This is a genomic window from Micropruina sp. (assembly GCF_047606665.1).
In the GTDB taxonomy this organism is placed as follows: domain Bacteria; phylum Actinomycetota; class Actinomycetes; order Propionibacteriales; family Propionibacteriaceae; genus Micropruina.
The window spans coordinates 1-56928 of the sequence record NZ_JASGEF010000029.1 but is presented as its reverse complement, the minus strand read 5'-3'; the positions used below and the strand labels follow the sequence as shown (position 1 = coordinate 56928).

Annotated in this window: 35 protein-coding genes and 1 pseudogene; 15 read left to right on the top strand and 21 right to left on the bottom strand. The window is 65.5% G+C overall.

Going from position 1 to position 56928, the window contains the following annotated elements:
- The 5 genes from QM619_RS06540 to QM619_RS06520 all read right to left on the bottom strand — a co-directional run.
- The coding region (locus QM619_RS06540) for a sulfate adenylyltransferase subunit 1 (protein ID WP_415105679.1) at window positions 1-694 on the bottom strand (694 nt) is incomplete at its 3' end.
- A complete protein-coding gene (cysD, locus tag QM619_RS06535) occupies window positions 694-1596 on the bottom strand; it encodes a sulfate adenylyltransferase subunit CysD (protein ID WP_415105676.1) in 903 nt (300 codons plus the stop codon). The genes cysD and QM619_RS06540, both read right to left, overlap by 1 nt.
- On the bottom strand, window positions 1593-2357 hold the full coding sequence (locus tag QM619_RS06530; protein WP_415105673.1) for a 3'(2'),5'-bisphosphate nucleotidase CysQ: 765 nt from the start codon (window positions 2355-2357) through the stop codon (window positions 1593-1595). Before QM619_RS06530 ends, cysD begins: the two co-directional genes overlap by 4 nt.
- Entirely contained in the window at window positions 2347-3570 is a 1224-nt protein-coding gene (cysC, locus tag QM619_RS06525) for an adenylyl-sulfate kinase (protein ID WP_415105670.1), read from the bottom strand. Before cysC ends, QM619_RS06530 begins: the two co-directional genes overlap by 11 nt.
- The gene (locus QM619_RS06520; protein ID WP_415105668.1) at window positions 3567-4514 is read right to left on the bottom strand and encodes a sulfite exporter TauE/SafE family protein; all 948 of its coding nucleotides are present in this window, start codon (window positions 4512-4514) and stop codon (window positions 3567-3569) included. The genes cysC and QM619_RS06520 overlap by 4 nt, the downstream gene beginning before the upstream one ends.
- Window positions 4515-4985: 471 nt before the next feature.
- Between QM619_RS06520 and QM619_RS06515 the strand changes: the two genes are divergently transcribed.
- From QM619_RS06515 to QM619_RS06500, 4 genes are all read left to right on the top strand, one after another.
- Window positions 4986-5846, top strand: a complete 861-nt coding sequence (locus tag QM619_RS06515; RefSeq protein WP_415105665.1) for a DUF4352 domain-containing protein — start codon at window positions 4986-4988, stop codon at window positions 5844-5846.
- Window positions 5843-7111, top strand: coding sequence for a hypothetical protein (locus tag QM619_RS06510; RefSeq protein ID WP_415105662.1), 1269 nt, complete (start codon window positions 5843-5845; stop codon window positions 7109-7111). Before QM619_RS06515 ends, QM619_RS06510 begins: the two co-directional genes overlap by 4 nt.
- Window positions 7104-12056 (top strand): PKD domain-containing protein, encoded by a 4953-nt coding sequence (locus tag QM619_RS06505; RefSeq protein ID WP_415105659.1) that lies wholly within the window; start codon window positions 7104-7106, stop codon window positions 12054-12056. The genes QM619_RS06510 and QM619_RS06505 overlap by 8 nt, the downstream gene beginning before the upstream one ends.
- Before the next feature lie 278 nt (window positions 12057-12334).
- The gene (locus QM619_RS06500; RefSeq protein ID WP_415105656.1) at window positions 12335-16780 is read left to right on the top strand and encodes a PKD domain-containing protein; all 4446 of its coding nucleotides are present in this window, start codon (window positions 12335-12337) and stop codon (window positions 16778-16780) included.
- Between the two features lie 95 nt (window positions 16781-16875).
- Here QM619_RS06500 and QM619_RS06495 read toward each other — a convergent pair.
- From QM619_RS06495 to rfbB, 12 genes and pseudogenes are all read right to left on the bottom strand, one after another.
- Window positions 16876-17134, bottom strand: a pseudogene (locus QM619_RS06495) (transposase); the annotation flags it as partial.
- 762 nt (window positions 17135-17896) lie between these two features.
- Window positions 17897-20188: a right-handed parallel beta-helix repeat-containing protein gene (locus QM619_RS06490; RefSeq protein ID WP_415105653.1), complete on the bottom strand. Its 2292-nt coding sequence runs from the start codon at window positions 20186-20188 to the stop codon at window positions 17897-17899.
- A gap of 170 nt (window positions 20189-20358) precedes the next feature.
- The gene (locus QM619_RS06485; protein ID WP_415105650.1) at window positions 20359-21846 is read right to left on the bottom strand and encodes a glycerophosphodiester phosphodiesterase; all 1488 of its coding nucleotides are present in this window, start codon (window positions 21844-21846) and stop codon (window positions 20359-20361) included.
- Between the two features lie 94 nt (window positions 21847-21940).
- Window positions 21941-22939 carry an SGNH hydrolase domain-containing protein gene (locus tag QM619_RS06480; protein ID WP_415105647.1) on the bottom strand — a complete coding sequence of 333 codons (999 nt, stop codon included), beginning with the start codon at window positions 22937-22939 and terminating at the stop codon, window positions 21941-21943.
- Window positions 22940-23012: 73 nt separating this feature from the next.
- Complete coding sequence (locus QM619_RS06475; protein WP_415105645.1) at window positions 23013-24938, bottom strand: O-antigen ligase family protein; 1926 nt, start codon at window positions 24936-24938, stop codon at window positions 23013-23015.
- Between the two features lie 59 nt (window positions 24939-24997).
- Window positions 24998-25795: a YveK family protein gene (locus QM619_RS06470; protein WP_415105642.1), complete on the bottom strand. Its 798-nt coding sequence runs from the start codon at window positions 25793-25795 to the stop codon at window positions 24998-25000.
- Between the two features lie 181 nt (window positions 25796-25976).
- Window positions 25977-27455, bottom strand: a complete 1479-nt coding sequence (locus QM619_RS06465) for a metallophosphoesterase (protein ID WP_415105639.1) — start codon at window positions 27453-27455, stop codon at window positions 25977-25979.
- Between the two features lie 426 nt (window positions 27456-27881).
- Complete coding sequence (locus QM619_RS06460) at window positions 27882-28424, bottom strand: hypothetical protein (protein ID WP_415105636.1); 543 nt, start codon at window positions 28422-28424, stop codon at window positions 27882-27884.
- A gap of 300 nt (window positions 28425-28724) precedes the next feature.
- The gene (locus tag QM619_RS06455) at window positions 28725-31592 is read right to left on the bottom strand and encodes a PKD domain-containing protein (protein ID WP_415105634.1); all 2868 of its coding nucleotides are present in this window, start codon (window positions 31590-31592) and stop codon (window positions 28725-28727) included.
- Window positions 31593-31724: 132 nt separating this feature from the next.
- A complete protein-coding gene (locus QM619_RS06450) occupies window positions 31725-33032 on the bottom strand; it encodes a DUF1015 domain-containing protein (RefSeq protein WP_415105632.1) in 1308 nt (435 codons plus the stop codon).
- 42 nt (window positions 33033-33074) lie between these two features.
- The gene (locus tag QM619_RS06445; RefSeq protein ID WP_415105629.1) at window positions 33075-34460 is read right to left on the bottom strand and encodes a sugar nucleotide-binding protein; all 1386 of its coding nucleotides are present in this window, start codon (window positions 34458-34460) and stop codon (window positions 33075-33077) included.
- Window positions 34460-35458 carry a dTDP-glucose 4,6-dehydratase gene (rfbB, locus tag QM619_RS06440; protein WP_415105626.1) on the bottom strand — a complete coding sequence of 333 codons (999 nt, stop codon included), beginning with the start codon at window positions 35456-35458 and terminating at the stop codon, window positions 34460-34462. Before rfbB ends, QM619_RS06445 begins: the two co-directional genes overlap by 1 nt.
- Before the next feature lie 68 nt (window positions 35459-35526).
- Between rfbB and rfbA the strand changes: the two genes are divergently transcribed.
- Window positions 35527-36390: a glucose-1-phosphate thymidylyltransferase RfbA gene (gene rfbA / locus QM619_RS06435; RefSeq protein ID WP_415105623.1), complete on the top strand. Its 864-nt coding sequence runs from the start codon at window positions 35527-35529 to the stop codon at window positions 36388-36390.
- Here the strand turns inward: rfbA and QM619_RS06430 are convergent.
- Window positions 36363-37769, bottom strand: coding sequence for a glycoside-pentoside-hexuronide (GPH):cation symporter (locus tag QM619_RS06430; RefSeq protein ID WP_415105620.1), 1407 nt, complete (start codon window positions 37767-37769; stop codon window positions 36363-36365). The two genes, rfbA and QM619_RS06430, sit on opposite strands and share 28 nt — an antisense overlap.
- A gap of 393 nt (window positions 37770-38162) precedes the next feature.
- Between QM619_RS06430 and QM619_RS06425 the strand changes: the two genes are divergently transcribed.
- Window positions 38163-39797, top strand: coding sequence for a hypothetical protein (locus QM619_RS06425; RefSeq protein ID WP_415105617.1), 1635 nt, complete (start codon window positions 38163-38165; stop codon window positions 39795-39797).
- Window positions 39798-39816: 19 nt separating this feature from the next.
- On the opposite strand, the gene QM619_RS06420 is transcribed toward QM619_RS06425, so the two are convergent.
- The 3 genes from QM619_RS06420 to QM619_RS06410 all read right to left on the bottom strand — a co-directional run bounded on the left by QM619_RS06420 (window position 39817) and on the right by QM619_RS06410 (window position 43972).
- Window positions 39817-41103, bottom strand: coding sequence for a glycoside hydrolase family 1 protein (locus QM619_RS06420; RefSeq protein WP_415105614.1), 1287 nt, complete (start codon window positions 41101-41103; stop codon window positions 39817-39819).
- 66 nt (window positions 41104-41169) lie between these two features.
- Complete coding sequence (locus tag QM619_RS06415) at window positions 41170-42804, bottom strand: metallophosphoesterase (RefSeq protein ID WP_415105611.1); 1635 nt, start codon at window positions 42802-42804, stop codon at window positions 41170-41172.
- A 118-nt stretch (window positions 42805-42922) separates the two neighbouring features.
- Window positions 42923-43972 (bottom strand): class I SAM-dependent methyltransferase, encoded by a 1050-nt coding sequence (locus tag QM619_RS06410; RefSeq protein ID WP_415105608.1) that lies wholly within the window; start codon window positions 43970-43972, stop codon window positions 42923-42925.
- 281 nt (window positions 43973-44253) lie between these two features.
- On the opposite strand from QM619_RS06410, the gene ppdK reads away from it, so the two are divergent.
- The 9 genes from ppdK (at window position 44254) to QM619_RS06365 (ending at window position 56537) form a co-directional block, all read left to right on the top strand.
- Window positions 44254-46872, top strand: a complete 2619-nt coding sequence (gene ppdK / locus QM619_RS06405; RefSeq protein WP_415105605.1) for a pyruvate, phosphate dikinase — start codon at window positions 44254-44256, stop codon at window positions 46870-46872.
- A 303-nt stretch (window positions 46873-47175) separates the two neighbouring features.
- The gene (locus tag QM619_RS06400; RefSeq protein ID WP_415105602.1) at window positions 47176-48681 is read left to right on the top strand and encodes a sugar transferase; all 1506 of its coding nucleotides are present in this window, start codon (window positions 47176-47178) and stop codon (window positions 48679-48681) included.
- A gap of 106 nt (window positions 48682-48787) precedes the next feature.
- Complete coding sequence (locus tag QM619_RS06395) at window positions 48788-49942, top strand: glycosyltransferase (RefSeq protein ID WP_415105599.1); 1155 nt, start codon at window positions 48788-48790, stop codon at window positions 49940-49942.
- A 338-nt stretch (window positions 49943-50280) separates the two neighbouring features.
- On the top strand, window positions 50281-50916 hold the full coding sequence (locus QM619_RS06390; protein WP_415105596.1) for a glycosyltransferase: 636 nt from the start codon (window positions 50281-50283) through the stop codon (window positions 50914-50916).
- A 1-nt stretch (window position 50917) separates the two neighbouring features.
- Window positions 50918-51784, top strand: a complete 867-nt coding sequence (locus QM619_RS06385; RefSeq protein WP_415105594.1) for a glycosyltransferase family 2 protein — start codon at window positions 50918-50920, stop codon at window positions 51782-51784.
- A gap of 61 nt (window positions 51785-51845) precedes the next feature.
- The gene (locus QM619_RS06380; protein ID WP_415105591.1) at window positions 51846-53153 is read left to right on the top strand and encodes an O-antigen ligase family protein; all 1308 of its coding nucleotides are present in this window, start codon (window positions 51846-51848) and stop codon (window positions 53151-53153) included.
- Window positions 53150-54367, top strand: coding sequence for a CDP-glycerol glycerophosphotransferase family protein (locus tag QM619_RS06375; RefSeq protein ID WP_415105589.1), 1218 nt, complete (start codon window positions 53150-53152; stop codon window positions 54365-54367). The genes QM619_RS06380 and QM619_RS06375 overlap by 4 nt, the downstream gene beginning before the upstream one ends.
- The gene (locus tag QM619_RS06370) at window positions 54367-55248 is read left to right on the top strand and encodes a capsular polysaccharide synthesis protein (protein WP_415105586.1); all 882 of its coding nucleotides are present in this window, start codon (window positions 54367-54369) and stop codon (window positions 55246-55248) included. The genes QM619_RS06375 and QM619_RS06370 overlap by 1 nt, the downstream gene beginning before the upstream one ends.
- Window positions 55249-55271: 23 nt before the next feature.
- Window positions 55272-56537 carry a polysaccharide biosynthesis C-terminal domain-containing protein gene (locus tag QM619_RS06365; protein WP_415105583.1) on the top strand — a complete coding sequence of 422 codons (1266 nt, stop codon included), beginning with the start codon at window positions 55272-55274 and terminating at the stop codon, window positions 56535-56537.
- Window positions 56538-56928: the final 391 nt, after the last annotated feature.

Here is a 56928-nt window from a genome sequence, read left to right as displayed (position 1 = left end):
GTGGTCGGATCACGTACTGCACCGGGAACCGGACGTCGGTGAGGTTGCGGTCCGAGGCCACGTGCAGGTGTTCCAGGTGGTAGAGCAGGGAGGGCCCGTCATACCACGGCGTCCGCTCGCTGCGGGTGACCACGTTGTCGCCGGCTAGCGCCGAGATGGGGATGAAGGCTAGGTCGTGCACGTTCAGCCGAGTGGCGAAGGCGCTGAACTCCTCCATGATCGCGTCGAACGATTCCTGCGCGTAGTCGACCAGGTCCATCTTGTTGACGCAGACGATCAGGTGCCGGACCCCGAGCAGGGTGGTCAGGAAGCTATGCCGGCGGCTCTGTTCCGTCATTCCCTTGCGGGCGTCCACCAGGATCAGTGCCGCATCGGCGGTGGAGGCGCCGGTCACCATGTTGCGGGTGTACTGCGGATGCCCCGGTGTGTCGGCGATGATGAACTTGCGGTTCGGCGTGGTGAAGTAGCGGTAGGCCACGTCGATCGTGATGCCCTGCTCCCGCTCGGCGCGCAGCCCGTCGGTGAGCAGCGCCAGGTCGACGTAGTCGTCGCCGCGCTGGTTGCTGACCCGCTCGACCGCTTCGTACTGGTCGATGAAGATGCCCTTTGAGTCGTACAGCAGCCGGCCGATCAGGGTGCTCTTGCCGTCGTCCACGCTTCCGGCGGTGGCGAACCGCAACAAGTCTCCCGACATCAGAAGTACCCTTCCTTCTTCCGGTCTTCCATCGCAGCTTCGCTGACCTGGTCGTCGGCGCGGGTCGCGCCCCGCTCGGTGTAGCGGGTGGCGGCGATCTCGGCGACGATCTTCTCGTTGGTGTCGGCGTCCGATTCGACAGCCGCGGTCAGGTTGGCGTCGCCCATCGTCCGGTAGCGCACCGAACGGGTGAACACCTCTTCGCCGTCGCGCGGACGGATGAACTCGTTGACCGCGTACAACATGGCCTGCCGCCGGACGACCTCGCGCTCCTTGGCGTAATACAGGTTCGGCAGCGGCAACCGCTCCTCGGCGATGTAGGCCCAGGTGTCCAACTCGGTCCAGTTCGACAACGGGAAGACCCGGATGCTCTCGCCGACGTTCACCCGGCCGTTGTACAGGTTCCACAGCTCGGGACGCTGATTCTTCGGATCCCACTGCCCGAACTCGTCGCGGAACGAGAACACCCGCTCCTTGGCACGGGCTTTCTCCTCGTCGCGGCGGGCGCCACCGAACAGAGCATCGAAGCGATGCTCCTCGGCGGCTCGCAACAGTACCGGGGTCTGGATCCGGTTGCGTGAGCCGTTGGACTCCTCACGGACGAAGCCCTGCTCGATCGCCTCCGGCACCGACGCCACCAGCAGCTGCACCTCGAGCTGCTCGGCCCACCAGTCGCGGAACGAGATCACCTCGGCGAAGTTCAGCCCGGTGTCCACATGCATGAACGGGAACGGGATTCGCGAGGGCGCGAAGGCCTTGCGGGCCAGCGCGCTCATCACCACCGAGTCCTTGCCGCCCGAGAACAGCAGGCACGGACGCTGCATCTCGGCCGCCACCTCGCGGATGATGTGGATGCTCTCGGCCTCCAGCGCCCGGAGATGGCTCAGTACATACGTGCTCATTGATTTCCTTCGATCTGCGCCAACAGTGCCACCAGTTCGGCCACCTTGTCCGGGTGGCACACCAGCAGGTCCGGCAGCCACGGGTTCTCGCGGTTGTAGACCAAGGGTGACCCATCCAGCCGGCTGGCATGCAGGCCCGTCCCCAGGGCGACGGCCACGGGTGCGGCCGAATCCCATTCATACTGGCCCCCGCCGTGGATGTAGGCGTCCGTCTCGCCGGTCACCACCGACATCACCTTGACGCCCGCCGATCCCATCCCGACCAGCTCGACGTCGAGGTGCTTGCCCAGCTCGGTGACCAACATCGGCGGGCGGGTGCGGCTCACCGCCACCCGTAGCGGGCGTCCGGCGGCGTCGGGGAGGGTGACTGGCCCGGCGTCCGAGCGGTGCACCTGGTTCCGCGCGGGCAGACCGACCACGCCCGCGGTCAGCCCCGCGGCACGCGTCCACAGTGCGATGTGGACGGCGAAGTCGGTGCGCCAGGAGCCGTCCGGCTGCCGCTCGGTGAACTCGCGGGTGCCGTCCAGCGGGTCGATGATCCAGACCCGCTCGGCGTCCAGCCGGCGGGGGTCGTCCGCGGCCTCCTCCGACAGCACCGCGTCGTCGGGCCGATGGGTGGCCAGTTCGCGCAGCAGGTAGGCGTTCGACTCGGCGTCGCCGGTGGCGCCGTCGATGTCGTCGCCGAGCTGCTCGCGCAACCGGAGCAGGATCTCCCCGGCGCCACGAGCGAGATCGACGGCGAGATTCAGATCAGATGTCATAGCTGGGTCCCTGGTAGAGGTGGCCGCCGGCCGTCCTGGTCAGCGCGTCGGTGCCCCGGCGGACGGCACGGGCCTCGAGTTCGGCGAATACCAGGTCGACGGCGTCGGTCATCGAGATGGTGGAGGTATCGATCACCAGATCGGCATGAGTGGGTGCCTGGTAGGGAGAGTCGATACCAGTGAAGTTGGGGATCTGGCCGGCCCGAGCCAGGGCGTAGAGGCCCTTGCGGTCGCGGCGCTCGCATTCCTCGATCGGGGTGGAGACCCAGACCTCGAGGAAGTCGGCGTTCAGGTCGGTGGCCATCTTCCGGGCCTCGGCGCGGACATCGGCGAACGGTGCGATCAGGGCCGTGATGGCGATGCCGCCATTGCCGGCCAGCAACGCCGCGACCCAGCTGACCCGGCGGACGTTCGCGGCGCGTCCGGCCTCGTCGAAACCGAGCCCGGCCGAGAGCATGCGACGGACATCGTCGCCGTCGAGCAGGCTGACCGGACGGTCGCTGCGCGCCTCGACCGCGTCGCGGAGCGCCTTGGCCAGCGTCGACTTTCCCGACCCGGACAGGCCGGTGAAGAACACCACGGTTCCGCCGCGGTCCTGCACCGACGGGCCGCCGCCGTCGCCGTCGCCGACCGTGACGTGGTGCAGGGCGCCGAACGCCTGGGCGACCGCCGCCGGCTCTGGGAGCAAACCGCGGCGCAGGAACTTGCCGTCGGCCTCACCCGGCCACGGCACCCGGGTCACGGTGTGCTCGGCCTTCGGCTGGGCGCCCGCCACGGCCTGGATCTGGGCCACCAGGTCCCGGCCCGCGCGGGTACGGCCGGCCAGCACCAGCCAGCTCACCCGCATGTCGCTGTGCATCAGTACCTCGATGCGGGCCAAGTCGGCGTGGGACGGGATGCCCTTGACCACCACGGCGAGGTCGGCGGGTTCGCCGGCGTCGCGCGCCGGCTCGACCACCCGGAGTGTCCGGGTGGACACCATCGCGCCCTCCATGCGGCCCAGCAGCAAGGGGGTCGCCTCGACGTCCCGGACGACGAAGGCGGGCTTCCCGCCAAGCTGGGCCAGGCCGTTCTCGGTGAGCTGGAGTCGCGGCCCAGTCAGCCCGCGCTGGCGGAGGTCGACGAGATCCAGATCGACCCCTTCCACCACTATCGACGGCAGTTCCGAGATCTTTTCCCAGCCCGCATCGTCGTATTGTGCGTCGTTCGTCACTGCGACTTGTCACCACCTGATTCGAGTGTTTGCCCGGCCGGCTGCTGGGCGCGGACTCCGCGATATCGCCGGCGCAGCACCGCCCAGATCGCCGGACCCAGCACGATGGCGGCGCCGGAACTGATCAGCACCCATTCGGTCGAGGCTCCGACCAGCTTCAGCCCGGACGCCATCAACAAGATGGCCAGCGCCCTTCTGATCAATCCGCCCGGCGCACGCGACGACACCTGAGCGCCGATGAAGGCACCCGGAATCGCACCGATCAGTAGGGCGGCGGTCAGCCCGAAGGAGACTTCGCCGAACAGCAGGTGGCCCAGCGACGCCGACGCAACCAGCGGAATCGCCTGGACCAGGTCGGTGCCGACCAGTTGGGACGGCCTCAGCGTCGGGTAGAGGAACAGCAGCAGGGTGATGATGAGCGAACCCGCGCCCACCGACGTAAGGCCGACCAGCAGTCCGCCCAGCGCGCCGAGGAGCACGGTGAGCAGCCGCTTCACCTGAACCTCTGGCCGCTCGGGTTCGGCAGGACCCTCGCCTGCGGCGCTGTTGTAGCGCAGCATCATCGACCAGGCGCGCATGATCAGCCCGGCGGCCGTGATGAGCAGGGCGACGCCGAGAATGGTCAGCAGAATCTGTTCGAAGCCATCGTGGATGCGCAACTGGTCGACGAAGACGGCGCCGAGGAATGCGGCCGGAACCGAACCGACGCAGAGCCAGAAGACCAAAGGCAGGTGCGCCGTCTTCCGCATGATGTGGACAATGGCGCCGGCCGGCTTCATGAACAGGCTGGTGACCACGTCGGACGAGATCGCAGTCAACGGATTCACGCTGAAAAAGAAGACCAAGGCCGGCGTCATGAGTGCGCCGCCGCCCATGCCGGTCAATCCGACCACGAATCCGACGGCGAGCCCGGCCAGGACAAAGGCCGGGCTGATGTCGGGCATCGGGCTTCCCTTCGGCGTGAGCTATGAACGAGCCGCATCCTACCGATACGCCACGCTGCGGCGGTGTCAAGGCGGGTGCTGTGGTCGCCGGCCTCGATGAGGGTTGGGTAAGCGTGTGTCTTGATCGGGAACAGGACGGCGTCGGGGCGTGAGTTGGGCCAAGTTGTGCGACCGGGCCCAAGTCAGGTCTTGACGCGGTTCACCGGAGACTTTACCCGACCCGGTCTGCCGACGCATGTCGTCAGCGTGAGTCGATCTAAGCCCTATTCCGAATTGAGCTAAATTATAAGTAGCATTAAGAAATTTGTGCTGCTTTCGTGCATGCGATGCTGGGTGTCGCTCCTGGGGGCTCCAGACGGCGTCATTCGGATCGGCCGCACGTGCTGCACCCCCGCATAGGGGCTGGCTGCTGGGGCCGCGAGCGCGCTTCAGTTCGGGCTCAGCGTGCCCACGGGAGGCGGGAGCGCCCGGTTGGCGGGCGCCACCCACGGGTCCTGCCCGGCGACGTCAGCGGGTGACGTCGGAACCGATCTCCTCGAAGAGGTGACAATCTGTCGCACGGCCGCTACCATCGCCGTAGGGGGGAACTCGCGACTGGGTTCGCGTGGTGATGCATCGGGGGATGCGCATCACATCAAACAATCGTCGTTTTCTCCTGACTTGTCCGTAAGCGTCTCGGGGGGAAACGCTGTGGGGGATTTTCGTACCGTTATATCTGCGGCCGTGCTGGCCGGGATACTGCTGAGTGGCTGCACGTCGACGCCACCGGCCACTACACCATCACCGTCGGCTCCCGTCGGCGCGTCTCCGGCAGATTCGCCGGTGTCGTCCGCCAGCCCGGAGCCGACGTCTGAGTCGACCAGCACCGCAACCACGAAGAACCAGCCGGTTCCGAAGGTGCAGCGCAGTGGCGCGGCGTCGCCGACGATCGTCGCCAAGCCGGCCGGAACTGGCGGCAAAGTGAGCTATTCCGACGGTGTCGCGCTGCGGATCCGCAACGTGACCTTCGGCAAGGAAACCAGGGAAGGCCCGGGCCAGTTCCCCGGCCGCGCCTACGCCGTGCTCGAGCTGGAGATCAGGAACGGCAGCAAGCAGGCGTTGTCCCTCGACACCGTGGTGGTCACCGTGCTGAACAAGGCCGGAAATCAGGTGAACCCGGTCTACACGGACGAGGCCAAGGTTGCCGATTTCTCCGGTGAACTCAAAGCCGGTGCGACGGCCAAGGCGGCGTATGCGTTCGCCGTGCCGAAGTCGTCGCGCAACAAGGTCACCGTGGTCGTCGACTTCGACGGGGTGCACACCTCGGCCGTTTTCCGTGGAGGGCTGACGTGACCACCAAGAAGATCGTGTCGCTGGTGCGCTCGCGTGCGGCCGGGGCCGTGGTTGCGCAGATCTGGCAGGCGTTCGGCAGCTTCGGGTTGCAGATCGTTGCCGCCTGGACGCTGGGCGCCGAGGGCCTGGGGTTGATCAGCCTGTCGCTCGGTGTGATCGTGTTGACCACCGCACTGGCCAGCGGCATGGTGGGCGACTCGCTGGTCATCCTGGACCGGGCCCGAAGCCCGGTTCGAGGCGCGCTGCAGACCTGGGCACTTCTGCTCGGTGGCGTGACCGCGCTGGTCACAGGTCTGGCGATGGGTCTGACCGCGCTCACGCCTCTGCAAGCTGTCCTGTTCGCCGGCGCACTGGTCGCATTCCAGTTCGAGGAACTGATCCGGCGGGTCTTCATGGGCGTCATGCAATTCTGGCGCCTGGTGGCTATCGACAGCGTCGCCGTGATCACAGCGTTGGCGATCATCGGGGTCACCGCAGCCACGCACGCCGTCAGCGTCGAGGCATTCTTCGGCGCTCTGCTGGCCGGGCAGACTCTGGGCATCGTGGTCGGGGTCCTGCTGCTGCCAGCGTCCGAACGGGTGTGGGCGAAGATGCGTGGATCCGATATCCGCCAGGTGGCTATGTTCGGAGCCTGGCGCGGAGCCCAGGTCGCCGTTCCGCAGCTGATGCTCACCGTCGCACGGGTCCTGGTCACCGCCTTCGCCGGCGGCGCCGCACTCGGCCTGGTCGAGGGCGCTCGCATCTTCGTCGCGCCCGTCCTGCTCACCGTCCAGGGCTTGGGTTCCTACCTGTTGTCCGGCTACGTCCGCGATTCCCGGCTCGGAGTCGTCCGGCTTCGTCGCCGAGCCTGGCGGGCATCGCTCTCCATGATGTCCGGGGCATTGCTGCTCGGCATCGCGATCGTTCTGGTCGCCCCGTACCTGAGCCACCTTGTCAGTGGGTCGACCTTCGATATCGAACGACTCACCGTCGCCGGCTGGGTGGTCTACGTGATGGCCTCAGCCTCATTCCAGCCGTTCGCCAGCCTGGCCGCCGTCATGGGCCGCCAGCGCCGGGTGTTCGTCTGCCGCATCATCGACGCCGGCTTCGCCGTCGTCCTTCTCACGTCGCTCCTGGCCCTGGGCGGTAGCCCGGCCTGGACACCTCTCGTCCTTGCCGCCGGACTCTTCGTCGGCGGCCTGCTGGTGCGCCAGGTCGTTCTGGCACCGCTGTCCGGGACTACCACTCATGCTTCTGCGAACGAACTCAGGATGAGCAATGTCTAATTCAATCTTGTCGCGCCTGCGGGCGCGTCTCAGCGGCCTGGTCGCAGGCACGCTGATCGTCACCGCCGGGCTTGCCGGCGTGGTGCCTGTTCAGCAGGCCGAAGCGGCCGTGCTGTCGACCGATCCCGCCACCGTCACCGCCGAGGCGTTGCCCACCTGGCAGCTCAACGGCGTGGTGTGGAGCACCGTCGTGGTGGGCAACACCGCCTACGTCACCGGTGAGTTCACCCAGGCCAGGCCGCCGGCAACTGCGGTCACGAGCTCGCTGGCTGTTGATGCCAAGAACATCTTCGCGTTCGATGTCACCACCGGGAATCCGGTCACGTTCAGCCACTCGCTGAACGCCCAGGGCCTGGTCATCCGCGCCAACGACAGTGGCACCCGGCTCTACGTCGGCGGCGACTTCACCGAGGTGGACGGCGTGGCCCGCAGCCATATCGCCGCCTTCGACCTGACCAGCACCGGCGCCCCGCTGACCACCTTCAATGCCCGGACCGACGGCCAGGTGCGTGGCCTGGTGCCGATCGGCGACACGGTCTACGCCGGAGGCAACTTCCGGGCCGCCAACAGCCAGGCCCGCGCGCTGTTCGCCGCCTTTGACGCCGGAACTGGGAACCTGACCGCATGGGCTCCGGCGGGCGACACCTCCGGCTACGTCTTCACCATGGTTGCGGCGCCGGACAAGTCGCGGATCATCGCCGGCGGCTCGTTCACCACGATCAACGGAGTGGACGCCTACGGGATGGGCTCCATCGACGCGGTCACCGGGGCCACGCTGCCGTGGGCCGCAAACACGAAGTTGAAGGCCGCCGGCAACGACGGCGCCATCGACACGCTGTCGACCGACGGCACCTCGATCTTCGGCGCCGGCTATTCCTACGGCACAGGTGCCGCCTTCGAGGGCACCTTCTCGGCCGACCCGACCACCGGCGCGATCAACTGGGTCAACGACTGCCTGGGTGACACCTACGACACCTTCCCGATGGACGGAGCGCTCTATACCGTCAGCCACGACCACAACTGCACGATCGCCGGCGCCTTCCCCGACACCGACCCGCGGGCGCGCTGGCAGAAGGCCAGCGCCGAGCGGATCGGCCCGACCATCGGCACCATCGCCAGCAAGGACGTCTACAACTGGGACTACACCGGCATCCCGTACACCGGCCTGCTGCACTGGTACCCCGATCTGGAGTTCGGCACGTACACCTCATCGAAGCAGGCCGCCTGGGCGATCGGCGGCAACGGCGACTACCTGGTGATGGGCGGGGAGTTCCCCTCGGTGAACGGCAGCGCTCAGCAAAGCCTGGTCCGGTTCGCTAAGAAGCCGATCTCGAGCGGCTTAAAGCCGACCGCTTCGACGGGCTCGACGCCGACGCCGGTGCCGGCCGGCACCGGGACGGTGCGGGTGGTCTTCGGCGCCATGTTCGACCGCGACGACGCATACACCGAGTACGACATCTATCGGGGCGTCGGCTCGACGACGAAGAAGGTTGGCACGATCAGCGCCTCCGACGCCGAGTTCTGGAGCTTGCCGACCTACACCTTCACCGACACCGGCCTGACCGACGGAACCCAGGTGCGTTACCAGACGCGGGCCAGGGACGCCGCGGGGAATTCTCAATGGTCGGCCTGGTCGGGCTACGTGACGGTGAGCAGCGCGACCTCGGCCTACGCCGGTCTGGTCGCCGGGCAGGGCGCGACGCATCTGTGGCAGCTGGGTGAGGCCACCGGCAGCACTCTCACCGTCGATGCGATCGGTTCCGCGCACGGAGCACCCAACTCCACCGCCACTCTCGGTGGTGCGGGCGCGTTGACCAACGAGACCGGCACCTCGCTGACGATCACCTCGGCCGCCGGTGCGGTGACCACCACCACGGCGGAGCAGGCTCCGACGACATTCTCGGTCGAGGCGTGGGTGAAGACCACCAGCACGCTGGGCGGCCGGATCGTCGGCTTCGGCGATCAGGTGAACACCAGCAACGTGTCTACTCTGTACGACCGGGTGCTGTACCTGGACACCGGGGGCCGGCCCAACCTGATGATCAACGACACGGCCGTCCGCACGGTCACGTCCACAACAGCCATCAACGATGGCAACTGGCACCACGTGGTGGGCACCGTCGACGACGGCGGCATGCAGCTGTTCGTGGACGGTATCCGGGTGGCACGGGACCAGCGGTACACGACGCCACGGACATACTCCGGGTTCTGGCGGATCGGCTGGGACACCACCACCGGCTTCACCAACAAGCCGTCGAATTCCGGTTTGGTGGGTTCGATCGACGAGGTGGCGGTCTACCCGCGGGCCCTGTCGCTGACCGAGGTGCAGGCGCACGTCACCGGCAGCGGCCGGACCGGATCGTGGACGGCGCAGCCGACTGACGAGTACGCCGCCGCCGTGGTGGCGAACACGCCGGACCTCTACTGGCGACTGGACGAGAGCAGCGGCAGCGCCCTGGACTCGTCCGGGTCGGGCAATGTGGGCAGCGTGACCGAAACCCTGACCCGCGGTGTCGAGGGTGCGATCAGCGGAAACGCCGCGGCCACGTTCAACGGCAGCAGCAACATCGTCGTGGCCCAGCGTCCGTGGGTGGCGCCGCAGCGGTTCACCGCCGAGGTGTGGTTCAAGACCACGACCGCCAAGGGCGGCAAGCTGATCGGCTTCGGCACCGCGACCAGTGGGCTCAGCTCGTCCTACGACCGGCATGTGTGGATGCTGAACACCGGCAAGCTGGCCTTCGGCACGTACCCGGGCTCGCAGCAGATCATCACCAGCGCGAACAGCTACAACGACGGCCAGTGGCATCACGTGGCGGCCAGCCAGGGCGCGGACGGCATGAAGCTGTACATCGACGCGCAGCTGGTTGGCACCAACGCGACGACCACCGGCCAGGTCTACACCGGCTATTGGCGGATCGGCGGCGACAAGAACTGGTCGGGCGCCAGCAGCAGCTACTTCGCCGGCACGCTGGACGAGGCCGCCGTCTACCCGAGCGCGCTCACCGAGAACGACATCCGCGCGCATTACGCCGCCTCGGGCCGGACCGCTCCCAACCGGGCGCCGTCGGCTGCCTTCAGCTACACCAAGTCGTTCCAGACGGTGAACGTGGACGCCAGCGGATCGACCGATCCGGACGGCGCGGTCGCGTCCTACGCCTGGGACTTCGGCGACGGCACCACGGCGACCGGTGTGACCGCCAGCCACACCTACGCCAGCGCCGGCACCTACTCGGTGACGCTCACCGTCACCGACGCCCAGGGCCTGACCAACAGCACCACGCAGTCTGTGGTGGCGGCGCAGAACCAGGCGCCGGTGGCCGCTTTCGCAGCCACGGTCGACCTGCACGAGGTGGCCTTCGACGCCGCCGGCTCGACCGATCCGGACGGCACCGTGGCGTCCTACGCCTGGGACTTCGGCGACGGGAGCACCGGAACCGGCGCGACCGCGTCGCACACCTACGCGAGCGCGGGCAGCTTCACGGTGAGCCTCACCGTGACCGACGACCAGGGTGCGACCAACACCGTCACCCAGACCGTCGAGACCGTCGATCCGCCGAACCAGTTGCCGACCGCGGCGTTCTCGTCGCAGCTGGGGGACCTGGACGCACAGTTCAGCGCGGCCGCGTCCAGCGACGCAGACGGCACCATCGCCGGCTACGCCTGGGACTTCGGCGACGGAAGCACCGCAACCGGGGTGACCGCGTCGCACACCTACACCACTGCCGGCAGCTACACCGTCACCCTCACGGTGACCGACAACAGCGGCGGCACGGCCACGGTGACCCACTCGGTGACCCTGCTGGGGGCGAACCAGTTGCCGACGGCGGCGTTCAGCTGGACCGCGTCCGACGGCAAGCTGAGCTTCGATGCCGGCGCCTCCACCGACCCGGACGGCACGGTCGAGTCCTACGCGTGGGACTTCGGCGACGACGAGTCCGGCACCGGCAAGACGCCCACGCACACCTACACGGCGTCGGGGACCTACACGGTGGAACTCACTGTCACCGATGACCGGGGCGGCGAGCACACGGTCAGCCACGATGTGACCGTCGTCGTGAACGGGAAGCCGACCGCGGCCTTCACCAGTTCGGCCAGCTTCCTTGAGGTCAGCTTCGACGGCACCGGCTCCACCGACGCCGACGGCACGATCGCCGGCTACGCCTGGGACTTCGGGGACGGTTCGACCGGTACCGGCGCCAGCCCCGAGCACAGCTACGCTGCCGCCGGCAGCTACACGGTGAAGCTGACCGTGACCGACGACGACGGCGCCGAGGACTCGGTGACCAAGTCGATCACGGTGAACGCTCCGGGGCCGCTCGCCACGGACGCCTTCGGCCGGACGGTCAGCAACGGCTGGGGGACAGCCGACGGGGGCGGCGCGTGGACCATCAAGACCGGATCGGCGCGCTTCTCGGTGGCGGGCGGCAAGGGCAAGGTGACCATGATCACGGCTGGCAGCGGGTATTCGGCGATGCTCGACTCGGTGAGCACCACGAACACCGACCTGTCGTTCGACGTCAGCGTGGACACCGCGGCGACTGGTGCCGGGGAGTACTTCAGCGCCTTCGGGCGAAGCGTTCAGGGCGTCGGCAGCTATAGCGCCAAGGTGCGGGTGCAGCCGAGCGGGGCCGTTCAGCTCTATCTGCTGAAGACCATCGGCAGCACCGAGACCGTCTTCGTCAGCCAGACGGTGTCGGGCCTGACCTACACCACGGGCGAGACGCTGAAGATGCGTCTGCAGGTCACCGGCACCGACTCCACGACCCTTCGGGTCAAGCTCTGGAGCAGCGGCAATGAGCCAACCGCCTGGAACCTGTCCACCACCGACTCGACCGCCTCGCTGCAGGCAGCCGGATCGGTCGGGCTGAACACCTATGTCTCGGGGACCAGCACGAGCCTTCCGATCGTCTACTCGTTCGACAACCTGGTGGTTGCCGCGCCCTGACAAGCCACGGGAACAGGCCGGCCGGATCGTGACGATCCGGCCGGCCTGTCTTCTTGTCTAATTCTCATATGGCGCTAATAGCCAGCGCCAGTCACCTTCCCGAATCAGTCTCGCCCGGATGACAGTGTCGCACGAGGCGTGCTACCCTTCGTCCGTTGCTTTTTGGGGGGGGAGACGGCATACGTTTCGTCGACGGTCAGTTGACGAGGCGGCTAGGGCTATCTGGGTTTGTGCCCGCTGAGCGACGAAGGGGTCATCAGGTTCAGGGGGAACGCGCCATGCCCAAGTCCACGCCGCTCGTGCGGGCCATTTCGACAGTCGCGGCGACTGTGCTGGCACTGGTCGGCATCGGAGTGGGGGTGACGCCGGCGGTGGCCGCCCCGGCGCCGATCCAGCCGCAGCCGCTTACTTCGATCACCGCGGACCGGTTGCCGACGGTGCAGATCAACGGCGTGGTCTGGTCGACCGATGTCGCCGGCAACAAGGTGTATGCGGGCGGTGCGTTCACCAGGGCTCGGCCGGCCGGTGCGGCTGCCGGGACCAACGAGACGGTCCGCAACAATCTGCTCGCCTTCGACATCACCACCGGCAATCTGGACACCAGCTTCGCGCCCGATCTGAACGGGCAGGTCTTGGGTGTGGCCGTCTCACCGGACAAGTCGCGCGTCTACGTGGTGGGCGACTTCACCACGGCCAATGGCCAGGCCCGACGTCGGGTGGCCGCCTACAGCACCGCGACGGGCGAACTGATCACCGCCTTTAACCCGGTGGGTGTCAACTCGCGTGCGCGAGCGGTGGCCGCCACCAACGACACCGTCTATGTGGGTGGGAGCTACCTGAGCGCCGGGGACACAACCCGCAACAGCCTCGCCGCCTTTCGTGCCTCCGACGGCGCGCTGCTGCCGTGGGCTCCTGCCGCCGAGCGCTCCGTGTGGGGTCTGGCAGTCAGCCCGGACGGGGCCAACGTCTTCGCCGCCGGTCAGTTCACCACGATCAATGGGCAGAACGTCTACGGCATGGCCAAGATCGGCGCCACCAGCGGGGCACTCGACACGGCGTGGGTGCCGGAGGTCCGCAACCGCGGCGATGACGCGGCCGTGGGCAGCATCAGGGTGCAAAACAACGCGATCTACGGCACCACATGGCTCTTCGGTCCGGGCGGCAACTCGGAAGGCGCATTCAAGATCCCGCTCTCCTCTCCGACCGGTGTGGTCGACTGGGTGACCGACTGCCACGGCGATGCCTACGGTTCGTTCGTCTCGCAGGGGACGGTGTATGTGGCCGGCCACTCCCACTACTGCGGCAACATGGGTGACGGCTTTCCGCAGTACACCACGACGCGTTTCCAGCACGCCCAGGCGTGGAGTGACACGGTCACCGGCGACATCCTGTACGACGCCCACGGCTACTACAGCTGGGCCGGCAAGAAGCCGGGCCCGGCGATGATCAACTGGTTGCCGAATTTGTCGATCGGCAGCTACACCGGCCAATATCAGGCCGGCTGGACAGTGACCGGCAACGACGACTATGTCGTCTACGGTGGTGAGTTCCCGCAGGTCAACAGCACCGCGCAGCAGGGCTTGGTCCGTTTCGGGAAGCGTCCGGTAGCGCCTGGTACCCAGGGTCCGATGTTCGCCGATGGTTCGTTCGTCCCGCAGATTGCGGCCCGGAGTGGCACGTCGGCGCGGGTGACCTGGCCGGCCGCCTATGATCGCGACGATCTATCGCTGACATATCGGCTTTACCGCAACAACACATTGATCAACACGCAGGCCGTCGACTCGAACTGGTGGACATTGCCGGCGCTCGGCTTCCTCGACACGGGTGTGGTCCCAGGCGGTACGTACAGCTATCGGCTCACCGTGAGCGACCCAGGTGGCAACATGGTGAACTCGACCACGGTGTCGTACACCCAACCGGGCAGCGTGGCAGCCCCGAACAGCTACGCCCAGACGGTGTTGAACGCAGGCGCCAAGCTCTACTGGCCGCTGAACGACACCGGTACTGCCCCGATGACGATCCGTGATCGGGCGGGCCTCAACGACGGCGTCGCCGGCAGCGATGTGAACGCCGGCCAGCCCGGCGCGATCGCCGGCGATGCCGGGATGACCTTCGGCACCGCACAACCGGCCCAGCTTTTGGGACGGATCTACGCCCACGGCACCGAATACGCGCCCGACACATTCACCACACAAGCCTGGATCAAGACGACCTCCACCACGGGCGGCCGCATCTTCGGCTTCGGCGACCTTCAGACCGGAAACTCCGGTCATCGCGACCGGCAGATCTACATGACGAACGCCGGCAGGCTGGTCTTCGGCGTTCGTGCTCAGGACGGCACTAACCGAGCCATCGCGAGCGGCAAGTCCTACAACGACGATCAGTGGCACATGGTGACCGCGAGCATGAGCGCGCAGGGGATGCAGCTGTACGTGGACGGCGTCCGTGTGGCGTATCGCCCCGACACGACTCAAGGAGAGGCCTACCTGGGCTACTGGAGGGTTCAGGGTGACCTTATGGACGGCTGGATGTCGCGTCCGACGAGCAATAATTTCGTCGGATCGATCGATGAGGTCGCGGTCTACCCGACAGCACTCAGTCAGGCCACCATCCTGGCTCAGTACCAGGCCAGCGGGAGGACGCCCGTTGTTCGGCCGGCCCCGGCCGACGCCTACGGCGCCGCCGTCTTCGCCGACGATCCCGACCTGTTCTGGCGGCTCGGCGAGTCGACCGGCAGCACCGCCGTCGACACGGGCCCGTCGGCCAACGACGGCACCTACCGCCAAGGCGTCACGCTCGCTGCCTCGGGCGTTCTGGCGGGGAACACCGCCGCCCAGTTCGACGGTGTGGACGACATGGTGAGTACCAACGGGGGGTTTACCAACCCCACCACGTTCTCGGTCGAGAGTTGGTTCAAGACGACCAGCACTGCCGGCGGCAAGATCATCGGGTTCGGCAACGGGCAGAGCGGTGACTCGACCAACCATGACCGGCACGTTTACATGTTGGGCAATGGCCATCTTGCCTTCGGCGTGTACACGACGCAGCGCAACATCGTCGAGACCACGACGTCGTACAACGACGGTGGATGGCACCACGTGGTCGCCACTCAGTCCGCTCAAGGCATGCGGCTCTACGTCGACGGGCAACTGCAGGGCAGCAACCCGCAGGTGGTCTCGGCCCAGGTGTACAACGGCTTTTGGCGGATCGGCGGCGATACCACCTGGGCCGGCAACAAGTACTTCGCCGGTACCATCGATGAAGCCGCGGTGTACAGCTACGCACTGTCGCCGGCGCGGGTCCTCGCGCACTACCAGGCCAGCGGCGGGGTCGTGACCAATCAGGCGCCCACCGCGGCGTTCACAGTGACCAAGACGAACCTGGCCATCTCGGTGAACGGTTCCGGCTCGACCGATCCGGACGGCGACTCCCTGACCTACTTGTGGGACTTCGGCGACGGCGCCACGAGCACGTCCGCGGTGACCACCCACACCTACCAGGCCGCCGGTACCTATCAGGTGAAGCTCACTGTCTCCGATGGTCAACTGGCGAACAACAAGACCGAGTCGGTGACGGTATCTGCCGCAAATCAGAGCCCGACCGCTGCGTTCACCACCTCGGTGAACAGGTTGAACGTCACGTTCACGGAGGCGTCCACCGACCCGGACGGGACGATCGCGAGCTATCTGTGGAACTTCGGTGACGGCACGACCAGCACGGTGAAGAACCCGCCGGTCAAGACCTACGGCAGCGCCGGCACGTTCACGGTGACTCTGACGGTCACCGACAACGGAGGCGCGACCAACTCCGTGTCGCACACCGTCACGACGGTGGCGAACGCCAAGCCGACGGCCGCGTTCACCAATACGGCAAACAACCTGGCGGCGACCTTCAATGCCGCGACTTCCAGCGATGCCGACGGCACCATCACCGGTTACGCCTGGAAGTTCGGCGACAACACCACTGGCACTGGGGTGAGCCCGACCCACACCTACGCGGCGGCCGGGTCGTACGCGGTGGAGTTGACGGTGACGGACAACGACGGCGCAACCGGTGTGCTGACCAAGACGGTCACGGTCACTGCCGGCGCGACCCAGATCGCGGCGGACGCCTTCAACCGGACGGTCAGCAATGGCTGGGGCAATGCCGACGTCGGTGGCGCCTGGACCCGATCCGGATCGGCCTCCAGCTTCGCGGTCTCGTCCGGGACGGCCAGGATCACGATGTCGGCCGGCGTGGGTCCCGGCAGCTACCTGAATAGCGTGTCGGCTCGCGACGTCGAGTTGCGCACCAACGTGAGCTACGACAAGCCCGGCACCGGCGGTGGCACGTACACGTCCTTCATCGTCCGGCGCAACGGCTCGACCGACTACCGGGCGGTGGTCCGGGTGACGGCAACCGCGGTGACCGTGCAACTCCAGCGGACGGTGAATGGGACGGCGACAGTGCTGGGCAATACCGTCACCCTTTCCGGGGGAGCGCTCCCCGCGAATCAGGTGCTGCAAGTCAAGTTGCAGGCCACCGGCGCGAACAGCACCACGCTGCGGGCCAAGGTGTGGCGGGCCAACACCACGGAGCCAACGGCCTGGACGGTGACCGCCGACGATTCGACGAGCGGTCTGCAGGCTGCCGGGTCGGTGGGGCTATACAGCTACATGTCGGCTTCGTCGACGAACAGTCCGATCGTCGCTGGGTTCGCGGAGTTCGTCGTTGAGCCGATCTGACGGTGAGTCGAACGGACGTCAATGCGGCCCTGTGGAGATGAAACTCCACGGGGCCCCATTGACGTTGGTTGATCGGTCGATCGTGACTGACCTGATTCGACCGCAACCAGGGATCGCTGGTGCCCGCAACGCGACGCGACCCGGGCTGCGAGGAAGGTGTCCTTGGCCCGGGACGCCGACAGCGGCAGCGCCGAGGGCACCTTTGAGGTAGGTGTTCCCGGGTCGGCATCGGCTGGACTTGACGATCCCGGCAGATTCGTTCGCGCCGGGGGCAACACCGGCCCAGGAAGTCAAATGAGCGGGTGTGGCGAACACGGTCATGTCGATGCCGATCTCGGCGATGATCCGTTCGGCGCGTTTGGAGATATCCATGCCGCAACAGCGTGGATGAACAACGTCCATCTCCCTACTCCTCCCTCCCCCAAGGCTGGGGACATCCGGGGTGTCAAGGGCCAGTGAGAACTGCCCAGTGGCGGACATGAAACCTGCCCGGTGGCGGCCTTGGGATCTGCCCAAGGGGGGCTGCGGCCGCCACCGGCCAGGACGTGTCAGGTCAACGGGCTCACCCCCTGACCGGTGAGTTCTTGGGTGAGTCGGACGGAGCCGCCGCTGGTCTGGCAGACGTGGGCGTGGTGGTGCGCACCTTCGGGCTGGATCTTGGAGATGGCTTGTCGGATCTCGTCGGGGGTGTAGCTCGCGGACGAGGGTGTGCTTGATGGTCCAGCCGGTGCGGGTCTCGAGTCCGTGACCTGGGCACGTTGACGGCGCCCTGACGGCGCCGACCTCGCGATGGTGGGGAATGCGGCTGGGCGTGGTGCGCACACTTTCCCACCTACCTGGACTCGCCGACGATTCGGTGACGAGCAGTCTGCAGGCTGCCGGGTCGGTGGGGCTATACATCTACACGTCGGCTTCGTCGACGAACAGCCCGATCGTCGCTGGGTTCGCGGCGTTTCGTCGTTGAGCCGATCTGACGTCATCAACGAGTCGAACGGACGTCAATGGGGCCCCGTGGAGATGACACTCCACGGGGCCCCGTTGACGTTGGTTGATCGGTCGATCGCGACTGACCGTGATCCGGCCGCCAACCGCAGGCCCGGAATCACGGTGTCGCGATCACCAGTTGCCGAGTACCTGACTTCCGGCCGGCCGGCCGATCGCGGACGCGACATCGGACGGCAGCCCGACGGCCACGCTGCTGGTGACCGACTTTACGGTGGAGGTCAGCTTGTTGTTCCCGTCGACGATGCTGGTGCCGACGTACTCGCGTCCGCGCGACTCCTGACCGGTCGTGGACTTGAAAGCAGCCAGGTTGGTGAACACGTACGGGTTGGGATTCACCTTGCCACGGCTCCAGATCGCGAGCCAGGTGGGCTTCGATGAGGAGAGTCGGCCGTAGACGTTGCCGTTGTAGGTGATGCCCATCTGCTCCGCCGTCTTGCTCGCGCTGTAGTCCTCGACGCAGACCAGACAGTTTGCGGCACTGGTCGGGTTGGCGATCACGTTGTTGCTGACGGTCACCGGGCCGAGGGTCCAGGGCATCGCCGGGTCGGGCCAGGCGATCCGCTTGTCGACGGCGGCGTCGTTGCGATTGGTGTTGCGTCGGGAGTCCTGGACGACGTTCAGCGGGCGGCCGTTGCCGACGAAGATGTTGTTCCAGATCTTGACGTCACTGGTGTTGTTCACCTTGATCCCGAACTCGCTGTTGCCGGTGAAGGTGTTGTCACCCACGATCGCCTTCGCGGAGATCTCCAGGAAGAGGCCGGTGCCGTCGTTGTTGCTGAAGTCGGACTGCCGGAAGACCGAGTTGTACACCGACATGTCCTCCCAGAACCCGTGGCCGTAGTTGCCGGAGAACTTGGATTCCGTGACAGTGATGCCACGGCTTACCCCGAGCTTGATGCCGCCGGAGACCGGCGCGTGGTTGAAGTGCTCGTCGTTGTTCTTGGTGGCGAGCACCCGTGTGAGCTTCAGGTTGTCGGCGTTCCGGCCATGGATGCCGAGCATGCCGGAACCCGTGATCGTCACCTGGTTGAGCTGGACATTCTCGCGCTGGACACTCAGACCGGTGGTCGCCGAATCGGCGACGACGACGTTTTCCAGTCGGATGCCGGGCTGCTCGAGGGTCACCGCCGCGATGTGGAACACTGACGGCGAGTAGCGGCGGATTCCGATTCCGCGCACGACGGTGTTGGCGGCGCGGACGTTGAGCGCCTTGATGATGGTGCTGGCGTCAACGGTCTTGCCGTTGGGATTGGTGCCGATGTAGAGCTTCGACGTCGACTCGTCGAGGTAGAAGGTGCCGTCTTTGACCAGGCTCTTCGACTTGACCTGCTGTAGCGGGCTGCCGTTGACGAACACCTGGTCGGGATGGGCGGCCATCGGGTAGGTGTTCTTGTTGACGAACTGCCAGTATGCGCTGGTGCCGTCGGGCGCGCCCTGGGTGTAGGTCGGCGAGTGATCGAATCGGGTGGTCCAACCGTCCTTGCGCCAGGTGGAGCCGTCCGCGACCCATCCGGTGACCGGCGTGGATCCGTCGAGCCACACGGCCTCCTTCGGGTAGTTCTGCAGGGTGACCTGCTTGCTGATCGTCACGGTCTCGCGGTAAACGCCGCCACGGACCACGACGGTGCCGCCGGAGGGGGCAAGGGCAACGCCGCGGGCGATGGTGCGGACGGGTGAGCTTGAGCTACCCGAGTTGCTGTCCTTGCCGCTGGTCGCCACGTAGATGGCGTTCGACGGCGCCGTGTAGCTGGCTGAGCCGACGGCGACCGAGCCTGCGGAGCCGCTGGTCGTGGCAGAGATGGTGGATGTGGTGGATGCTGAGGTTGTGGTGGGAGTCGGCGTCGAGGCCGCGGCCGCCGCCGCGACGGTGGCAGCGGTAGCGGCCGGCGCGTAGAAGGCGATCCCCTCCAGCGACCAGCCGGACGATGTCAGGGACTTTCCGGTGTCCGCGGTGCCGAGCCGGTGCTTCCCGTTCTTCACATACGAGTTGATCGGCTGAGTACGCCCGGAGACCGCGGAGGCCAGGGCGTAGTAACGGATGCCCTGGTCGACATAGCCGGCGGCGCGGGCCTTGCTGAAGGCGGCCGAACCGGCCAACGCATCGGTGAAGTCCACTTTCGACGAGTTCCACAGCCGGTGGACCGCGGTGAGACCGCTCGCGCTGGTGCTGGAGGCCTTGAAGGGGGTGCCGAGGTCAGTGGTGTAGCCGTACTGGCTCGCGGCGGTCTTCGCCTCGGCGGACCAGGGGGTGACCAAGCTGGCGCCGGTGCTCGGGTTGAGCCGCTGGTAGAGGGCATCGTCCATCACGGTCACGGTGTCGGCATGGGCCGGATACGCCGGGAAGGTGAGGACGAGTGGGACGGACAGGGCGGTCGCAAGGACGGCTCGGAGGGACGTTCGCAATTGGGGTCTCCTATGAGGGGTGCAAAGAGCATCGAGGCCGTCCCCCCGGACCAGGCCCGACTGCACCTTGAGGAGGCGCAGTCAACTCTCATGTTGTAGGTCGCTAGCATCCTAGATCATAAGAGTTAGCTTAAGCAATCTCATGCAACCCTCAACATTGCTTCAGGGGTCTAGACGACCGCCAAGCCACGCAGCCTGAGCGCCCCGTCGCTGGCCGAGCTGCCGATGTGGAAGTAGCCGCCCCGGAACCGGGAGTCCTTGGCGCTCAGCACCGTCCCGTCGTCGCGCGTCCAGCGGATCTCATCCGGGGTGACGTCGAGCGTCATCCGCGCCCATACGCCGCGCTTCATCGGCACACTGGACGTCGGCCCGACCAGCTGCCTGCCGTTCTTGTCACCTTCCACATGTGCGGCCAGACCCATCGTTCCATCGGCGCGAAGCATGGCGTGGTAACCGTCCGAGTCACCCAGTCGGTGCTCGTAGTAACGGTCGTCGGCGTGCCCGAACGCGATCGAGACATGCTGCCAGGTGTCGGACGGTATCGGGTCGAACGACGCGTCGAAGGCGATCCGATAGGACGTCGCGGTGATCGGAGCGAACTGACCCAGGGTGAGGAATGCCTGCTGCCCTCGAGTGGGAATCTCGATCACCCCGACCTCTGGCCACTGCAGGCTGAACGCGTCGCTCTCCGGATTCCGGGTCAGTGCTCCGGGGGCGAGTTGACCCGACGCCCAGTCGTCGGTCTTCGCCACGGGGACCGTGCGACCGGTGTATCCGCTGCACGAGATGACCATGCCCTGCACGCCGAGCAGAGAGAAGTATTCGATCTCGTGGCGGCGGTGGACCGGGGCCACCCAGATCGGGATGCCGGTGCGGACGGCGGCCTGGAGGATGTTCTGGGGTAGCAGGGTCAGATTGTCGCGTGCCGGAAGCATCAACGCGTCACGTCGCGGATCCAGCCGGGCGGCAACGGATTTGATCGCCGATTCGGTCGCCACCTCGGCACTGCCCAGGTAGGCAACCACCGGATGGCCGGCGTCACGGGCGGTCTCGATCCGCGGCGAGGCGTGGTCGAACTTCAGGATCACCGATTCCTTGATCTGCTGTTGCTCGAGCAACTCGATGAGGGGCTGGTAGGCGGCCTCGTCCTTGGCCTCGATGCACAGGATGACCTTGCCGCCGACCTCGTTGAGGACGTCGACGAGTCGGGGAATCGCCGGCATGTTGGCACCTTGCCAGCGCGGGCCGAGCCGGGCGATGGACACCCTGCCAAGGTCCAACTCGGTCGACGACTGGCTGCGGACTTCGCCCGTCAGGGTGGTGACTCGTTCCAGCGTGAGATCGTGGAGGCAGTACAGCACGCCGTCAGAGCTTTGTACCACCGAGATGTCTAGGCACTCGGCGCCCCATTCCAGCGCTTTCAGGTAGCCCGGCAGGGTGTGCTCCGGCATCACGCCGCTGGCGCCGCGATGGCCGATCGTGTAAGGCGGCTTGCGCCGATCGATCCAGGAGTTGACGGTGAGCCCGCCGGCGTCGGTCGGCGTCGGCGCAGGGGCCGGACGATTCGCGTATGCGGTGACAAGGGTGCCACCGATGCCGGCCCCGACGAGGGCGGATCCGCCGCCGATGAGCAGATCACGCCGGGACAGTGGGGTCATGTGTCTCCTGGGCGTCGGGACCAAGAAGGTCATCCTAGTGGCCTTGGCGTTGGGCATTCGGCCAAGGCGGGTGGTGAACTCGGGGCTGTGGCGTTCAGATTCTTGCGGTAGCCGCCTCGAAGAGCAGCGTGCCCAGACGCCTGCTCATCGTGTTTGTCAGGTGCACCCCGTCGGTCGTCACCGGCGTGGTTCCGATGAAAGCGGGGCACTGGCCGTCCACCGTGCAGGTCCAGGGCTGGGTGTCCAGGTAGACGGCCCCGCCCTGCTTGGCGGCGTCCTGTTCCAACGTCTTGAGCGTGTTCCACGATGTTGTGACGTCGGACAGGCAGTCCGGCGGGGAGCTCAGCGGAGTGGCACACGCCTTGATGTTCTGACGGTTGGGCGGCGGTGCGACCACGATCACCTTGGTGTCCTTCGATGCCAGTGACTTGATCGCCGCCGTCTCGGCCTGCTGGAACGCTGCCGACGCCTCCGCGCCCTGGGCGCCGACGATCCGGGTCAGCGTCTCGTTGGTGGTGGAGATGATCACGATGGCCGGCTTCAGTGCTTTCGCACGGGCCAGCGCGAACTGCTGGTGAGCTCGGCAGCTTTCGGTGAAGCCCATGTCGCGTCCTGTCGACACGACATCGATGCGCGCTGCCGGGCAGTCGTCGAAGGTGAGCCCTTGCACCGTCCAGCCTTTGCTTTCGAAGCCGGCGCGGGCCGCCGGGATCCAGCTGATCGCGGCCGAGTCGCCCAGGATTGCCACCGTCTTCTTTGGATCCTTGCCCTTGCCGAAGCGGCAGGTGGCCTCCTTGTCGGCACTGACCTTGGCGCAAGCGTTCCACTCGGCTGCCCGTGAGCCGGCCAGCTCGTCCAGGGACGGGTTCAGCTTGGGCCAGGCGGTGGCTACCACCGCCGCCTCGATCTGCCTCGTCCAGGCCGCGGGTGCTTCGCCGGGGAGTGCGGGCGCGCTCGTCGTGGCCGTGGTGCTGGGCCAGATCGGCTGGGCCGGGGGGCCGGGGACCCGTTGCGGAACCAGCGCGAACGCGACGGCGGCGGCGGCTGCCGTGGCCAGCACGATGCTGGTACCGATCCGCACTCGATCGGACATCACCATGGCGTCGTCCAGCCCGTCGGGGAGAAGGCCGTGTGATCGGACGACCGTGCCATCCGGCGGGAGGCGCTCACTGCTCCGCTCCCGTGGTAAGCATCGGCGTCTGCTGCGTCCGGGCGACGGACTCGAGGTCGCCGACGATCCGGACAGCGCCGGGATCCAGGCGATCGGCCATCGGGCCGAGCAGGATCAACCGAAGCTGACCGTCGGGGGAGGCGGCGATGCGGGCCAGCGGCCAGAGCAAGGCCACGAGGCCCAGTGCTCCGCCGACTGCGGCTCCGATGGCGATGTTACGCAGTGGGTCAGGGCTGGTCGGCGCGATCGGAGCCTGGGCTGGCTCGATGGCTTTGAAGTCGACCTGTGGTGCCGTGCCAGTGCCGGCTTCGAGGCCGGGGACCAGCTGGTCGAATTTGGTGGCCATGGCGGCGGCGATGAGCTGAGCCTGGCCAGGATCCGGATCCGTCGCTGTCACGGTGATCACGGCGGTGCCTGGCGGATTGGTCGCGGACACTCGCTCTGCCAGGTCGACGGCTGTCTCGTCGAGCCCGAGGTCTTCGATCACTCCGTTGAGCACGACCGGCGATGTTGCCAACTCGACGTAGGTGGCCATGCGTGCCGATACCATCATGGTTCCCTGATAGATGTCGGCCGCACGCAGCAATCGGCCTGCGGCGGTCGCGTACAAAGTGGCCGATGACTGATAACTGCGTGGCGCGAAGAAGTTCACCAGGCCGGCGATGACCAGGCCCAGAGCCAACAGATTGCCCGCGACGAGCAGACGATTCTTGATGCTGCGCACGTTTTCCCTCGAAGTCGTTGTATGCGACGGTTGCCACATGAATGAAGGAGTTGAATGACGGTCAGGCGAAGCCAGGGCCGAACGACGAGCCGGTGAGACATCGGGTAACGCCAGGGCTGTGAAACAGGTGAGAAAGGCTGTGCTGGCGTCGAACAGTCCGCTCTCCAGGATCCCGCGGAGCGAGAGGAAGAGAATCAGCGCCAGACGGAAGCCGCGCAGCTCACCGGGCAGTCGGGCAACCCGGTACACCCCGTAGACGATCAGCGCCAAGCAGGTGACGATGCCGAGATAGCCGCCCTGGACGAGTGCGGAGACCCAGCTGCTGTCCAGAATCTGGTGGGACCACCACTGTCCGGGTACCTCGATCTGCTTCAGCGTCAGGCCGCCACCAAGCCAGGTCTGCCATTCGGACGACTTGGGCATCAGCGCGGACTGCCAGGCGATTGTCCGGTTGCTCAGTGAACCGATGTCATCAGAACTGCCATCACGGGTGAGTGCTCCGGTGAGGGCGTCACTGTAGAGCAGCCCGAAGGCGACGATAGGCAGGCTGAGGACAAATGGGATGAACACCCGCAGATGGAACCGACGCGCGGTCAGCACCAGGACGGCCGCCGCGGGGAGGATCATCACCAGCGAAGTTCGCGAACCCGATGCGATAAGCGCCGTGCCGGCCAAGGTCAACACCACCAGGTCGACGGCGTTCTCGCGTCCGTTCGTGGCCCGATATAACAGCCATAGAATCGCGACCGCGCTGATCGCGGCGATTTCATTGGGATGAAGCGGCGGTATGCCTCCGGCCAGACGTCCGTCCGACGGTCTCAACCCACCTGTCAACACGCTCACCGCGGCAACGGTGGCCAACGCCCCGACCAGCCCAGCCATCACCGAGTAGCCGTCGTAACCGCTGAGCAGCAGATTGACGATCGCAATCAGAATCAGCACCCGCACGGCGATCACCGTCGAAGACAGCAAAGCGTCCTCGGCCCATCCCCCGAAAACGGTGATGCTCAGGTAGAGGGCCACCAGGATCGCGGGCCAGGCGGGCACCGTGAGACGGGGCCGGGTGCGGACCAGGAACCAGGCTGTGACCGCCGCTACCCCGCTGAGTAGGGCCTTGGTGATCACGACGCCGTCGAACGCGCCTTCGAAATAGGTTCCCGAGCGCCATGGCTCGGTGGCTACGACGGTGATCAGCATCGCGAGGTACGGCCCCTTCGCGAATGACCTTTGGGCACGGGGGAGGACCAGCATGACGACTAGACCTGAGTTCGTGACGACGGCGGGTCAAGCGCGCTGCCGCGTTTGCGTGGGGCTCGGACCCGAGCCGGCGCGCCGGTGCGGCTGGCGCTGGCGCCCGGTTCCGGTTCATCATCATGGGCGGCGACGGCCAGCGGGTCGTCCCCGAGCTTCTCGTTGGGATGGCGCAACCGGCGGGCCGAAACCAACGGCCGGCCGATCCGGTCGAACATGACCAACCCGACCAGCCCGAGACAGCCGGCGCTGAACGCGCCTAGACCGGCGATCAGCGCAGGCCGCGGGGTGGTGGGCGAGCGGGGAGAGGTCGCCTGTACCGCCACCTCGACGGTTACCGGCGACGAGCCGTTCACCGTTTCGATCTGGGTGATGTAGCGGGCCAGGTGGCGGGCTGCGGAGTTCGCCATGTCGCGAGCTCCGTCGGCGCTCCCCGCCTCTGCGGTCACCTGCACCAGTGGGGTGTCGATCGGGTTGCTCGCGGCCAGCTCGACTTGAAGGTCTTCAATGGTGGCGGTGTCACCCAGGTCGCTGCGAACCGCCTCGAGGACAGGCAGGCTGTCGACAAAGATCGGATAGGTTCGGGCTCGGCTGATTGCATACTGCGCCGCCTGGTAGTTGGCCGTCGAGTCCGTGCCCGGGATCCCTTTCACAAGGCTGGTCGCCATAGCGGTGTAGGTCGGCGGCAAGGCTCGCGCGCCAAGGTAGCCGCCAACCGCGCCGACAGCGACTAACGCCGCTAAAATAAGCCAATGGCGACGAGCAATTGTGCCGAGTTCTTGCATCGACAACGCTTCAGCCATTCAAAGCCCTCCAAGCGGTACGCCAGCATTCGTGTCCATATCGTACGCGGTGCGTGGCTATCGGGGCCATTTGGTCCTCTCGGCCAGCTGTTCGCGATGCGGGTCTCGAGTCCGGAGCGGCGCCGGCCTGTCAGTGATGACCTGACAGGACCGACGCCGCGGGGTGGGCCGGTGGCTGGGATCAGCGGGTGAAATCGAGCCCGGTCCTGGTGGTGCTGCCAGACAGGGTCTGGTTGGTGTAGGGCGCGTAGACGGAGTCGGTGACCGAGCCCTTCGCGACGCTGATCGTCACCAACCGGACCGGGTTGGTGGTCCGGCTGTGGTAGCACTGCAGGAAGCTGACGATCTTGTTGCCGTTGACCCCGGTGTCGGTCCGGGTCGCCGCCGTTCCGACGTGTCCGGAGAGCACCATCTTGATGTTCGGGTAGACCTTGATCAGGTTGTCGAAGAGGTACTTGGGTGAGGTGGAGCCATAGCCCCCGTTGCTCGTGCCGATCGTGCCGCTGCTGTCCATGTAGGAGTGGGTGGCGACGATCACGTTGTAGTCGAGGTTCGCGGCAACCACCTTCTTGGCCCACGCGATCGCGGCCGGACGTGCCCACAGCTCGAGGTTCAGCACCATCCACTTCTGCCCGGCCGCGGAGAACGTGCTGTAGCTGTTGTCGACCTTGCCGGCTTCGAACTGGCCCTTCATGTTGGTGAAGTATGACTCGGTGAAGGCGTTGTTGAAGGCCGTGGTGTCGCGCACGGTGACCGATGCATTGGCGCCGGGGCAGGCCGACCCTCCTGCGCAGACCGCGGCGGTGTCGTGGTTGCCGACAGTGAGCGAGTAGGGGATCTTGCCGTTCAGCGGTGAGAGGCCGTTCTTCGCGCGGGTGTACTGGGCCGGCGCCACATTGCCCCAGTCCACAACGTCGCCGACATGGGTGGTGAACTTGAGGTTGAGCCGCGAGGCGTTGTTGACCAGCCAGGTCGACCGGTTCTTGAACCGGGTGTCCGAGTCGGTCCAGGTCTCCTGCTGGGTATCGGGGATCACCGCGATGGTGAAGTCGTCACTGGAGGAGCTTCCGGAGACCTGCGCGGCGGAGGCAACCGACTGTGTCGCGGTGCTGGCCGCGCTTGAGGTGGTCGTTCCGGCCACCGCGTAGAAGATGCCGGAGCTGGCGGTCTTCCATCCGCTCGCTGCCAGCTTGTCCCGGTCCGTGGTTCCGACGGCGATCCGGGTCTTCGTCCCGTTGGACATCCGGTAGCCGGATGCCAGACAGCCGTTGCCGGTCGTGGCCGCGTAGAACTGGCGGAACTGGGCCTTGTACCCCTTGGCCTTGAGCTGGTTAAGGTCGCTGCCCTCCGCGGCCCAGGTGAAGTCGCGAGTGGTCGAGTTGTAGGCGCGCCAGACCGCGACCAAGCCGGTGCCACCCGCCCGCGAGGCCTTCAGGGCGACGCCGTCGCTGGTAGTGAAGCCATACTTCTTCGCGTCGTTGAGTTCGACGCTGTACTGGCTCAGCAGTGAACTCCCAGTGGTCGGGTTGACCAGCCGGGTCATCGGAACGGTGAACTCCGAACAGGTGCTGGAGACCGCGACGGCCGGGTTGACGCCGAGTCCGGCGAGGGCGAGTGGAGATGCGGCGACGACGACGAGCGTGCGCTTCCAGTGCTTCATGGGGGAACCTTAGGTGTGAGCGGGCGGGAACGGGGAGCAGCCTACATAACCTAAGTAAAGATGTGAAATCTCAGTCAAACCTCAGGTTTGGTGGGCGGTCGGAACGGTCAGGGCTAGTGGGGGCCGGATGTCATCGGTTCGTCTCAGGAGCGTCTCACCGTATTGTAAGTATTGGTGCTGGTCGGACGCTGTTTGGTGTGGGGAGCCTCGACCCAGTTCCGGCCCCTCTTGCGGCCCGAGTCGACCTCGATCAGGCGGACCGGATCGGTGGTCTTGGAGTGGTAGGTGGTCAGGAACGTGTTGTCCGCCTTGCCGGGTTCGAAGCTCCCTGCCGGGGCGCCGAGGTCCTGGGCGGTGAAGTACTGGTTGAAGGTTCGGGTGGCCAGCCGCTTCGATCGTCCGGCGAAGCGGTGGGTCGCCGCTCTTCTACACCTCGGGCTGGGTGTCCGGAATGACCGCGAAAGTGAACTTCTTGTCATTGGTGGAACGATCCGAGATCACCGGCTCGGGGACATTGGTGGGAGGGCCATGGTTGACCGGACTCGCTGCGACCTGGAATGCCACCGGCCCGTTCTTCCAACCGGTTGACGACAGGCTTGCCGGGGGTGATTTTCCTACCGAGGATCGATGGATGGATCCTCGTTCGGGAGCCCAGACGGCTTGACTGCACCAGGAGTTCTCGCGGGCGGCGTAGGCGGAGATTCCTTGGTCTGCATAGCCGGCCCGCAGCGTGGCGATCCGATCCGTCGCGGCCTCGTAGGAGAAATCGCTGCTTTGGTACAGTCGATGCACGTCCACCTGAGATTTCGTCCGGTACGCGGAAGCGTGTAAAACCGTCCCTCGGAAGTCGGTGTATCCGTCCTTCGAGGCATTCTTGGCTTCGGTGGCCGACCGGGTCGGCAGGCCGGCGCCGGTTTGCGGGTTGATGCTGGAATAGACCGGCTCGGTGAGAGCAGCGCAATCGAACATTGTGAGTGGATGGGCCGGCGACGGGGTAGCAACCGCAGTCGCGGCCGGTTCTAAAGTGGCGAGGGGGTGCACAAATGCGAAGCAGCGAGGTCATGGGGGTGGGCTCCTGCGTGGGGGTGGAGTTGTGTCACCCAGTGTGAGCTTCGGCATGGTCATTGTCAAAATTGCTCGAAAGTGACGCACGCGGGGCCGTCGTGGTCGTCGCAAATTCTAGGATTGCTATCCGTGACTAGCAATTCTCGGCGTACTAAATCGCGCAGACGGCTGCATGCCGCAGGCGTCCGCTCTGGCGGTCTGCAATCAGGCGAGGGGAGTGACCATCAGGTCAGCGATGCGCATCGTGACCGGCGCGGTCGCGCTACTCGACAGATAGGAGTTGAACCCGATGCCGCCGCCGGCCTGAAGCTGTGCGGTGGCGTCGGTGGCAGTCACGGCCCAGGTGCCGGGCTCGGCGCTCCCGTCGGGCCAGAGCCTGGCCGACAGGGCTGTGGACCCGGCGCTCGAGGTGACCTGGAACGCGATCCGGTAGCGCGCGTCCGCTGCCAGGACGAGGCCGGGCAGGGTGGCCGACCGGAGCACGGTCTCGGTGGAGCCGACCTTCCGTGCCAGAACCAGCTGGAACGCGCCGGATGGACTCACCACCACTTTCAGCCGGTAGTCGTTGCCGTTGGCTTGCCGGCGGACCAGCACGGTGCCGTAGATGGTGCCCGCGCTCGCCGTCCTGCTCCACGCCGTGCTGGCGCGGAGGTCGACGTTGGTGCCGTTGACCGCCAAGCCGGTCTCCGCGGATGTCCCCGGCGTGCTGAGAATGTGGTTCCCGGCTCCGTTCGACACGCTGTAACGGCTGCCGGTGCCCGTCCAGGTCCCGCCGACCTCCGCGGCTCCCCACCCGTTGGCGAACGAACGGGCGAAGGTATCGGACGCGATGATCGGGGTTTCCGGAGGCGTGGCGGCGACGGTGACCGATCGGGTGGCGGAGGCGGTGCTGCCGTCGTCATCGGTGACGGTGAGCGTGATGGTGAACGTGCCGTCGGAGGCGTAGGTGTGCGTTGTCGACGGGCCGGTCGCCGTCGCGCCGTCGCCGAACTGCCAGGCATAGGCGGCGATGGTGCCGTCCGGATCGTGGGAGCCCGTGCCGCTCACGGCCACGGTGCGTTCGTCGATCGACGGGGCGGCGATGACGGCCGTGGGCGGCTGGTTCGCGGGCGGCTGGGCGTCCGGACGGGTGACCGTGAAGCGATCGAAGGTCGCCGTCGCCGGGCCGGCTGCGGAACCGGACGGATAGACGTCGATGCCGAGACTGCCGGCCTCCTGCAACCCTGCGGTCGAGTCCGTCGCGCTCACGGTCCATGCCGCGGGCTCGCTCTGGTCGAGTCGCCACAGCTTGGCCCGCAGCGTGGTCGGCGACGATCCGTCGAGCTCGAATTTGAGCCTCAGATACTGCCCGGACGAGATGGTCAGTCCGCTGATCGTGGTCGACGCCAGAGAGACCTCCGACCCGGTGTAGCGGATCAGCGAAAGGTTCACACCGCCACCGGCCAGATAGCGGATCTTCGCGCGATAGCTTCCCGCGTCGGCGATGCGGCCCAGTACCGATACGTAGGTTCCCGAGCCGGTGGCCACCGGACTGACCGCGAGATCGGTCTGAACGACGGCGTCCGCGACCGAGACCGTCGGCAGGCGTACGCCGCGGGTCGACCCGGCCGGGGCGACGATGCGGCCCACGGCGCCATCGACCGAGAACGCGGTCGCTCCGCTGGTGTACTGCCAGGCCTGGCCGGCCGTGGTGGCGCCCCAGCCGTTGGTCACGTTGCGGGTGAACGTGTCGTCCACCACGGACGCCGACGGCGCGGTCCGCACCTCCCAGACCGGCGAGGTGGTGCTGTCGTCGCCGTCGCTGGTCACGGCCCGCCATTCGTACCGACTGTCCTCGTCGAGGCCCGTCCAGGGCCGGCTTGCGACAGTCCCGGACGGAACCGTTGCCGTCCCGATCGTCTCGAACGGTGCCGGCTGGGTGGTGGCGAGAGCGAACGGCAGGGTGAACTGCGAGTCGGCGTCCGTCTCGAATGTGCCGAGCTTGGGCGAGTAGGTGTGCGCCGTCATCGTGTTGGCCACGGGGTCGAAGGTGTAGTAGCGAAGCCAGCCGTCGCCACCGTTCGCCCGGCTTTGATAGTCGGACAGAATCTGCTGGACGGGCTCGCCGCATCGATTGAGGTCCGAGCGATTGGCTTCGCCCGCGTCGCCGTTGTGGAAATGCCCGTTGAGGACCAGCTTGATCTGGCATTGCTGCGAGACGAAATCGGTCCACAGCTGATTGGCCGATGTGCCGCCGGGCCGCTCCGGGGTCGTCCGGCGCAGCCCGTTGACGCCGACGAAACTATGAGTGACCAGGATCGCTATCCGATCCGGATAGGCGGCCAACACCTTGGCCGCCCAGTCGGTCGCGTAGCTGGGGGCTTCCCATTCGAGATTGAGCACCAACCAATCGCGCCCACCCGCGGAGAACAGCGCAAAGTTGTTCATGTTGCGCCGGTCGACCGGGTCGGGACCGAAGAGATTCTGTCCGAGATAGCCGCCGTAGCGGGTGGTGCCCGGCGTCCAGGACGCGTTCAGATAACGCGACGGCGGAAAGAACTGGTCATACTCGGTGAACGCGCCGGTGTCCTCGTGGAAGTCGTGGTTGCCGGCCACGACCGTGTTCGGCATTCCGGCGTCGTCCATCACCTTCATGGCCGTCGAGGTATGGCCCCATTGGGTCAGATTGTCTTCCTCGCTGACCAGATCGCCCAACCCGACCACCATGGCCGTGTTCAACTGGCTACGGGTGTCAAGCACCCACTGTGCCTGCTGGACCATCGTTCCCTGGCGATTGTTGTAGGTGTAATTCTGTACGTCCGGAATCGTAACGAGCGTGAATGGATCCGCGTCGCCGAGAACCGGGACGGTGGCGCCTCGCTTGCGCCCCTCGAATCTTACTTGGAGGTCGCCACCGTCGGGATCGTTCGGCCGCACCGACAGTGTGAGTCCCGCGGCGGTCGCCGTCGACCCGTCGGCCGGCGAGACCAACTGTGCGACGTCCGGTGCTGCCGCCATCGATGGGGCGGCCGACAGCATGGTCGAGAGCAGGGCGCCGGACACCGCTGCGGCAACGATTCGAATGGCCCTCATTGCGCCAGACCCTCTCAGCCGATCTGTTCATCGTCGAACGACGGTCTGGGGGCCCCGCCGAGGACAGTGTCGACAGCGCAGATGTCGATGTCAACGGGCATTTGTGCGTAGGGAACCGCTTCCCTAGCGCGGTCAGGTCAGTCGGCGGGCCTCCAGGTAGTACCTCTTGTCCTGTGCCTCGCCGAGCGAGAAGGTCTTTCGGGGCAGTGCCCCGTCGGCGACGATCGAGGCGAAGAACGAGTCCTTGGAGACCGGCGGCAGCAGCAGGCCGAGATTGCCCGGACGGCGTCCGAGATCCTCGGTGACGTCGGCGCCGTGAATGTAGTCGACCTCGGCGAGCTGGTTGTCGAGAAGGGAGTCGATCGTCCGCTGCAGGGTTCCGGCGGCGATGCTCGCACTCGGGCCATCCAGCGAGTAGACGGCGAAGCCGTCCTCGTCCAGGTAACCGAAGCGTTGGGTGTCCGTGGACTCGATCGCGGCAAGCACCTCGTCCCTGGACGAGGCAGCAGATCGGGTGAATCCCCGGCATTGAGCAGCCAGGACCTGCTCGAACACCGCGCGGTCGGTGTGAAAGAGCACCCGATGGATCGGCTCGAACTCCAGGCCGGCATCGTGGATGTTCTCCAGCTCCACCAGGCAGTAGCGCGCCGGATGACTCTCCAGTTCGTCGGGCGACAGGGAGGGCTTCACGTTCTCCCAGATGCTCTTCGCGGTGGCGAAGCTGTGGTTGCCGTCGCCCATCGCGAACAGCAGCGGATTTGCCGGGTCAAGAGAGTCGAGCAGCTGGCCCAGCCCCAGGGCGACCCCGGTCAGATCGTTGGTCGAGCTCACTGCCCAGCCGGTGACCCTGCCACCGTCCAGCATCAGGTCGGTGTCGTACAGCTCGGTGAGGCGAGAGGTGGCGGCGGCCAGCGGTTCGATCACCGCGCGGGCACCGTCGCTGATCAGCACCATGATGTGGGGCAATTCGAGGACGGCGCCCTCGCGGACCAGGACGCGCGGTGGCAGCCGGTCCAAGATCGTGCCTTCGGTGGCCCGGATCAATGTCCTCGAGTCCGGCTCCCAGGAATACTGCTCCAGGTCGAGCGCCACCATCAGCCCCCACCGGACGACGCCATGGCCGGTCTCGCGACGCACCAGGACCATGGTGGCCGGGTGCGTCGTGAACAGGCCGTCGGCGACGTACTGCCGCATCGCGGCATTGATCGACGCGATCCGGGCGTCGGCGTCCGGTTCTTCCAGGTATGCCTCGGGAAAGATCAGGTTCAGCGTCGACGGCTTGCCGTCGGCAACCGTGGCGACCTGCTGCCAGTACTCGGGCTGGCTGGTGAATTGGTCGCAGGCGACGACCGCCCAGGCGTTGAGATCGACGCCGGGGCGGGGCAGCAGGATGTCCGGCACCCGTACCCCGACCCGTGCCAGTGCGGCGTGCAGGTCCATGACGGCCACGTTAGCGAAGCCGGACGGGCTCCATGGCCCGGATCAGCCCGCGAGGTACGCCACCAACCGCTCGTCGGCGTCCACCAGGGTGAACCCGGACGCCTGCAGCTTGGCGAGGTCGAGGGTGCTGTGCACCGGACGTGGCGCCATCGTCTTGCCGGCGAAGTACTCCGCGGTGCTCACCTCGGTGACGTCCGAGGCGGGGCGTCCTCGCAACTCGAAGACCCGCTTCGCGATGGCGGCCCAACTCATCACCGGCCCGGCGTTGGTCAGGTTGTAGACCCCGCTGGGCGCGTCCGAGCCGACCAGATGGGCGATCCCGGCGGCCAGATCGGCGGTGAAAGTGAGCCGTCCGAACTGGTCGCCGACCACGCTGGGTTTCACCCCGCGCTCGGCCAGCGACGCCATGGTGCGGACGAAGTTGCCGCCGTCCCCGATTACCCAACTGGTCCGGACGATCCAATGCCGGGGGAGGGTCGCGACCAGCGCGTCCCCCGCGGCCTTGGTCTGCCCGTACACGCCGAGCGGGCTGAGCGGCTCGTCCTCGCTGTGCGACGTGGCGGTGCCGTCGAAGACGTAGTCGCTGGAGACGTGCAGCAACGGAATCCGGTGGGCGCGGGCGGTCTTGACCAGCCGTCCCAGACCGGTCACGTTGACCGCCCAGGCCGCGCGGCGTCCCTCGTCGGTCTCAGCGGCGTCGACCGCGGTGTAGGCGGTCGCGTTCACGATCAGCCCGACCTGGCTCCACGGAACGCCGCCGAAGCTGGCCGGGTCCGTCACGTCGAAGTCCGGACGCCGCAACGGCAGCGCGTCGGGCCAGGTCGCCAGCAGTGCGCGTCCGAGCTGCCCGGACGCGCCCACCACCACCGTGCGCTTGGCGGGCATCGGGACCACGTCGCCCAGCAGTGGGTGGGCGCGGTCGGCGTCCGAGATCTCGGCCTCGGCCAAAGGGATCGGCCACGGGATCGCCACCGTCGGGTCGGCCAGGTTGAGATAGGTGTATGAAGCCCGAGCCTCGGGGCTCCAGTGGTCGTTGACCAGATAGGAGTAGACGGTGCCCGGCTCCAGCGCCTGATAGCCGTTGGCCACCCCGCGAGGGACGAAGACGGCCGTGTCGGGCCCCAACTCCACGGTGACGGAGGTGCCGAAGCCAGGCCCCGGCCGGAGGTCCACCCAGGCGCCGAAGATGCGTCCGGTGGCAAGCGAGATCAGCTTGTCCCAGGGCTCGGCGTGCAGGCCGCGGGTGCTCCCGGCTGCGGCGTTGAACGACATGTTGTTCTGCACCGGGCCGAAATCGGGCAACCCGAGGGCAGTCATCTTCGCCCGCTGCCAGTTCTCCTTGAACCAGCCGCGCGCGTCACCGGGCATCGGCAGTTCGATGACCAGCAGACCCGGGATCGCGGTCTGCCGAACGGACAACTCCGCCATCACTGGCCCGTCGTGGCGTACTTGGCTTCGGTGGCCGCCTTCACCGGACGCCACCAGGCCTCGTTGGCGCGGTACCAGTCGATCGTGTCGGCCAGGCCCGACCGGAAATCGGGGAAGCGCGGCGTCCAGCCGAGTTCGGTGCGCAGCCGAGTGGCGTCGATGGCGTAGCGCAGATCGTGCCCCGGGCGGTCGTTGACGTGGTCATAGGCGTCCGCCGGCTGGCCCATCAGTTCCAGGATCAGCTCGATTACGGTCTTGTTGTTCAGCTCGCCGTCGGCGCCGATCAGGTAGGTCTCGCCGATCCGGCCGCGGTCGATGATGTCGAGGACTGCCGAGTTGTGGTCGTCGACGTGGATCCAGTCGCGGACGTTCAGGCCGGCGCCGTACAGTTTGGGCCGGACGCCGTCGATCACGTTGGTGATCTGCCGCGGGATGAACTTCTCGACGTGCTGGTAGGGACCGTAGTTGTTGGAGCAGTTGCTGATCGTCGCCTGGACGCCGAAGCTGCGAACCCAGGCCCGGACCAGCAGGTCGGAACCGGCCTTGGTCGAGCTGTAGGGGCTGGACGGGTTGTAGGGCGTGGTCTCGGTGAACTTGGCCGGGTCGTCGAGCTCGAGATCGCCGTACACCTCGTCGGTCGAGATGTGGTGGTAGCGCTTCTCGTGCCTGCGGACGGCCTGCAGCAATTGATAGGTTCCGACTAAGTTTGTCTGAATGAACGGCGCCGGGTCGTTGAGCGAGTTGTCGTTGTGCGATTCGGCGGCGAAATGCACGGTGACATCGTGTGCGGCGACCAGTTGGTCGACGAGTGCACCGTCGCACACGGAGCCGACGACCAGGCGGAAGCGGTCTTCGGGCAGCCCCTCGAGCGAGGCCGGATTCCCCGCGTAGGTGAGGGCGTCCAGCACCGTCACCGTGTGGTCGGTGTGTTCCAGGACATGCCGGACGAAATTGCAGCCGATGAACCCGGCTCCGCCGGTGACGAGAAGCGACGACATGGTCGGCATCCTATTGGTTTTCGCCGGCTCGTTTTTGCGCGGCGCTGGTTCATGGAAGGATGCCAGGCATGCGCGGCATCATTCTGGCGGGTGGCTCCGGCACTCGGCTCCACCCCATCACCCTCGGCAGCAGTAAACAGTTAGTACCGGTATATGACAAGCCGATGATCTATTACCCCTTGTCGACCCTGATCTTTGCGGGCATCTCCGAGGTGCTGGTGATCAACACCCCGCACGAGCAGGCCGCGTTCCAGCGGTTGCTCGGCGACGGCTCACAGTTCGGCATCTCGATCAGCTACGCCGTCCAACCCGAACCCAAGGGCCTCGCCCAGGCGTTCACCATCGGCGCCGATTTCCTCGACGGCGACGCCTGCTGCCTGGTGCTGGGCGACAACATCTTCTACGGCCAGGGTCTCGGCACCCAGCTCAAGCGCTTCAACGACGTCGATGGCGCGGTCGTGTTCGGCTACTGGGTGGCCGATCCGACCGCCTACGGCGTGGTCGAACTGGACGCCAGCGGCCTGGCGGTCTCGATCGAGGAGAAGCCGCAGCAGCCCAAATCGCACTACGCCGTCCCCGGTCTGTACTTCTACGACTCCGATGTGGTGCCGATCGCGCAGAACCTGGCGCCGTCGCCGCGCGGCGAGTACGAGATCACCGACGTCAACCGGGTCTACCTGGAGGACCGGAGGCTGCAGGTCTCGATCCTGCCGCGGGGGACCGCCTGGCTGGACACCGGAACCTTCGATTCCCTGAACGACGCCAGCAACTTCGTCCGCACCATCCAGGCCCGGCAGGGTCTGCAGGTCGGCTGCCCCGAGGAAGCTGCCTGGCGGCAGGGCTTCCTGTCCGACGAGGGGCTCGCCGAGCGGGCGGCCGCGCTGGCGAAGTCAGGGTACGGCGCCTACCTGTCGTCGTTGCTGCTGCCCTGACCTTTGGTGAGCTGGCCGCGCTCGGCCAACTCATCGACGATCCGGGCGTACATCTCTTCATCGATGCGGTACTTCGCCCGATAGATGAGGTAGCCGGCGACGATCAGGATCGGCGGCAACACCAGCATCGCCATCCGCATCATCAACAGTCCGCCGGGCGTCACGTCGTCCCGGGTGGCGGCGGAGTTGATGCCCGACAGCACCACCACGACGCTGACGATCTGGGTGCCCAGCGCGGCGCCCACCTTGTTGATGAACGGTTGCAGGGCGAAGGTGACGGCCGCGTTGCGGTTGCCCAGCTTCCAGTGCCCGTACTCGATGCAATCGGTCAGAAAGACCAGCATCAGCACGACCACGAACGACTGCCCGACGAACAGCAGCAGACCGGCGGCGCCGATCCAGACCATGTCCATCGGGGAGAAGAAGAACAGCAGGTAGCCCGCCACCATCGTCGTGGTCGCGCCGGTGTAGAGCGTGCGCCGGCTGAATCGGCGGCGGAACAGTGGGAAGACCAGGAATCCGGTCAGCTGCGCGACGCCCAGCACGGCGCCGAACGGGGTGTACATGGCTGCGTCCCGGTAGGCGTACTTGAAGAAGTAGACGCCGAACGAGGTGGTGGTGACGTAGCCGGTCATGAACAGCACCATCGCGATCGCCGTCCACAACAACTGATCGTTGCCGGTCACCACCCGCCACAGGCCGCGCAGGGTGACCTTGGGCTGCTCGACGGCCAGCCGGGGTTCGCGGACGCCGAACAGCGTGACCAGCTGCCCGGCCAGCATGATCGCGACGACGGCCGCGGTGAACAGGAACCAGGCACGGGTGTCGTCGCCGAGCGCGCTGGTGACGGGGAGGATCGCCACCACGACGCTGAACAGCCCGATGGTGGCGAAGATCTTGGCCAGTGCGCCGATGCGTTCCCGTTGTTTCTGGTCGAGGGTGAGGGCCGGCAGCAGTGCCCAGTAGGGAATGTCGTTCATCGTCCAGGTCAGGCCCCAGAGCAGATAGATCAGGGCGAACGCGATCACGTAGCTGGTGTCCGGAAGGCCGAGATCGGTGAACAGCAGCAGGGTGCAGACCGCCGAGGCCAGCGCGCCGACCGTGATCCAGGGCTTGTAGTGTCCCCAGCGGCTGCGGGTGTTGTCGACGATGGAGCCCATCACGATGTCCATCACGGCGTCGAACAACCGGGCCCCGAGAATCAGCCACCCCGCCCACCAGACGAATGAGTCGGACGCGTTCAGTACCTCGCTGAGGAAGACGATCAGGTACAGGCTGACCAGCGCATAGACCATGTCGCGACCCAGCGTGCCGACGCTGAACGCCCAGCGGTTCCGAGCGAACAAGGCGTCGGATGAACTCGTGGGCCTCGGTGCCATGCCTCAGGGTAGAGCGGATGGATGGATCTCGGTAGATCGGCGCGGACGACGGCATGGCCAGACGTTCGTCCCCAAGGCGGCTGGCAGCGATATCGTGTCGCACGTTGTCGGACGCCTGTCGTGCCGCGCGGGCACTGAGCGAGACCCGGAGGGACCCGCGGAAGAGGGCTCATGTTAGCCTGACTAAATAACGGTCGAAGAGTTCTGGTGGCCGGGTCCGACGCACTGCCGCGTTGTGGAACTTACGTCCGAGGGGAAGTGACCATGCCTCGAAAGGGTGCTGTCCGCACGCCGCCCACCGGACGGAGGTGGGTCGCACCGATCGTTCTCGGGTCCGTCCTGATGTCCGTCGCGGTGGTCGCATCCGACGCGGCGACGGCGAAGGTTCCGCCGGTGCGCGATCGCACTGCACGCATGGTGACCGCCGACGCGCTGCCGACCGTGCAGATCGACGGTGTGGTGTGGACCCAGGTGATGATCGGCAACACCGTCTTCGCCGGCGGGGAGTTCACCGCGGCCCGGCCTGCCGGCGCGCCGACAGGCAGCCAGGAGACCCCGCGTGGGAATCTGCTTGCCTATGACCTCACCACCGGTGAGTTGAAGACGACGTTCGCGCCCGGTGCGTTCAACGGGCCGGTGAAAGCGTTGGCGGTGTCCGCCGACAAGAAGGTCCTCTATGTCGGCGGGGACTTCACCATGGCGGGGACGACGGCCCGTGGCCACTTCGCGGCATTGGATCCGTCGACGGGTGCCTTGCGGACGCCGAAGGCGTCGTTCAACGGCTCCGTCAACGCCCTTGCGGTGAATTCCACGACGGTCTTCGCCGGCGGCACCTTTACTTCTGCCGGTGGTAAGAAGCGCACCCGTCTGGCGGCGGTCAATGCGGGTTCGGGCAAGCTCACTGCCTGGAAGGCCAGTGCCAATCGGACGGTCAAGGCGCTGCTGCTGACCTCCGGCAGCAAGCTGCTGGTGGTCGGCGGCTCATTCACCAAGCTGAACTCCACGAAGGCGTCCGGCTCGGGCGCAGTCAGTCCCACCACTGGCAAGACCAAGACCTGGAAGGTCAACAAGGTGGTGAAGAACGGCGGCAAGGCATCTGCCATTCTGGCCCTGGCCACCGACGGCAGCACCGTGTATGCCGGCGCCTACACCTATGGCACGGGGAACTTCGAGGGCGTCTACGCGGCATCGAGCACGGACGGCACTCTCCGCTGGTTGCAGGACTGTCATGGCGACGCCTACGGCGTAGTGCCGATCGGCGATGTGGTCTACAGCGTCGGACACGCGCACTATTGCTCCAACATCGGCGGTTTTCCCGACACCAGCGACAACTCCCAATTGCGTAGCGCCTGGTACCGGGGGATCGCGGTGACCAAGACGGCCGAGGGCACCGTCGCCAAGAACACGCAGAAGTCGGCCAAGACCTACACCGATTTCAAGGGCAAGCCGGCGCCGTCGTTGCTGAATTGGTTCCCGCACATCTCGGCGGGCACATACACAGGCATGTTTCAAGGAGCATGGTCGATCGTGGGTAATGGCACCTATCTCGCGCTCGGCGGCGAGTTCCCGAAGGCCGGCGGGGTGGCTCAGGAAGGCCTCGTGCGGTTCGCCATCTCGACCGTGGCGCCGAACAAGGTCGGGCCCGCCGAAGATGACTCGGGACTCGTCCTGACTGCCACGCCTCAGCCCGATGGACGCGTCGTCCTGGAGTGGAACCAGCTGTGGGACCGGGACGATCTGACGCTGAGCTACGCACTCAGCAGGGACGGCACGGTGATCGACACCCAAACGGTCTCGGTGCCGTTCTGGAAGCGATCGACGATGTCGTTCACCGATGACGAAGTGACGCCGGGGGAGTTGTCGAACCCCGAGTATCAGGTCACGGCGTCCGATCCGGACGGAAACAGTGTCGTCTCATCGGTGGTCCGGGTGGTTCGGCCGAGTGGCCCGGATTCTCGTCCGCCGAACGGTGACCCCGAGCCGGCGAGGAAGGACCGGGTCGTCGCGACCACCACGGGCCGGAAGTGATCGCGGGCGGTACGCGGGCTCAGCGGGGCGGGGTATTGCGCGAGTAGATCTGGTGCGCGACATAACGCTGGTACATCTCTTCGGTGACCTGGCGGTGGGCGGCGATCTCGGAGAAGAACCGTCCGGATTCGCGCATGGTGCGTTCCTGGGTCTCGTAGTCGACGCCGATCAGCCCGAATCGTGCCGACTCGCCCTCCAGCCATTCCCAGTTGTCCATGAAGGACCAGTGGTAGTAGCGCTCGATGGGCAGGTCGGACGCCGCGATCCCGGCCAAGTGCTCGTGGATGAATCGGCTGCGGAATCCGTCGTCGGAGTTCGCAGTGCCGTTCTCGGTCACATAGAGCGGACCGGGATGGGCATTGTGCAGCCAGCTGGCCACCTCGATCAGACCTTGGGGGTAGATCTCCCAACCGAGGTCGTTGATCGGGACGTCGGCGCCCACGCCGTCGTCCAGCCGGCTGACGGTGCTGCGCGAGTAGTAGTTGATGCCGTGAAAGTCGTAGTAGTGGCCGGGGTGGATGCCGGCCGGCTGGGACAGCGGCGCCAAGAAGCGGCCCTTGCACATGGCCTTGGTGATCACCCGCTGGAACAGCCATTCCATGGTCTGCGCGGACGCCCAGTGGCCGGGATGCCACGCGATGCGCGGACGGAACACCCGCAGGTGCTGGGCGACCCCAACACGGGCGTCCGGCTGCAGTTCGTGGATCAGCCGGTAGGCATCGATGTGCGCGGCGGCCAAATTGGTATAGACCTGGGTGAGCGTCTTCAGCGAGCGGAGGCCGGGGGGCCAGACGCCGAAGTAGTAGGCATGTGTCGCGTAGATGTTCGGTTCGTTGATGGTGATCCACTCGTTCACCAGGTCACCGAGCGCCGACAATATTCGTTGCGTGTACCGCTGGAAGACGTTCGTGCCTTCGGCGTTGAGGAAGGCGTCGGCATCTTCGAACCAGGCCGGATTGTTGAAGTGATGCAAGGTGACCAGGGGCTTGATGCCCGCATCGACCAGGCTGCCCAACTCGTCGCGGTAGTGGTCGATCGCGGAGGAGTCGAACTCGCCGGGCGCGGGCTCGATGCGAGCCCACTCCAAGCCGAGCCGGTAGTGCTGGACGTTGAGCTCCTTCAGCAGTTCGATGTCTTGCGGCACCCGGTTCCAGTGGTCGCAGGCACGGGCCGGGGTCGAGCCGTCCTTGATCCGCCCCGGTTCGCTGGCCCAGCGGTGCCAGTTGGTGGCGGCGTGGCCGCCCTCGATCTGGGTGGCTGCGGTGGCGACGCCCAACTCACAGTTATTCAGCGTGAACGCGTGCACACCGTCCCTTTCGCTTGGCTGACTGCCATCGTCGGACGTGTGGCAAGGGGTGTCAAACGAGCCGGGTCACCGGACGATGGTGATGGTGTCGTGCCCGCTGCTGTACTCGGTCGCGCGGCCGCCGGCGACGGCACTGTAGACCGTGTTGTCGACGCGGCCCGTGGCGGTGTCGATGGTCAGCACCCGGACGGGGTTGTCGGCGCCACCCAGCTTGTCGCCGAGGTAGGACACGACGGTGTTGCCGTGGATGGTGTCGGTCCGACTGGTGTATTTTCCGGTGTGGCCGCAGGCGACGATCTTCACGTTGGAGTACTTGGAGACGATCTGATCGTAGATGTATTGTCCACTCGTCTCTCCGTAGCCGGCGTTGCTGCTCGAGATCTTTCCGCCACTGTTGAGATAGTAGTGGGTGATGATGATCACGTTGTGGTCGGGATGGTTCGCGACCACTTTGCGTCCCCATTGCACCGCCGCCCGGCGTGGGGCGAATTCGAGGTTCAGCACCAGCCATTTGGTGTCTTTGACGGTGAAGCTCGTCCAGGCGTTGTCTACTTTGCCGGGTTCGAACACGCCACCGACCTTGGCGATCATGCTGCTCAACGGGAAGCTTTTGTTGAACTCGGCGGTCTGGCGCACCAGGAGGCTGGTGTTGCAGGCTTTCGCGCCGAGCCGCTCCACGCATTCCGGGTTGCCGACGTAGGCGGAGCCTCCGTAGCCGCGGGAGCCTTGGACCCCGTCCCAGCCCACGGCGCGGGTGTCGTGGTTTCCGACCGCGAGCGAGAAGGGAACGCCGGCCTTGGTCAGGTTGCTCATGGCGGCCGTCGCGGTGGCGTACTGCGAGGGGACCAACCAGCCCCAGTTCACCATGTCGCCGGTGTGCAGCACGTAGCGCAGGCCGAGCGCGTCCTTGTTCGCGGCCAGCCAGGCTGTGCGGTTGGGGAAACGTCGGTCAGAGGCCGAGTCGGTCTCGTCTTGGGTGTCCCCGATCACCGCGATGCCGAACGTCTCGCCGCCCGCCGCCTTGGGGTTCGATGCTGTCGCCATTCCCACCTCGGTGGCCTCCGCCAGCGAGAAGGCGGTGACGGAGTTCACGCTGTAGCCGAGTGAACTGGATGGGCTGCCGGACGGCGTCCGCGCCCACAGGTAGAGCGCGCCCTTGCCCGAGATCCGTTCGGTCGAGGAGTCCTTGGCGGCCACCAGCCACCCGCTCGGTTTGTTGCTGCCGTCCTTCCAGGCGCGCAGATAGAGCCGCACGGCCTTCTTGGCGGCGACGGTGGCTTCGAGGTGAATCCGCTCGCTCGGCTGAACCGAGAAGCCCAGCGGAATGGCACTCGACAGGGTCGTTTCGTTGCCGGAGGAGACCCGGCTGAAGGCTGCCGAGACGTCGCCGTTCGCCGCGATGGCGAGCTTCGCGCGATAGCCGGTTGCCTTCGTCTTCGCCCGGAACTGAAGGCCGAATTCCACCGCGGTGCCGGGGACGGTGACGGTCACGTCCGCGATCTGGGTGGTGCGGCTGGGGCCGATCCTCGCCCAAACGGACGTGTGTGTCTCGAGCACGAGAGTCTTGGAGTCGGCGGCCTCTGAGTTGTTCGGGACGGCCCCGGCAAGCAGCAAAGCTGCGGTCAGGATGAACGCCAGGAACTGCGGCCAGGTGCGACGGGCAGACCGGGACGAGGGGCGTGGGACGGTGTGGGGGATCACGTCGGGTTCTCCGGGTTCACGTTTTCGGATCCCGGACGCATGTCCGGAACTTGGCGTCCTCCCGAAATCCAGCCCCCCGCGGCCAGGCGACCAGTGTGCGCTTTCGTCGCCCTCGATCTCAAATTTGGGTCGGATGTCGAGGACCGTGCCGGGTCCGCTCAGTGCGAATGCTCCGGGTGACGAGATAGGCCCGGTCGCGGGCCATGATCCGCGTCGGGCCCACCCTTCCGCGCAGCCAGGGCAGGTAGGGCAGGTGCGCGTTGTAGACGCACCACAGTTCGCCGCCCTCGGTCAGGATCTCCCCGGCCTGGGCGAACAGCGCACGGGTCGGCGAGGTGTCCTTGGCCGCCCGGACGTGGAAGGGCGGGTTGGTCACGACCATCTCGACCGGTTCGTCCCAGCCGCGCAAGCCGTCCCGGCGGATGACCTCGACGGACAGGTCGTTGGCCTCCGCGGTCAGCCGGCTCGCATCGGTCCCGCTCCAGGCCACATCGACGGCGTGCACCCGCATCCCGCGGCGGGCCAGCAGTGCGGCCAGGATCCCGCTGCCGCAGCCCAGATCGATCGCCGTGGCGGCGTCCGGCAGCCGATCGAGGCAGCCGGCCAACAGGGCCGTTCCGTGGTCCAGCCGATTGCTGCCGAACGTCGCGCCGTGGGCCACGACGTCCAGGCCGAGTGACTCCACGCGGGCCGTCTGGGGCCAGGAGGGCGCTCGCCGGATCGGGTCCGAGGCCAGCAAGGCGCGCGCCTTGCGGTGCCCCAGTGAGGCGGACACCGAGCCGAAACACCTGGCCAGAGCAGTGTTCATCGACCGTGAGAGTTGCTTGTCCCGCTCTGCGGAGATCACTCGGACGTCCGGATCGGAAGTGGCAGCGATCAGCTCGGCGTACTCCTGCACGGCGCTCACTGCCCGCGGGAGCCGCCACAGCACCGTCCGAGCTCCGGTCACCGCCTCATCCGGGGTGGCACGCCGCCACGCCACGGGCACCTGCTGCTCGGCGCGCACGTCGTCGCACCACACCCGAGGCTGGTAGCCGCGGGCCGCCACCGCACGGCTGAGCGACCCGGCCACATCGTCCAGGATCGCCACCGGAGGGACGAGATCCCCGGCCTGGATCAGCAGGATCTCGGTGACCGGGTCGGGCCGCTGTCCGGAGGAATCGTTCATGAGGCCAGGTAACCATTTTCGGAGGCACGTCGTCCCGTTCCCACGAGTCGGGAGTCCGTCGAATCATGGCGTCCGCGTTGCGGTCTCGATCGACAAGCGTCTGCTCTCAACGGGCAGACACGGGCGTCCGATCATCGACTCTGTACCCATGGTGCCGCCGGACTCGGTACGGTTGGTTCGGTCGACCGGTTCCCGGACCACGCTCCGTCGGGCACCGGCACCCGGAGCCGCCGTCGTTGGCGTCCCATGCAATGGAGCATCCGAAGGAGATTCATCACACGATGACCAAGTATGTCTACGAGTTCAGCGAGGGTGACGGTTCGATGCGGAACCTGCTCGGCGGCAAAGGTGCCAACCTCGCCGAGATGACCGGGCTGGGCATGCCCGTGCCGCAGGGTTTCACCATCAGCACCGAGGCCTGTACCCGCTACTACGCTGACGGAGAGAAGATCGGCGACGACATCCGCGAACAGATCGTCGACTACATCGGCAAGCTCGAAGAGCTGACCGGCAAGAAGTTCGGCGACCCGGAGAACCCGCTGCTGGTGTCGGTGCGGTCGGGTTCGCGGGCGTCCATGCCGGGAATGATGGACACCATTCTCAACCTCGGCATGAACGAGGACGTGGTCGCGGCCTTCGCCGCCAAGACCGGCAACCCGCGCTTCGTCTACGATTCTTACCGCCGTTTCATCCAGATGTACTCCGATGTCGTCATGGAGGTCGGCAAGGCGTACTTCGAGGAACTCATCGACGAGATGAAGGAGCGCAAGGGAGTCAAGGACGACCTGGAGCTAGACGCCGACGATCTGAAGGAACTGGCCCGCCAGTTCAAGGAGGAGTACAAGACCAAGATCGGCTCCGACTTCCCGTCCGACCCGATCGAGCAGCTGTTCGGCGCCATCCGCGCGGTGTTCCGCTCGTGGGACAACCCGCGTGCGGTCTACTACCGCCGGCTCAACGACATCCCGTCCGACTGGGGGACCGCGGTCAACGTTCAGTCGATGGTGTTCGGCAACCTGGGCGACACCTCCGGCACCGGTGTGGCGTTCTCGCGCAACCCGGCCACCGGCGAGCCCGGCCTGTACGGCGAATACCTGATGAACGCCCAGGGCGAGGACGTCGTCGCCGGCATCCGGACGCCGCTCACCATCGATCAGCTGAAGGCGCAGAACCCGGGGTTGTACGACGAGTTCCAGGAGATCGTCACCCGACTGGAGAACCACTACCGGGACATGCAGGACATGGAGTTCACCATCGAAGAGGGCAAGCTCTTCATGCTCCAGACCCGCAACGGCAAGCGCACCGCGGCCGCGGCCTTCAAGATCGCTTGCGACTTGGTGGACGAAGGGATGATCGACTCCAAGAAGGCGGTGTCGATGATTGATCCCAAGCAGATCGACGCGCTGCTGCACCCGCAGTTCGACCAGGCCGACCTGGCTGGCGCGACCCCGATCGGCAAGGGTCTGCCGGCGTCGCCCGGCGCGGCCTGTGGCCAGGTCGTGTTCACCTCCGAAGAGGCAGCCGAGCGGGGCAAGCGCGGCGAAGACGTCGTGCTGGTCCGATTGGAGACCACGCCGGAGGACATCGAGGGCATGCACTACGCGAAGGGCATTCTGACCGCACGCGGCGGAATGACCTCGCACGCGGCCGTGGTGGCTCGTGGCATGGGCACCTGCTGTGTGTCAGGTCTGGGCGACATCACCTTCGGGGTGAAGAGCTTCAGCCTCGGCGGCAACACCTACAACGAGGGTGACTGGATCTCGCTGGACGGGTCCACCGGCAACGTCTACGGCGAGGCCATCAAGACGGTGCCGGCCGAGATCGGCGGCTACTTCGGCCGGATCATGGAGTGGGCCGACGAATACCGCACGATGAAGGTGCGCACCAACGCCGACACCCCGCTGGATGCTCAGCAGGCCCGCGACTTCGGTGCCGAGGGCATCGGCCTGTGCCGTACCGAGCACATGTTCTTCGAGCCCGACCGGATCTCGGCGATCCGCGAGATGATCGTCTCCAAGAGCGTCGAACAGCGCGAGTCCGCACTGGCCAAGCTGCTGCCGATGCAGCGCGGCGACTTCGAGGGCATCTACGAGGCTATGGGGGGCTACCCGGTCACCATTCGGCTGCTCGACCCGCCGCTGCACGAGTTCCTGCCGCACGAGCATTCGGACGTGGTCGCGCTGGCCCGGCAGATGAACATGGAGACGATCGCGCTGGAGGCGGTGATCGAGTCGCTGCACGAGTTCAACCCGATGATGGGCCACCGCGGCTGCCGGCTCGACGTCACCTACCCCGAGATCGGCGCCATGCAGACCCGGGCCATCATCGAGGCGGCGATCAACGTCCAGAAGCGGCACCCGGAGTGGGATCTGGTGCCCGAGATCATGATCCCGTTGGTCGGCGAGGTGAAGGAGCTGGCGTTCGTCAAGAAGATCGTCACCGACACCGCGGACGCGATCATCGCCGAGTCCGGCGTCGATCTGAAGTACCTGGTCGGCACGATGATCGAGATCCCGCGGGCGGCGCTCACCGCCGATGAGATCGCGACCGAGGCCCAGTTCTTCTCCTTCGGCACCAACGACCTGACCCAGATGACGTTCGGCTTCAGCCGGGACGACGCCGGCAAGTTCCTGGAGTCGTACTACGAGAAGAAGATCTACGAGAACGACCCGTTCGCTCGGCTCGACCAGGTCGGCGTCGGCAAGCTGGTGGAGACCGCGGTGAAGCTGGGACGGCAGACCAACCCGGACATCAAGCTCGGCATCTGCGGTGAGCACGGCGGCGACCCGTCGTCCATCGACTTCTGCCAGCGGTCGGGCCTGAACTACGTGTCCTGCTCGCCGTTCCGGGTGCCGATCGCCCGGTTGGCGGCGGCTCAGGCGGCGCTCGCGAACGGCTGATCGACTTTTAACTGAGTGAAACTAAGAATAGGCATTTGGGCCTGACTTCTCGTAGCGTAGTCAGGCCCAAATGCTTCTAGTTGGCCGTCATCGGTCAGCGGCGGAATGTGCTTACGACAAGCACTTCTTCCCTTCATCGGCGCTCGTCCGAAGGCGCAACCGGGGAGAGTCGTCCGGGTCCCGTGGTTGAGCTGAAGCATCGAATCCCCTAGTTGAGCTAAGTTTGCCACATTTTGTCCACTGCCCTTGATATGCGAGACTAGCCACACGCCCGCCACCCCCAAGGCCCTCGAAGGAACTCGTATGTCGAGTGCGACCACCCCCATTCGCACAGTTCAAGAAGATTCTCCACGTTGGGTAGATGTTTCACCCTGGGTCGCCTCCGCGGCCGTCACTGAGCAGTCCGCTCCCAGTTGGTACGTCAAGTACCGGCGCCTGCTGCTGGCCGGCGACACCGCGGCCGTGTCGCTCGCCATCCTCGCGAGCTTCGGCCTCCTCTTCACGGTCGGTCAGCCGCTCAAGGGCGCCGAATTCCTCAACTACGGTTGGCTCGCCCTGCTGTTGACACCGGCGTGGGTGATCACATTGGGCGCGATCGGGACGCGCGAACGCGAAATGATCGGCAGCGGCCTCCAGGAGTACCGCCGCGTGATCGTCGCGAGCCTGGCACTCTTCGGTGGCCTGGCGATTCTCTCGTACCTGTTTGAGTCGTCCCCCTCCCGTGCCCTGTTCGTCAGCACGCTCCCGCTGGGCATCTGCCTCCTTGTGCTGGAGCGCTGGTCGCTTCGCAAGCTGCTGCATCGGCTGAGACGTCGCGGCCGGGCCCTTACGCCCACGCTCGTGGCTGGAAACGCGGAGGCTGTCGCGGACGTCGTCGCGCAGCTTCACCGAGACCTCAGCATCGGATATCAGCCGGCGGCGATGCACCTGACCGATGGGTCCCGACGCACCACGTCGACCGGGCCGGCCATTCGCTGTCTCGACACAGCTGGCTTCGAGCACGCGTTGGAGCGCGGACGCTACGGCGCGGTCATTCTGACCGAAGGCCTTGACCGGGCCCAGATCCGCCAGATCGCATGGCGGCTGGAGAATCGTCCGATCCAGATGATGTTCGTGCCCAGGCTGGTCGATGTGGCCGGTCCGCGGATGCAGATCCGGGCGACCGACGGGTTGTCGTTCGTGCATGTCGATCTGCCGCGCTTCAGCGGCGCGAAGATGGCGATGAAGCGGGCGTTCGATATCGTCTTCTCGGTCTTCGCGCTGCTCTTGTTGCTCCCGGTCTTCTTCGTCGTGGGGGTCCTCATCAAGCAGGACGACGGTGGTCCGATATTCTTCCGTCAGCAGCGGGTGGGGCGCCATGGTGAGCCGTTCACCATCCACAAGTTCCGCACGATGTGTACCGATGCGGAGGCGAAGATCGACGCCCTGATCGAGGCGAACGGCGGCGCGGCGCTGCTCTTCAAACTGGAGGACGATCCCCGCATCACTCCGATAGGGAAGTTCCTTCGCAAGTACTCGCTCGACGAACTGCCCCAATTCTGGAGCGTGCTGCGGGGCGGGATGAGCGTGGTCGGTCCTCGTCCGCAGGTTGCGCGCGAAGTGGCTGAGTACAGCGACATTCATCACCGCCGACTGCTGATCAAGCCGGGAATCACCGGTCTGTGGCAGGTCAACGGTCGGTCAGAGCTGTCGATGGAGGAGAGCATCCGGCTGGATCTCCGCTACGTCGAGAACTGGTCTCTGATCGGCGACATCATGATTGTTCTCAAGACCGTGGGTGTTGTCATCCGTCCGGGAGCCGCCTGGTGAACAGACTCATAGTCTCTCGCCGAAGCCGGGAAGCGCATGACCAAACGGATGCGAGCCGGCGCCCGCTTTCCGGTTCTGACCCGAAGCGGATCGGAGGCGACCGCCAATGGGTGGGCTGATTGTTCACGAGTGGTTGGCTGAACGAGGCGGATCTGAAAATGTCGTCCACGCGATGTCCGAGGCATTCCCAGATTCCGACCTGTGGGTTCTGTGGAACAATGATCTCAAGCGATTCCCACACGCTAGACAGAGTTGGCTGGCCCATACCCCTCTGCGACGCAGCCGGGTCGCGGCGCTCCCGGCGATGCCGGCGACGTGGCGGTTCGTCCGCGGCGACCACGATTACGACTGGGTGATGGCGAGCAGCCATCTCTTTGCTCACCATGTACGGGTTCCTCGCCAGCCTGTGCTCCCGAAGTTGGCGTACGTGCATACTCCGGCAAGATACATCTGGACTCCTGAGATCGACGGACGCGGCAATAGTGCCGTCGCTCGCGCGGCCTCGCGCGGCCTGCGCAGACTGGATCGCCAGCGGGCGGCCGAGCTCACCTCGGTCGCCGGGAACAGCGGATATATTCGGGAACGAATCCGCCGTTCCTGGGGAATCGATGCGTCGGTCATCTATCCGCCGGTCGACGTGGCACGGATTCTCGCGGTGGAGAGCTGGGCCGATCGACTATCGGCCAGCGAAGAAGCAACATTTACTCGACTTCCGCAACCTTATCTACTGGGAGCATCCCGATTTGTCTCCTACAAGCGTCTCGAAGTCGTGATTGAAATAGGCGAGCGCCTAGGCCTGCCTGTGGTCCTTGCTGGCGCCGGACCCGAGCGCGGGAATCTCGCCGAGCGAGCAGCGATCGCCGCTGTGCCGGTCCAATTTGTGGAGTCGCCGTCCAGCGCGTTGCTGTTCGCGCTATATCAGAATGCATATGCCTATGTCTTCCCGCCTATCGAAGATTTCGGTATTATGCCGGTCGAGGCGATGGCCTGTGGCACGCCGGTGATCGTTAACGCGACAGGCGGCGCCCGTGAGAGTGTGGAGGCCTGTCGTGGTGGCCAGTCCATAGCCATCGAGTCGACTGTCGATGTTCTCGCAGCGGCACACGTGATCGACAGCGTCGACAGAGCTGCACTTAGGGAACGCACGCGGCGGTTCTCGCGGGAGCGCTTCATTGCGGAGGTTCAAGAGTGGGTGTCCGATACCTGCGGCTCGTCGGTTGTTGCGGAGAAAAGATGCAGCCATGCGGAGAGGGAGAGGTAAGCGTGACCCTACCTTTGATCGTCGATACTCGGTATGGCGGTGCCCACGGCATTGCACGCTACGCGGGCGAAGTGATCCCGAGGATCCGGCAGCCCTGGTCGCCGCTGGCTACCCGGCACAAGCTGGGAAGCATTCAGGACCTCGTTCGGCGGGATCGGGCCCGTTCGAGCGAAGGTGGCCTCGTCTATAGCCCCGGGTACTATGCCGAACTATCGAACTGCCGCCAACTGCTCACCATCCATGATCTCATCCACCTACATGGTCCCACTGATCCACGCGGCCTTCGCAATCGCCTCTACTATCAGCGAGTTGTGCGGCCCGCGGTAAAACGAACGGGTGTGGCCATCACCGTCTCGGAGTCATCGGCGAACGCGATCAAAGAATGGTTGTCAGATGACAAAATTCGGGTGGTGAATGCTGGAAACGGTTGTTCTTCGATTTTCGACGCAGAGCTGGTGACGCCGCTGCGTCTCGATAGGCCGTACTTTCTATATGTCGGCAACTTCAAGCCTCATAAGAACCCGATGCCCGCATTCCAGGCCATGAAGGAGTTTCCTGAGCATCTGCTGGTGGTAGTCACTTCCGATACTGAGGCTGCCGACGCGATGACGGAGACGGTCGGGTTGGGCGATCGCGTGAAGGTTCATGCCAATGTGCCCGACGATCGACTGGCGAGGCTCTACGCGGGCTGCGAGGCCCTTCTCTTTCCGTCGATCTTGGAAGGGTTTGGACTGCCTGTGGTCGAGGCGCTGAAGACCGGCGGAAAGGTGATTTTCTACTCGGGGGCGGCGGCGGTCCGAGAGATATGCGAAGGGACGCAGTTCGGTGTCGAGGACGCCAATTCCAGCGGAGATTTCGCGGCAGCCATGCGATTAGCCTGCACGCAGCCGTTCCGGCGGCCGCCTACCATCGACAAATATGACTGGGACGATGTCGCCGACCGAGTCAACTCAGTGCTCGAGGAGGTGGTCTAAGATGAACGTCTCCATGGGCACGGGACCGGCCAGCCCGTTACGAGTGTCGCTCGTGGTCGGGAGTATGTTGCGTCCGGAGTTCCTGGAGCGATTCCTGGTAAATGTGGCCCGCCAGCGGACTCCGGTCCACCAGGTGATCATCGTAGAACAGCGCGATGTCGGTGCTGTCGAATCGATGGTGGCGAGACTCGGTGTCACCGAAGCACTCGTCGTGCCCAGTGCCCCCGGTTTGTCACGAGCGCGCAATGTCGGTCTGCGTTTGGTGACGGGGGACATCATTGGCTTCCCCGACGACGATTGCTGGTATCATCCGGGAACGCTCTCGCGAGTGGTCAATCAGTTCAGTTCGAATGCCGACCTAGGGATTCTCTGTGGCCGGGTGGTGACATCAACGGGCACGATGCTTAGATATCCACGCAAGGCTGGACGAATCGACCGGAGAACCGTTTGGCATACGGCTGTGTCGCCCGGTCTGTTCGTGCGTGCCACCACCGCCCGGCAAATTGGTGAGTTCGACGAGGGTATCGGAGTGGGCAGTGGAACGGAAGCGGGCTCCGGCGAGGAAACCGAGTACGTTCTGAGAGGTCTCGAAAAGGGAGCGTTGGCGGTGTATGATCCCCTTGTGCATGTCTCTCACCCGAGTCCGGAGGATGTGCAGTTCCGGCAGGCTTCGTCCCTCGGCCTTCGGTATGGATTCGGAATGGGGACAGTTCTTCGACGGCATGGCTACGGCCCGCTGTCTGCTGCATTGGCCGTTCTGAGGCCGAGTATCGGCAGCGTTGTCGCGGCGGCGTCCGGCGACATGAGTCTTGCGCGATTTCGGTTTTCCGTCGCGAGGGGTCGAGGTCATGGCTATATCGGACGTTGAAATCCGTGGGCGTCGGTACACTCCGAGTGCGGCGACCACCAGCCCGGCTTCCGTCGGAGCGGTGGCCGTGGTCGTTGCCTACGTCGGCAGCCAGTTTGTGGACGTAACTCTGGCCACCGTGGGTGATCTCGTGTTGTCAGTTCAGAAGGTAACAGCCATCGTCGTGTTGCCTTTAGGTGCGATCCTTTTGCGACGCTTGCGGTGGTCAAGCGCTATCGCAGCCACGGCGGCCGCGCTCTCTCTTGCATACGTGGTTGCTGCGGGCCTCGGCGGCCAACCCGCGCCGACGTTGGCGAGCGATCTGTTTGCTTTGATCCTGAATGCAATCGCCGCACTAGTCTTGTATGCAGCGCTCCTCGATATGCCTCGGCCCGTTCAGACGTTTGGGAGGGTGTGGTGCTTCTGCGCTGTTGTTACCTCAATGTTGGCGCTGGGTCAGGTCTTGGGCGTGGTTCCGCTCATGAACGTTCCCGACGAGCTGCTTTCCCGCCGACTGACCGATAGCGGCCTTCTTCGAGCGAGCGGCCTCAAAGCCGATCCCAACTTCGCCGCGATGATGATGACGGCCGGCGTCGCATTCACCGCAGTTGTGGTATCACGGCCTCTCCGACTCGCGGCCAGACTTGCACTGTTTGTCGGGGTGGCCGCCACATTGTCACGCATGGGCATGATCGTGGCGGCTGTTTTGCTGTTGGCGTCAGCAAGTGCGGGGACGAGGAGGCATCGGATAAGTTCGGTCAGGATGATCTTCTTGCTCCCCGTGGCGGCCTTGTTGGCCATTATCCTTTATGGCTCGCTGCCGCCTAATGTGCAGATGTATGTGGACGCGCGCTTTTGGGACCTAGGTCGCGGAGCGGAGTACCTCCTCGTTGGGGCGGACGTAGGGACAGTTGATGGTTCTGGCGTGGAGCGCGCGGATCTGCTACTCGGCACGTTAACGATCATTGCTATGAACCCGCTTGTCGGAGTAGGCCCCAACAACCTGCAGGGAATGCTATATGCGAACATCGGAATCGATAAAGGTGCCCATAACACGTATTTGGAGATCGTGGCGATAGGAGGCATTTTCGGCCTCTTCGCTATTGGCGTATATGTTGCGAACCTCCTTGGGGGCCTTCGACGCGGCCGGACCTTGAATTGGTCTAGCTCCGATGTGCGCTGTGCGCAACTGTTCTGTTTGGCGGTCGGTCTGATGGCGGCCGTGCTCACTATCGTATATAATGCTATGCTCTGGATTCCGCTCACGTTGGCCTGCGTTATCGGTGCTGACGCCTCCTCCCGAGTATCCGGAGTTGTGACGGTTCGGTCGATCAATGGCGGGCGCAGGTGGGCTCGATCGCGAAATGTACGCGGAAAGACGGGGACATGACGGCCTTGCGAAAAGATTCTTTGCTGCGCTTGCACGACTGCTTGAAGGCCGTGATCTATTTGCTGAACCTTCCGCTGTTCTGGCTCACTCGGTTGACACCGCGACGGCGTCGCCGATGGGTTTTCGGCGCATGGCAGGGGAGGCGCTACGCGGACAATCCTCGGCATTTTGCGGAGTATGTGTCCAGAGCGGATCCATCGGTGGAGTGCATCTGGGTAGCCACGAGTAGCTCGGCGGTCGCTGAGGCCGAGATTGCGGGCCTGCGAGCCGTTCGAGCCTACTCATTGGCGGGCTACTGGCTTACGGCTACTGCTGAATTGGCGATAATCGCGAATGGTGTGGATGATGTCAACCGATACGTGTGTCCGCCGCGGGTTGTAAATCTTTGGCACGGGGCCGCACTGATCAAGCAGATTGGGTGCAATAGCCGTCTCCTGGAGACTCGGGATCGAACGCCTGGCCTGCTATCGCGAATCTTTCCATTTCATCGCGGCTGGCCGGCGATGGGGTATATTGCAGGTTCGGACATGGAGGCAGAGCATTTGCGCAGTGCGTTCAGCGTGGAGCGGTCTCGAATCTTCGTAACGGGTTATCCGCGAGCCGACATTCTGGTGAGACAGCAGGGCCGGCTGTCTTCGGGTGCGCCCCTCAATATTCTCTATGCCCCGACGTTCCGAGATCTGGATCCGCTGCTACCGCTAACGATGATCCGCGAAAATCTGAGAGTCATCACGGAGGGCTTGAAGCAGCTGAACGCCGTACTGCACGTGCGCCTCCATCCGAACACTTTGAGTGCTGCTGAGCGTATCCATGACCGAATTCGCGTTAACGCGCCTCCTGCCGATGGTCCGGATGTCAATATGATCTTGTGTGATATGGATGTGCTTATCACGGACTACTCCAGTGTTTTTGTTGATTTCCTCCTGACCGGCCGGCCCATTGTGTTTGCCCCGTTCGATCTGTCGGCGTATCGTCAGCAGGAGCGTGAGTTGGCCGCTGGATACGGGGATGCGTCCCTCACCCCTGGTCCGATATGTGATGATTGGGAGGCTGTGATCGAAGCGTTGGCGTTGTTCTCGCAAGGCGAGGACCGCTGGGAGGCGGCGCGAAGGTCGTCGCTAGAAGATCTCTGCTCAAGGCGGGATGGGAAGAGCTGCGCGCGGGTTCTTGAGATGGTGAACTCGCTGTCTGACCGGGTCGCGGAGGTATGGTGATGGAGCAGCGAGTCCGTCGCATTTTTTTCATGTGGTCGCAGGGCCTGGAACGTGCTCCGAGGGTTGTCGGTGCATGTTACGAGTCCTGGGTTCGCCAAAACCCGGGCTGGGAGGTGATATTGCTGGATGAGGCCAACCTGGCGAGCTACGTGGTGATGCCAGCTTGGACTCGCAAACTGTCGCCCACGCAACTCTCGGATTTTGTTCGTCTGCAAGTGCTGAGCAAGTACGGCGGGGTGTGGGCAGATGCCACCACGTACTGCAATTGGCCCCTGGATGCATGGCTTCCGGTCGAGAGCGGGTTCTTCGCATTTGCATGGCCCGCGCGTGGTTATCTATTCTCCACGTGGTTTCTGTACTCGGAGCCTGGCAATTGTCTGGTAGGTGACGCTTTGGGAATACTCTCTGACTATTGGCGCCTGGCCAGGCTTGACCGTCATGGGCTGGTGCGTGACCTTTTTGCAAAGGTCCTAGTTCGGGTGCTGAGGACCCATCCTACGCTCACCACGCTGTGGCTGACCTACCCCGTGCGCGACTTGCTTCGGGTGTATCCCTATTTTGCGATTCACTATTCGTTTGCTCGGGCGATTCTTCGCTCCGTTTCGGCGGCCTCTGTGTGGCGCGCGACCCCAAAGGTAATGGCGGACGGTCCGCATCAACTACAGAGATATGGTCTCGCCTCACCTGCGGACACGTTGATGCGCTTGGAATTGGCGGCGCCGTCGAGCCCGGTGTACAAGCTGACTTGGAAGGACGCGGCTGCTTCCGTTGATGACGCACGATCGACTCTGGGCATCCTGCTTGCTGAGTCTCAGTTGAGCAAGGATGGTGCCCCCACGGAGCGCGAGGGCGAGTGGAAGAAGGCAGAAGGGGATGTATGACGCGCGGGGCGCGCAGGTTTGACATGATGCTGTCGCTAGGGCTTCAGGGCTCGGGCGCGGTGCTGGCGTATGGTAGCCAGTTGGTGTTGGCCCGCGCTCTCGGTGCCGGTCCGTTTGGAACGGTGAGTGCGGTCGTGAGTGTCAGCACCGTCCTTGGTTTGGCTCTCACCCTCGGCGGCGGCGGCCTTGCTCTGCGAAGACTACCGGTGTGGTACCAGGGTGAAGATCGTGCGCTCTGTTGGCAGTTCTTGGTGTCGTTCTGGCGCTTGATCGCCCTGTTGTCGTTGATGCTGATTCTGTTCTCCTGGTGCCTGGGCTGGTTTGGTCTAGGTAGCTGGCTTTGGATGGGTTGTGCCGGCTTGTCCGGGCTGACTGCCTTTTGGACCTTCGGGGGCGACGTTGGGCGAGCTGTGGGGAAGTTCGCCTCGACCTACGGCCTGAGTCTGGTCTTGCGCCCAGCGCTCACCATCCTTCTCGTGATCATCTTTGCCGGGTTCTGGCGCTTCGATGGCGCGATGGGGGGTATCGTCGCGCTCTTTACAGCAGGGTTAGCGGCTGTGGTCTTGCAGATGATCGTTTTGGTGCGGCGTGTTCGTCCGCCGGACGGGCTTGCGGAGTGCGGGCCGGCGCTTCGAGCTCAGTGGTTTCGAGAAGCGCCTCACTTTCTGATGGCGAACGGTTTTGTCCTTGTGCTTCTTCAAGCAGACATGCTCGTCGCGTCAGCGTTTCTGTCACCCGTGGAACTCGGCTATTATGCGGCGGCAGCCAAGTCGGTGAGCGTGTTGTCAGTGGTTTCGGTCGCTGTTGGGACCGTAGTGGTGCCTCGCCTTTCGCTCTATGCCGACGAATTGAAGCAGTTGGCCCGCGAGGCCCGGAGTGCGACGCGCTGGCAGTTGCTGTTGGTCAGCGTGCCGGCGGCCGGCCTCCTGGTGGGCGCTGCGCAAATCCTCTCACTGTTTGGCCCAGGGTTTGAGGTCGCAGTGCCGGTGTTGCAGATACTCGTAGTTGGCCAGGTATGCAATATGGCATTCGGCCCGGGCGGCACCCTTCTGGTATACACGGGCCATCCTGGTGCGGCGACGCTGGGCTATGGTGTCGCCGCGGTTGTGGCGGCGGGGCTGTGCGCTCTCGGTATCCTCTGGGCGGGACTGGCCGGCGCCGCGCTCGGATCGGCGCTCGGGGTCGCCGCTGTAGGCATGATTATGTGGCTGCTCGCGAGGAGGAAGACTGGCGTGGGCGGCTCGATCTATGGAGCCCTTCGCAACAGGGATCGCTCAGAGAAGAAGTGAACTGGTCCGCGCTGCCTGTTTACGACCGCCCTACCCGGTCGTGGCCCGAACGACAGTTTCCGTGGTCGAGCTATTCAGAGTGACTTGCCGAGAAGACCGTCATAAGGGGCTCTTCCCAGTTGAGGGTGTAGGTGGCGTTGGTCGGCGTTGCGGCGCGTCGGTGTCGGGGTAGGGGTCGAGGTCTCCCGATGATGGAAGTTCTCATACTGCCCATCTGGAAGACCTCGACATGTCTGACGCTACCGTGCCGGCCGGTTTTGGCCGTTGTCCATGGCCACCGTAACCTCCTCGTAGGCGGCCAGTTGATCTCCTTTCTGGTGGTCACGTGATGTCCCGTTCCGTGGCCAGCTGATCTCCCTGCCGTGTCCTGGGTCGACGGCGTGTCGGCCCT

Coding starts and splice junctions, on each gene's coding strand:
- QM619_RS06445 (WP_415105629.1), bottom strand. CDS start 34,460: ATGGCGGAGTTGTCCGTTCGGCAGACCGCGATCCCGGGTCTGCTGGTC.
- rfbB (WP_415105626.1), bottom strand. CDS start 35,458: ATGTCGTCGCTTCTCGTCACCGGCGGAGCCGGGTTCATCGGCTGCAAT.
- cysD (WP_415105676.1), bottom strand. CDS start 1,596: ATGAGCACGTATGTACTGAGCCATCTCCGGGCGCTGGAGGCCGAGAGC.
- QM619_RS06485 (WP_415105650.1), bottom strand. CDS start 21,846: ATGACCCCACTGTCCCGGCGTGATCTGCTCATCGGCGGCGGATCCGCC.
- QM619_RS06480 (WP_415105647.1), bottom strand. CDS start 22,939: ATGTCCGATCGAGTGCGGATCGGTACCAGCATCGTGCTGGCCACGGCA.
- rfbA (WP_415105623.1), top strand. CDS start 35,527: ATGCGCGGCATCATTCTGGCGGGTGGCTCCGGCACTCGGCTCCACCCC.
- QM619_RS06385 (WP_415105594.1), top strand. CDS start 50,918: ATGAACGTCTCCATGGGCACGGGACCGGCCAGCCCGTTACGAGTGTCG.
- QM619_RS06430 (WP_415105620.1), bottom strand. CDS start 37,769: ATGGCACCGAGGCCCACGAGTTCATCCGACGCCTTGTTCGCTCGGAAC.
- QM619_RS06475 (WP_415105645.1), bottom strand. CDS start 24,938: ATGCTGATCACCGTCGTAGCCACCGAGCCATGGCGCTCGGGAACCTAT.
- QM619_RS06520 (WP_415105668.1), bottom strand. CDS start 4,514: ATGCCCGACATCAGCCCGGCCTTTGTCCTGGCCGGGCTCGCCGTCGGA.
- QM619_RS06450 (WP_415105632.1), bottom strand. CDS start 33,032: ATGGACCTGCACGCCGCACTGGCACGGGTCGGGGTACGGGTGCCGGAC.
- QM619_RS06370 (WP_415105586.1), top strand. CDS start 54,367: ATGGAGCAGCGAGTCCGTCGCATTTTTTTCATGTGGTCGCAGGGCCTG.
- QM619_RS06530 (WP_415105673.1), bottom strand. CDS start 2,357: ATGACATCTGATCTGAATCTCGCCGTCGATCTCGCTCGTGGCGCCGGG.
- QM619_RS06500 (WP_415105656.1), top strand. CDS start 12,335: ATGCCCAAGTCCACGCCGCTCGTGCGGGCCATTTCGACAGTCGCGGCG.
- QM619_RS06375 (WP_415105589.1), top strand. CDS start 53,150: ATGACGGCCTTGCGAAAAGATTCTTTGCTGCGCTTGCACGACTGCTTG.
- QM619_RS06395 (WP_415105599.1), top strand. CDS start 48,788: ATGGGTGGGCTGATTGTTCACGAGTGGTTGGCTGAACGAGGCGGATCT.
- QM619_RS06465 (WP_415105639.1), bottom strand. CDS start 27,455: ATGAAGCACTGGAAGCGCACGCTCGTCGTCGTCGCCGCATCTCCACTC.
- QM619_RS06410 (WP_415105608.1), bottom strand. CDS start 43,972: ATGAACGATTCCTCCGGACAGCGGCCCGACCCGGTCACCGAGATCCTG.
- ppdK (WP_415105605.1), top strand. CDS start 44,254: ATGACCAAGTATGTCTACGAGTTCAGCGAGGGTGACGGTTCGATGCGG.
- QM619_RS06455 (WP_415105634.1), bottom strand. CDS start 31,592: ATGAGGGCCATTCGAATCGTTGCCGCAGCGGTGTCCGGCGCCCTGCTC.
- QM619_RS06460 (WP_415105636.1), bottom strand. CDS start 28,424: ATGTTCGATTGCGCTGCTCTCACCGAGCCGGTCTATTCCAGCATCAAC.
- QM619_RS06400 (WP_415105602.1), top strand. CDS start 47,176: ATGTCGAGTGCGACCACCCCCATTCGCACAGTTCAAGAAGATTCTCCA.
- QM619_RS06365 (WP_415105583.1), top strand. CDS start 55,272: ATGATGCTGTCGCTAGGGCTTCAGGGCTCGGGCGCGGTGCTGGCGTAT.
- QM619_RS06470 (WP_415105642.1), bottom strand. CDS start 25,795: ATGGCTGAAGCGTTGTCGATGCAAGAACTCGGCACAATTGCTCGTCGC.
- QM619_RS06505 (WP_415105659.1), top strand. CDS start 7,104: ATGTCTAATTCAATCTTGTCGCGCCTGCGGGCGCGTCTCAGCGGCCTG.